Origin of the sequence: Sphingomonas arabinosi (assembly GCF_036663715.1) — a bacterium.
GTDB lineage: Bacteria > Pseudomonadota > Alphaproteobacteria > Sphingomonadales > Sphingomonadaceae > Sphingomonas.
Genome location: NZ_JAXOJN010000003.1, coordinates 342,973 through 398,372, shown reverse-complemented (window position 1 = coordinate 398,372; position 55,400 = coordinate 342,973). Strand labels below are relative to the sequence as shown.

62 protein-coding genes (1 of these 62 running past the window's edge) are annotated in these 55,400 nt (G+C 66.1%); 44 read left to right on the top strand and 18 right to left on the bottom strand.

Features of this window, described 5'->3' with window-relative positions; all coding sequences use genetic code 11:
* On the bottom strand, positions 1-162 hold the start of the coding sequence (gene hemW / locus U1708_RS07465; protein ID WP_332744257.1) for a radical SAM family heme chaperone HemW. Its footprint begins 1,011 nt before the window's first position; only the first 162 of its 1,173 coding nucleotides appear in the window; its start codon is at positions 160-162; its stop codon lies beyond the left edge, outside the window.
* A 43-nt stretch (positions 163-205) separates the two neighbouring features.
* On the opposite strand from hemW, the gene U1708_RS07460 reads away from it, so the two are divergent.
* On the top strand, positions 206-763 hold the full coding sequence (locus tag U1708_RS07460) for a CAP domain-containing protein (protein ID WP_332744255.1): 558 nt from the start codon (positions 206-208) through the stop codon (positions 761-763).
* Positions 764-830: 67 nt separating this feature from the next.
* Positions 831-1,628 (top strand): EAL domain-containing protein, encoded by a 798-nt coding sequence (locus tag U1708_RS07455; protein WP_443029991.1) that lies wholly within the window; start codon positions 831-833, stop codon positions 1,626-1,628.
* A gap of 126 nt (positions 1,629-1,754) precedes the next feature.
* On the opposite strand, the gene rdgB is transcribed toward U1708_RS07455, so the two are convergent.
* Positions 1,755-2,390, bottom strand: coding sequence for an RdgB/HAM1 family non-canonical purine NTP pyrophosphatase (gene rdgB / locus U1708_RS07450; RefSeq protein WP_332744253.1), 636 nt, complete (start codon positions 2,388-2,390; stop codon positions 1,755-1,757).
* Positions 2,387-3,103, bottom strand: coding sequence for a ribonuclease PH (gene rph, locus U1708_RS07445; protein WP_056055360.1), 717 nt, complete (start codon positions 3,101-3,103; stop codon positions 2,387-2,389). Before rph ends, rdgB begins: the two co-directional genes overlap by 4 nt.
* A gap of 230 nt (positions 3,104-3,333) precedes the next feature.
* Between rph and hrcA the strand changes: the two genes are divergently transcribed.
* The 4 genes from hrcA to U1708_RS07425 all read left to right on the top strand — a co-directional run bounded on the left by hrcA (position 3,334) and on the right by U1708_RS07425 (position 6,691).
* Complete coding sequence (gene hrcA, locus U1708_RS07440) at positions 3,334-4,377, top strand: heat-inducible transcriptional repressor HrcA (RefSeq protein ID WP_307086840.1); 1,044 nt, start codon at positions 3,334-3,336, stop codon at positions 4,375-4,377.
* Positions 4,378-4,402: 25 nt separating this feature from the next.
* A complete protein-coding gene (gene grpE / locus U1708_RS07435) occupies positions 4,403-4,942 on the top strand; it encodes a nucleotide exchange factor GrpE (RefSeq protein WP_332744246.1) in 540 nt (179 codons plus the stop codon).
* 178 nt (positions 4,943-5,120) lie between these two features.
* Positions 5,121-6,344, top strand: coding sequence for a threonine synthase (locus tag U1708_RS07430; RefSeq protein ID WP_332744569.1), 1,224 nt, complete (start codon positions 5,121-5,123; stop codon positions 6,342-6,344).
* Between the two features lie 107 nt (positions 6,345-6,451).
* The gene (locus tag U1708_RS07425; RefSeq protein ID WP_056065145.1) at positions 6,452-6,691 is read left to right on the top strand and encodes a hypothetical protein; all 240 of its coding nucleotides are present in this window, start codon (positions 6,452-6,454) and stop codon (positions 6,689-6,691) included.
* 133 nt (positions 6,692-6,824) lie between these two features.
* Here U1708_RS07425 and U1708_RS07420 read toward each other — a convergent pair whose 3' ends face one another.
* Positions 6,825-7,289: a vgr related protein gene (locus tag U1708_RS07420; RefSeq protein WP_332744243.1), complete on the bottom strand. Its 465-nt coding sequence runs from the start codon at positions 7,287-7,289 to the stop codon at positions 6,825-6,827.
* Positions 7,286-7,735: a copper chaperone PCu(A)C gene (locus tag U1708_RS07415; RefSeq protein ID WP_332744241.1), complete on the bottom strand. Its 450-nt coding sequence runs from the start codon at positions 7,733-7,735 to the stop codon at positions 7,286-7,288. The genes U1708_RS07420 and U1708_RS07415 overlap by 4 nt, the downstream gene beginning before the upstream one ends.
* A gap of 167 nt (positions 7,736-7,902) precedes the next feature.
* On the opposite strand from U1708_RS07415, the gene dnaK reads away from it, so the two are divergent.
* From dnaK to U1708_RS07400, 3 genes are all read left to right on the top strand, one after another.
* Positions 7,903-9,810: a molecular chaperone DnaK gene (gene dnaK / locus U1708_RS07410; protein WP_332744239.1), complete on the top strand. Its 1,908-nt coding sequence runs from the start codon at positions 7,903-7,905 to the stop codon at positions 9,808-9,810.
* Positions 9,811-9,967: 157 nt separating this feature from the next.
* Positions 9,968-11,095: a molecular chaperone DnaJ gene (gene dnaJ / locus U1708_RS07405; RefSeq protein ID WP_332744237.1), complete on the top strand. Its 1,128-nt coding sequence runs from the start codon at positions 9,968-9,970 to the stop codon at positions 11,093-11,095.
* Between the two features lie 342 nt (positions 11,096-11,437).
* On the top strand, positions 11,438-11,896 hold the full coding sequence (locus U1708_RS07400; RefSeq protein ID WP_332744234.1) for a TM2 domain-containing protein: 459 nt from the start codon (positions 11,438-11,440) through the stop codon (positions 11,894-11,896).
* A 425-nt stretch (positions 11,897-12,321) separates the two neighbouring features.
* On the opposite strand, the gene purB is transcribed toward U1708_RS07400, so the two are convergent.
* Entirely contained in the window at positions 12,322-13,620 is a 1,299-nt protein-coding gene (purB, locus tag U1708_RS07395) for an adenylosuccinate lyase (protein WP_332744232.1), read from the bottom strand.
* A gap of 230 nt (positions 13,621-13,850) precedes the next feature.
* Here purB and U1708_RS07390 point away from each other — a divergent pair, with 230 nt between their 5' ends.
* Positions 13,851-14,279 carry an EF-hand domain-containing protein gene (locus U1708_RS07390; RefSeq protein WP_332744230.1) on the top strand — a complete coding sequence of 143 codons (429 nt, stop codon included), beginning with the start codon at positions 13,851-13,853 and terminating at the stop codon, positions 14,277-14,279.
* 62 nt (positions 14,280-14,341) lie between these two features.
* Here U1708_RS07390 and U1708_RS07385 read toward each other — a convergent pair whose 3' ends face one another.
* From U1708_RS07385 to radC, 3 genes are all read right to left on the bottom strand, one after another.
* Positions 14,342-14,743 carry a BLUF domain-containing protein gene (locus U1708_RS07385; protein ID WP_332744229.1) on the bottom strand — a complete coding sequence of 134 codons (402 nt, stop codon included), beginning with the start codon at positions 14,741-14,743 and terminating at the stop codon, positions 14,342-14,344.
* A 66-nt stretch (positions 14,744-14,809) separates the two neighbouring features.
* Positions 14,810-14,989, bottom strand: coding sequence for a hypothetical protein (locus U1708_RS07380; protein ID WP_332744227.1), 180 nt, complete (start codon positions 14,987-14,989; stop codon positions 14,810-14,812).
* 148 nt (positions 14,990-15,137) lie between these two features.
* Entirely contained in the window at positions 15,138-15,830 is a 693-nt protein-coding gene (radC, locus tag U1708_RS07375) for a RadC family protein (protein WP_332744225.1), read from the bottom strand.
* 85 nt (positions 15,831-15,915) lie between these two features.
* Between radC and U1708_RS07370 the strand changes: the two genes are divergently transcribed.
* The 17 genes from U1708_RS07370 to U1708_RS07290 all read left to right on the top strand — a co-directional run bounded on the left by U1708_RS07370 (position 15,916) and on the right by U1708_RS07290 (position 31,441).
* A complete protein-coding gene (locus tag U1708_RS07370; RefSeq protein WP_332744223.1) occupies positions 15,916-19,083 on the top strand; it encodes an intermembrane phospholipid transport YdbH family protein in 3,168 nt (1,055 codons plus the stop codon).
* A gap of 47 nt (positions 19,084-19,130) precedes the next feature.
* The gene (locus tag U1708_RS07365) at positions 19,131-19,307 is read left to right on the top strand and encodes a YnbE family lipoprotein (RefSeq protein WP_332744221.1); all 177 of its coding nucleotides are present in this window, start codon (positions 19,131-19,133) and stop codon (positions 19,305-19,307) included.
* A gap of 1 nt (position 19,308) precedes the next feature.
* A complete protein-coding gene (locus tag U1708_RS07360; protein ID WP_056065119.1) occupies positions 19,309-19,689 on the top strand; it encodes a YdbL family probable chaperone protein in 381 nt (126 codons plus the stop codon).
* A gap of 262 nt (positions 19,690-19,951) precedes the next feature.
* Positions 19,952-20,272, top strand: coding sequence for an AtpZ/AtpI family protein (locus tag U1708_RS07355; RefSeq protein ID WP_131583894.1), 321 nt, complete (start codon positions 19,952-19,954; stop codon positions 20,270-20,272).
* Positions 20,273-20,342: 70 nt separating this feature from the next.
* Entirely contained in the window at positions 20,343-21,101 is a 759-nt protein-coding gene (locus tag U1708_RS07350; protein WP_332744567.1) for a F0F1 ATP synthase subunit A, read from the top strand.
* 39 nt (positions 21,102-21,140) lie between these two features.
* A complete protein-coding gene (locus U1708_RS07345; protein ID WP_031394300.1) occupies positions 21,141-21,368 on the top strand; it encodes a F0F1 ATP synthase subunit C in 228 nt (75 codons plus the stop codon).
* A gap of 57 nt (positions 21,369-21,425) precedes the next feature.
* Positions 21,426-21,920 (top strand): F0F1 ATP synthase subunit B family protein, encoded by a 495-nt coding sequence (locus U1708_RS07340; protein ID WP_248522785.1) that lies wholly within the window; start codon positions 21,426-21,428, stop codon positions 21,918-21,920.
* Positions 21,921-21,957: 37 nt separating this feature from the next.
* Positions 21,958-22,530 carry a F0F1 ATP synthase subunit B family protein gene (locus U1708_RS07335; protein ID WP_443030009.1) on the top strand — a complete coding sequence of 191 codons (573 nt, stop codon included), beginning with the start codon at positions 21,958-21,960 and terminating at the stop codon, positions 22,528-22,530.
* Between the two features lie 158 nt (positions 22,531-22,688).
* A complete protein-coding gene (locus tag U1708_RS07330; protein WP_332744208.1) occupies positions 22,689-23,009 on the top strand; it encodes a DMT family transporter in 321 nt (106 codons plus the stop codon).
* 319 nt (positions 23,010-23,328) lie between these two features.
* On the top strand, positions 23,329-25,254 hold the full coding sequence (gene uvrC, locus U1708_RS07325) for an excinuclease ABC subunit UvrC (RefSeq protein ID WP_332744206.1): 1,926 nt from the start codon (positions 23,329-23,331) through the stop codon (positions 25,252-25,254).
* 90 nt (positions 25,255-25,344) lie between these two features.
* Positions 25,345-26,076: a DNA repair protein RecO gene (gene recO, locus U1708_RS07320; RefSeq protein ID WP_332744204.1), complete on the top strand. Its 732-nt coding sequence runs from the start codon at positions 25,345-25,347 to the stop codon at positions 26,074-26,076.
* A 40-nt stretch (positions 26,077-26,116) separates the two neighbouring features.
* Complete coding sequence (gene leuB, locus U1708_RS07315; protein WP_332744202.1) at positions 26,117-27,163, top strand: 3-isopropylmalate dehydrogenase; 1,047 nt, start codon at positions 26,117-26,119, stop codon at positions 27,161-27,163.
* Between the two features lie 10 nt (positions 27,164-27,173).
* On the top strand, positions 27,174-28,271 hold the full coding sequence (locus tag U1708_RS07310; protein ID WP_332744565.1) for a glycosyltransferase family 2 protein: 1,098 nt from the start codon (positions 27,174-27,176) through the stop codon (positions 28,269-28,271).
* 195 nt (positions 28,272-28,466) lie between these two features.
* On the top strand, positions 28,467-29,672 hold the full coding sequence (locus tag U1708_RS07305) for a trans-sulfuration enzyme family protein (RefSeq protein WP_332744200.1): 1,206 nt from the start codon (positions 28,467-28,469) through the stop codon (positions 29,670-29,672).
* The gene (gene apaG / locus U1708_RS07300) at positions 29,669-30,067 is read left to right on the top strand and encodes a Co2+/Mg2+ efflux facilitator ApaG/CorD (protein WP_332744198.1); all 399 of its coding nucleotides are present in this window, start codon (positions 29,669-29,671) and stop codon (positions 30,065-30,067) included. Before U1708_RS07305 ends, apaG begins: the two co-directional genes overlap by 4 nt.
* Before the next feature lie 10 nt (positions 30,068-30,077).
* A complete protein-coding gene (locus U1708_RS07295) occupies positions 30,078-30,872 on the top strand; it encodes a LysR family transcriptional regulator (RefSeq protein ID WP_332744196.1) in 795 nt (264 codons plus the stop codon).
* Positions 30,869-31,441 (top strand): GNAT family N-acetyltransferase, encoded by a 573-nt coding sequence (locus U1708_RS07290; RefSeq protein WP_332744194.1) that lies wholly within the window; start codon positions 30,869-30,871, stop codon positions 31,439-31,441. The genes U1708_RS07295 and U1708_RS07290 overlap by 4 nt, the downstream gene beginning before the upstream one ends.
* A gap of 151 nt (positions 31,442-31,592) precedes the next feature.
* On the opposite strand, the gene U1708_RS07285 is transcribed toward U1708_RS07290, so the two are convergent.
* Entirely contained in the window at positions 31,593-32,897 is a 1,305-nt protein-coding gene (locus U1708_RS07285) for a serine hydrolase (protein WP_332744192.1), read from the bottom strand.
* Positions 32,879-33,733, bottom strand: a complete 855-nt coding sequence (locus U1708_RS07280) for an ABC transporter permease (RefSeq protein WP_332744190.1) — start codon at positions 33,731-33,733, stop codon at positions 32,879-32,881. Before U1708_RS07280 ends, U1708_RS07285 begins: the two co-directional genes overlap by 19 nt.
* 65 nt (positions 33,734-33,798) lie before the next feature.
* Between U1708_RS07280 and U1708_RS07275 the strand changes: the two genes are divergently transcribed.
* Positions 33,799-34,569, top strand: a complete 771-nt coding sequence (locus U1708_RS07275) for a GcrA family cell cycle regulator (protein WP_332744188.1) — start codon at positions 33,799-33,801, stop codon at positions 34,567-34,569.
* A gap of 535 nt (positions 34,570-35,104) precedes the next feature.
* Positions 35,105-35,296, top strand: a complete 192-nt coding sequence (locus U1708_RS07270) for a hypothetical protein (RefSeq protein WP_332744186.1) — start codon at positions 35,105-35,107, stop codon at positions 35,294-35,296.
* Here U1708_RS07270 and U1708_RS07265 read toward each other — a convergent pair.
* On the bottom strand, positions 35,286-36,131 hold the full coding sequence (locus tag U1708_RS07265) for an outer membrane protein (RefSeq protein ID WP_332744184.1): 846 nt from the start codon (positions 36,129-36,131) through the stop codon (positions 35,286-35,288). The two genes, U1708_RS07270 and U1708_RS07265, sit on opposite strands and share 11 nt — an antisense overlap.
* A 159-nt stretch (positions 36,132-36,290) precedes the next feature.
* Here U1708_RS07265 and parE point away from each other — a divergent pair, with 159 nt between their 5' ends.
* From parE to queE, 8 genes are all read left to right on the top strand, one after another.
* Positions 36,291-38,300, top strand: a complete 2,010-nt coding sequence (gene parE, locus U1708_RS07260; RefSeq protein ID WP_332744182.1) for a DNA topoisomerase IV subunit B — start codon at positions 36,291-36,293, stop codon at positions 38,298-38,300.
* 36 nt (positions 38,301-38,336) lie between these two features.
* Complete coding sequence (locus U1708_RS07255) at positions 38,337-38,594, top strand: BrnT family toxin (RefSeq protein WP_332744180.1); 258 nt, start codon at positions 38,337-38,339, stop codon at positions 38,592-38,594.
* Positions 38,587-38,847, top strand: coding sequence for a BrnA antitoxin family protein (locus U1708_RS07250; protein ID WP_332744178.1), 261 nt, complete (start codon positions 38,587-38,589; stop codon positions 38,845-38,847). The genes U1708_RS07255 and U1708_RS07250 overlap by 8 nt, the downstream gene beginning before the upstream one ends.
* Positions 38,848-38,951: 104 nt before the next feature.
* Positions 38,952-40,142: an aspartate aminotransferase family protein gene (locus U1708_RS07245; RefSeq protein WP_332744176.1), complete on the top strand. Its 1,191-nt coding sequence runs from the start codon at positions 38,952-38,954 to the stop codon at positions 40,140-40,142.
* A gap of 141 nt (positions 40,143-40,283) precedes the next feature.
* A complete protein-coding gene (gene argF, locus U1708_RS07240; RefSeq protein ID WP_332744175.1) occupies positions 40,284-41,204 on the top strand; it encodes an ornithine carbamoyltransferase in 921 nt (306 codons plus the stop codon).
* A gap of 144 nt (positions 41,205-41,348) precedes the next feature.
* Positions 41,349-42,254, top strand: coding sequence for an Hsp33 family molecular chaperone HslO (gene hslO / locus U1708_RS07235; RefSeq protein WP_443030008.1), 906 nt, complete (start codon positions 41,349-41,351; stop codon positions 42,252-42,254).
* Between the two features lie 310 nt (positions 42,255-42,564).
* Complete coding sequence (queC, locus tag U1708_RS07230; RefSeq protein ID WP_332744170.1) at positions 42,565-43,281, top strand: 7-cyano-7-deazaguanine synthase QueC; 717 nt, start codon at positions 42,565-42,567, stop codon at positions 43,279-43,281.
* A gap of 4 nt (positions 43,282-43,285) precedes the next feature.
* Positions 43,286-43,918 carry a 7-carboxy-7-deazaguanine synthase gene (gene queE / locus U1708_RS07225; RefSeq protein ID WP_332744168.1) on the top strand — a complete coding sequence of 211 codons (633 nt, stop codon included), beginning with the start codon at positions 43,286-43,288 and terminating at the stop codon, positions 43,916-43,918.
* Between the two features lie 106 nt (positions 43,919-44,024).
* Here the strand turns inward: queE and U1708_RS07220 are convergent, their stop codons facing one another.
* The 3 genes from U1708_RS07220 to lipB all read right to left on the bottom strand — a co-directional run bounded on the left by U1708_RS07220 (position 44,025) and on the right by lipB (position 46,040).
* Positions 44,025-44,735 carry a hypothetical protein gene (locus tag U1708_RS07220; RefSeq protein WP_332744166.1) on the bottom strand — a complete coding sequence of 237 codons (711 nt, stop codon included), beginning with the start codon at positions 44,733-44,735 and terminating at the stop codon, positions 44,025-44,027.
* A 281-nt stretch (positions 44,736-45,016) separates the two neighbouring features.
* The gene (locus tag U1708_RS07215) at positions 45,017-45,283 is read right to left on the bottom strand and encodes a hypothetical protein (RefSeq protein ID WP_128455324.1); all 267 of its coding nucleotides are present in this window, start codon (positions 45,281-45,283) and stop codon (positions 45,017-45,019) included.
* A gap of 103 nt (positions 45,284-45,386) precedes the next feature.
* Positions 45,387-46,040, bottom strand: coding sequence for a lipoyl(octanoyl) transferase LipB (gene lipB / locus U1708_RS07210; protein WP_332744162.1), 654 nt, complete (start codon positions 46,038-46,040; stop codon positions 45,387-45,389).
* Positions 46,041-46,158: 118 nt separating this feature from the next.
* Here lipB and U1708_RS07205 point away from each other — a divergent pair, with 118 nt between their 5' ends.
* Both U1708_RS07205 and U1708_RS07200 read left to right on the top strand, forming a co-directional pair.
* Entirely contained in the window at positions 46,159-47,022 is an 864-nt protein-coding gene (locus tag U1708_RS07205; protein WP_332744160.1) for a hypothetical protein, read from the top strand.
* Complete coding sequence (locus U1708_RS07200) at positions 47,019-47,759, top strand: hypothetical protein (protein ID WP_307086749.1); 741 nt, start codon at positions 47,019-47,021, stop codon at positions 47,757-47,759. Before U1708_RS07205 ends, U1708_RS07200 begins: the two co-directional genes overlap by 4 nt.
* Before the next feature lie 367 nt (positions 47,760-48,126).
* On the opposite strand, the gene U1708_RS07195 is transcribed toward U1708_RS07200, so the two are convergent.
* The 3 genes from U1708_RS07195 to U1708_RS07185 form a co-directional block, all read right to left on the bottom strand.
* Positions 48,127-48,720, bottom strand: a complete 594-nt coding sequence (locus U1708_RS07195; protein WP_332744157.1) for a GNAT family N-acetyltransferase — start codon at positions 48,718-48,720, stop codon at positions 48,127-48,129.
* 4 nt (positions 48,721-48,724) lie between these two features.
* Positions 48,725-49,567, bottom strand: coding sequence for an oxygen-dependent coproporphyrinogen oxidase (hemF, locus tag U1708_RS07190; protein ID WP_332744155.1), 843 nt, complete (start codon positions 49,565-49,567; stop codon positions 48,725-48,727).
* A gap of 663 nt (positions 49,568-50,230) precedes the next feature.
* Positions 50,231-50,680, bottom strand: a complete 450-nt coding sequence (locus tag U1708_RS07185; protein ID WP_332744153.1) for a tRNA (cytidine(34)-2'-O)-methyltransferase — start codon at positions 50,678-50,680, stop codon at positions 50,231-50,233.
* A 203-nt stretch (positions 50,681-50,883) separates the two neighbouring features.
* Between U1708_RS07185 and petA the strand changes: the two genes are divergently transcribed.
* The 5 genes from petA (at position 50,884) to U1708_RS07160 (ending at position 55,258) form a co-directional block, all read left to right on the top strand.
* Complete coding sequence (petA, locus tag U1708_RS07180; protein WP_131584587.1) at positions 50,884-51,450, top strand: ubiquinol-cytochrome c reductase iron-sulfur subunit; 567 nt, start codon at positions 50,884-50,886, stop codon at positions 51,448-51,450.
* A gap of 10 nt (positions 51,451-51,460) precedes the next feature.
* Entirely contained in the window at positions 51,461-52,771 is a 1,311-nt protein-coding gene (locus tag U1708_RS07175; protein WP_307086740.1) for a cytochrome b, read from the top strand.
* Between the two features lie 21 nt (positions 52,772-52,792).
* Positions 52,793-53,635: a cytochrome c1 gene (locus tag U1708_RS07170; RefSeq protein ID WP_332744150.1), complete on the top strand. Its 843-nt coding sequence runs from the start codon at positions 52,793-52,795 to the stop codon at positions 53,633-53,635.
* A 148-nt stretch (positions 53,636-53,783) separates the two neighbouring features.
* Positions 53,784-54,332 carry an adenine phosphoribosyltransferase gene (locus U1708_RS07165; protein WP_332744148.1) on the top strand — a complete coding sequence of 183 codons (549 nt, stop codon included), beginning with the start codon at positions 53,784-53,786 and terminating at the stop codon, positions 54,330-54,332.
* Positions 54,333-54,622: 290 nt separating this feature from the next.
* Complete coding sequence (locus U1708_RS07160; RefSeq protein ID WP_332744146.1) at positions 54,623-55,258, top strand: hypothetical protein; 636 nt, start codon at positions 54,623-54,625, stop codon at positions 55,256-55,258.
* The last annotated feature ends 142 nt before the right edge of the window (positions 55,259-55,400 follow it).

The following is a 55,400-nucleotide window of genomic DNA, read 5'->3' as shown; positions in this document are numbered from 1 at the left end:
GACCAGCAGCGCATCCCGCCATGCCGCCTGGTCCACCTCCTCGCGAACATGGCTGTTGAAATCGCAATACGGGCATTTCGACACGCAGAACGGCCAATGCACGTAGAGCGCGAGGTCGCTTGCGGAATCAGAGCGGGGGCTTGGTGTTTCGAAGACGGGCATTATCTCGCGCATATGGTCGCACGGGGCGGCCGAAGGAAGCGCAATGACGGCACGGATGGGTTTGGCGATCGCCGGGGCGTTGTTGCTGGCAGGTTGCGCGCAGGGGCCGGAGCGGGTCGTCGAGCGTCGCGACACGATGGCGCCGGCACCGCGCGGGCCAAGCCTGCTCAAAACCGCGATGATGGACGGCCACAACGCCGCGCGCGCCGCCGTCGGCGTGGCGCCGCTCACCTGGAGCGACACGCTGGCGACCACCGCGCGCGCCTATGCCGAGGAACTGGCGCGCACCGGCAAATTCGCGCACGCCCCGCAACCCCAGGGCATGTCGCGCGAAGGCGAGAATTTGTGGACCGGCACGCGCTACGCCTATGCGTATCCCGAGATGATCGGGCATTGGGTCGCCGAGAAGCGCGACTTCATCAACCAGCCGACCCCCGGGTTCAGCCGCACCGGCAAGTTCGAGGACGTTGCGCACTATACCCAGATCGTCTGGCGCGGCTCGACCCAGGTCGGTTGCGCGATGGCAAGCAACACGACCGACGACTATCTCGTGTGCCGCTACTCGCCCCCCGGCAACGTCTTCGGCGAGCGTACTTATTGATCCAGGATAAGCTGTTAGTATGATCTCAGTCGTACTTTCTTAAGCGGTAATCCACTAGCTTGCCTTGATGAAATCAGTAACCAAACCCGATGGCTCTCGGTCCGGTGGCTGCGTCGGATGCCGTGACGGTGCCGGCCTGTCGTTCGCCTTTTCGATGGCGTTCCAGCCGATTGTGGACGTCGAGACGGAGACCGTCTTTGCGTACGAGGCGCTGGTGCGCGGGCCCGAAGGCCAGTCGGCGGCGAGCGTTCTAGGTCAGGTCGATCCGGCGAACCTCTACGCGTTCGACCAGCAATGCCGGGTACGCGCGATCGAGGCATCGGTGAAGGCCGGGTTGCTCGATACGTCGGCGCGACTGTCGATCAATTTTCTCCCGAACGCCGTGTATTCACCCGCCGCGTGCATCCAGTTGACGTTGAAGACCGCGGCTGCGGTCGGGATGCCGACCGACCGGCTGATCTTCGAGTTCACCGAGAACGAGGAGATGCTCGATCCCACGCATGTCGCGAACATCATCGCGACCTATCAGAAGATGGGTTTCGGCACCGCGCTCGACGATTTCGGGGCAGGGCATGCGGGGCTGAACCTGCTCGCGCGGTTCCAGCCGGATATCATCAAGCTCGACATGGAGCTGATCCGCGACATCGACACGAGCCTGCCGCGGCGGATGATCGTCGAGGGCATGCTGAAGATGTGCGCCGGGCTGGGGATCGCGGTGATCGCCGAGGGCGTCGAGACCGAAGGTGAGTACGACGCTCTGCGCGCGCTGGGAGTGCGGTACATCCAGGGGTATCTGCTGGCGAAACCGGCGTTCGAGGCGTTGCCGGCGGTGAATTGGCCTAAGAAGCAGGCGCTGGCAGTCTGAACCACACCTCCTCCGTCATCCTGACGAAAGTCAGGATCCAGAGCCATCAAGGGCAACGCCCATTACCCTGGGTCCTAACTTTCGTCAGGGTGACGGGACGGCGAGGGGGCTCCCCCGCCGCGACGTTCAGAACACCGCAGCTTCCAGCAGCTTGAATGCCTCGTTGCGATGGCTGATCGCGTTCTTCGTTTCGTGCGGAAGTTCGGCGTAGGTCTGGTCGTAGCCGAGCGGCACGAACACCGGGTCGTAGCCGAACCCGACATTGCCGCGCGGCGGCCAGACGAGCGTCCCCTCGGCGCGGCCCTCGAACCATTCGACATGACCGTCGGGCCACGCGAGCGCGAGCACGCTGACGAAATGCGCGCCGCGGGTGACGTCGGGGCCCTTCGCGACCACCGCGTCCTCGACCTTCTGCATCGCCATCATCCAGTCGCGACCGTTCGGCGTTTCCGCCCAGTCGGCGGTGTAGACGCCCGGGTCACCACCCAGCGCATCGACGCAGAGCCCGCTATCGTCGGCGAGCGCGGGGTAGCCCGACAGGTCCGCCGCCGAGCGCGCCTTCAGTTCGGCGTTCGCGAAGAAGGTCGTGCCCGTCTCGATCGGCTCCGGCAAATCGAGCTCGGCGGCGGAGACGACTTCGAGGCCCCGTCCTTCGAGCAACGCGGCGATCTCGCGGACCTTGCCCTTGTTGTGGCTGGCGATGACCAGCTTGCCGGGTGCGAGCTTGCGGATCGCCTGCGGCTCCTTGCCCTCGCCGCTCACTTGGCGACTGCCTTGGCCTGGGCCGCGAAGATGTCCGTGCAGCCGATCCGCGCGAGGCGAAGCAGGCGGAGCAAAGCTTCCTCGTCATAGGTCGCGCCCTCGGCGGTCGCCTGCGCCTCGGCGATGTTGCCGTTTTCGAGCAGCACGAAGTTCGCATCCGCATCCGCGCCCGAATCCTCGATATAGTCGAGGTCGAGCACCGGATTGCCCTGGTAGATGCCGCAGCTGATCGCCGCGACCTTCTGCGTCAGCGGGTCAGCGGTCAGCTTGCCGCTCGCCAGCAGGCCGTCGATCGCGAGCCGCAGCGCGACCCAGCCGCCCGAGATCGATGCGGTGCGCGTGCCGCCGTCGGCCTGGATCACGTCGCAATCGATCACGATCTGGCGCTCGCCGAGCAGCTTCAGGTCGACGACCGCGCGAAGCGACCGCCCGATGAGCCGCTGGATTTCCTGCGTGCGGCCCGACTGCTTGCCCTTGGCGGCCTCGCGGTTGTTGCGCGTGTTGGTGGCGCGCGGGAGCATGCCGTATTCGGCGGTCACCCAGCCTTCGCCCTTGCCGCGCATGAACGGCGGCACCTTTTCTTCGACGCTGGCGGTGACGAGCACTTTGGTGTCGCCGAAGCCGATCAGGACGGAGCCCTCGGCATGCTTGGTGAAGCGCGGCTCGATCGTGATCGCACGCATCTGGTCTGGGGCGCGGCCGGATGGGCGCATAGTCGGTGTCCTAACGGAAGTGAGTGGTTGCCCGCTGCCTAGCCTTTCGTTTCCGTGCTCGCCAGCCCAACCACCGCCGTCATCCTGACGAAAGTCAGGACCCAGGGTAACCGAACGGCGTCCTGTGTGGCTCTGGGTCCTGACTTTCGTCAGGATGACGGGTGGGGGTGAGGCGGGGCGGGTCGCATTCCCCCCTTTGTCCGTCCGTCGATCCGCCCTAGATCAAAGCGATGGCCACGCCCCCCGTCACCGAACTAACCGATCGCGCGCGCGACATTTTTCGTGCGGTGGTCGACAGCTATCTCGCCAGCGGCACGCCGGTCGGGTCGAAGACGATCGCGCAGCTGACGGGTCTGAGCCTCTCGCCCGCCTCGATTCGCGGCGTGATGGGTGAGCTGGAGGGGCTGGGGTTGCTCGCCAGCCCGCATACCAGCGCCGGCCGGATGCCGACCGACCGCGGGCTTCGTCTGTTCGTCGACGGCATGATGCAGGCGATGGAGCCCTCGTTCGAGGAGCGTCAGACGATCGAGGCGCGCGCCGGCGTCGGTGGCCCGGTCGAGGAGGCGCTCGCCGCGACCACGCTCGCGCTCTCCGGGCTGTCGGCGTGCGCAGGGCTGGTGATGGTGCCCAAGCGCGAACTCAAACTCCGCCAGATCGCGTTCGTCGCGCTGTCGCCGGAGCAGGCGCTGGCGGTTCTGGTCAGCGAGGATGGTTCGGTCGAGAACCGCGTGATCGCGCTGCCCAAGGGCATGTCGGCGTCCGCGCTGATCGAGGCGGGCAATTACATGTCGGCGACGCTCGGCGGCCTGACGCTGGCCGAAGCGCGCGGCCGGATCGAACGCGAGCTGACGGATGGACAAGCGGCACTGGACGGCGCGGCGCGGACGTTGGTCGAGCGCGGGATCGCGGTGTGGAGCGAGGATGCGGATCGCCGCCCGGTGCTGATCGTGCGCGGGCAGGGGCGGTTGATCGATGCCGCCGCCGCGGCCGATCTCGACCGCGTTCGCGACCTGCTCGACGATCTTGAGGGAAAGCAGGAAGTCGCATCGCTTCTAGACAGTGCGCGGGCCGGCGATTCGACCCGGATTTTCATCGGTGCGGAGACCAAATTGTTCGCTTTGTCAGGGTCTTCGGTCATCGCGCGACCGTTTCGAGGTCTCGACGGCCGGGTAGTCGGGGTTGTCGGTGTCATAGGCCCCACGCGGTTGAACTATGCGCGCGTCGTGCCCATGGTGGATTTCACGGCTGCAACGCTCGCCCGGTTGATGGGTTGAGCCGGCCTCAAACATAGGGAACATCATGTCCGATACCGATCAGAACGCTCCTGCCGACCTGCGCGAAGAAACCGCTGAAGACGCGCCGGAAGTCGCTGCGAACGACCGCGTCGCCGAGCTCGAGAACCAGCTGGCGGAAGCCAAGCAGAACGTCCTGTACGCTCAGGCCGAGATCCAGAACGTTCGCCGCCGCGCCGAGAAGGAAGCGCAGGACGCCCGCGCCTATGCCGCGACGGCGTTCGCACGCGACGTGCTGTCGGTTGCCGACAACCTCGCTCGCGGCCTGTCGGCGATCCCGGCGGACCTGCGCTCGGACGAGAAGATGAAGGGGCTCGTTACTGGCCTCGAAGCGACCGGTCGCGAGCTGGAGAGCGTGTTCCAGCGCCACGGCATTACCAAGATCGTCTCGGAGGGCCAGATGCTCGACCCGAACAAGCATCAGGCGATGATGGAAATTCCGAGCGACCAGCCTGCGGGCACGATCGTCCAGGAAATGCAGGTCGGCTACATGATCAAGGACCGCCTGCTACGCCCGGCCATGGTCGGCGTCGCCAAGGCTGGGTGATCCTCCCCGGAACGGGGAGGGGGACCGCCACGCGCTTGCGTGGTGGTGGAGGGGGCTCTCCTCCCGAGTACTATCTGCGGCCGGGCACGTTTACGTCGAGCGGAGCGCCCGCGGCACGCCTCCTCCACCAGCTGCGCTGGTCCCCCTCCCCTTGCAGGGGAGGAATTGAGAGATGCACATGAATCAGAACCTCACCGCCGATCGCCAGACCTTCGTCACGCATCTCGAATGCTCGATCACCGGCGAGCGGTATGAGGCGGATCGGCTTCATGGGCTTTCGCGTGCGGGGCGGCCGTTGCTCGTCCGCTACGACCTCGACGCAGTGCGGTCCGAGATCTCGCGCGACACGATCGAGGCGCGGCCGACGGACCTGTGGCGGTGGCGCGAACTGCTTCCCGTTCGCCACACATCCAACATCGTCAGCCTCGGCGAGATCGAGACGCCACTCGTGCCGCTGACGAAGTCGGGCGGCCCCAACGTCCTCGTGAAGGACGAAGGCCGCCTCCCGACCGGCTCCTTCAAGGCGCGAGGCCTCGTCATGGCCGTCGCGATGGCGAAGGAACTCGGCGTCACGAAGATCGCGATGCCGACCAACGGCAATGCGGGCGCGGCGCTGGCAGCTTACGCCACCCGCTGCGGGATCGAGACGATCGTGTTCTGCCCCGACGACACCCCCGAGATCAACGTCCGCGAGATCGCGATGCAGGGCGCGCGGGTCTGGCGGGTCAACGGGTTGATCGACGATTGCGGCGCGATCGTCGGCAAGGGCGCCGCGGAAGGCCGCTGGTTCGATTTCTCGACGCTGAAGGAGCCCTATCGGATCGAGGGCAAGAAGACGATGGGGCTCGAACTCGCGGCGCAGTTCGGCTGGAAACTGCCGGATGCGATCTTCTATCCGACCGGCGGCGGCACCGGGCTGATCGGGATGTGGAAGGCGTTCGACGAACTGGAAAAGCTCGGCTGGATCGGCTCGGAGCGGCCCAAGATGTTCGCGGTGCAGGCGAGCGGCTGCGCACCGATCGTGCGCGCGTTCGAGGCGGGCGAGGAGCATGCCGAGCGTTGGGAGGATGCGAGCACCGTCGCGGCCGGCATTCGCGTGCCGAAAGCGGTCGGCGACTTCCTGATCCTCCGTGCAGTGCGGGAGTCGGGCGGGCAGGCGCTCGCGGTCGGCGATCCCGCGATCCTGAAGGCGGTGGACGCGGCGGCGAAGCAGGACGGCTTGCTGCTATGCCCGGAGGGCGGCGCGACGCTGGCGGCGTATCATCAGGCGCTGAACACCGGGCTGGTCGACGAGGATGACAAGGTCGTTCTTTTCAACTGCGCGACCGGACTGAAATATCCGATGCCGGAAGCACCGCAAGCGCTTGATAGAACACGACCTATCGATTTCGACGCGCTGTAAACCGCGGATTTCTGCCGATATGGTGGGTCGAGATCTACCAGATCGGTGGTTGAAATTGATCCATGTTGTCTGCAACGGGGCGCCCTTCTTTACAAAAGGGGTCTTCAATGCAGAAAATCGTTCAGGTCGTTTGCGTCGTGCTCATCGCTGCGGCGGTGATGTTCGGCGGGCGTTGGTACATGTACGTCGCGCGCGGTTCGAGCCCGTATGACGAGGTCGGTATCGCGCTGAACGGCTATGCGCCGGGCCCGATGCGCGCCTGGGGCTGCCACAAGATGCAGGCACGCTTCCCGGGGCAATTGCCGCCTTACGGGTGCGCCGGGCCGGATGGCCGCAGCTGGCTCTAACGCCCCACCCGTCGTGAAACCACACCCGTCATCCTGACGAAAGTCAGGACCTAGAGTAACTCAGCGCGCCGACCGTGGCTCTGGGTCCTGACTTTCGTCAGGATGACGGGGTGTATCAGGTTGACGGGGTGCGTCAGGCAGACATTAACGGCGTAAAAGGCAGCACCGTCTCATACTGCTCAAGCGGCGGCGCCCCCGCCACCTTCGCTCCCGCACGCAGCAGGAAAGCATGCCGCACGATCTCGCCCTGCTGCTCGATCCCGTACCGATGCAACGCCACCCCCGGCCGGAACGCATAGTCGTACCGGCACCACGGATGCCGCGCCAATGGCAGGAACACACCCCGCTGGTGCTGCCAGATGTGCGTCATCTCATGGATGAACAGCCCCTGCAGCGTCAGGTGCGCATGCGCGAAGTCGTCGCACCACAGGTCGCCCTTGGGATGGAAGTGGATGCACCCGCGCGGCGCCATCACCGTGTCGCGCGGCTGGAAGAACGCCCATTTACGCCGCGCCAAGCTCACCTGCGTATAGTCGATCGCGCCCCCGAACACCGACGCCGCAAGCGCCGTCTCGCCCTCGGTCAGCGCACGCTTCACTTCGCCGTCGCAGTCCCCGCTGGAGCCCCCGCCGCGACAACGTTTGCGTTGCCCAGGATCCGCGTCCCGTCCGCAAACGCGAACGTCAGCATCGCCCGCGCGCCCGGCTTGATTCCCGGGTTCATGTTGAACAGCATCACGTGCCGCCCGCCCGGCGCGAACGCGACGTCCGTGTTCGCCGGGATCTCGACGCGCGCAAGCGGCGCCATCAAGGTCACGCCGTCCTTCGCCATCGTCTCGTGCATCTCGGCCTTGATCGCGACATCGGTGGTGACCGAGATCAGCGTCGCCGGGGTCGGCCCGCCGTGCACCGTGAAATACGCCGCCGCAGGGCGTCCCGTCACCGCGCCCAGCCGGATATAGGCGCCGTCGACCGACAACTCCTTGGGCTGCGAACACGACGCCAGTGCCATCGCGGCAACACCCAGTCCGAAAACGATACGCATAGGTTACTTTTCTCCGGGCGCTGCCTCTTGCGCATCCTATGACCCATACAATCTTGCGGCAAGCGCGAGGCCACCTATATCGCGCCCATCATCAGAAAGGTTCCGCTGCCGTAACGGGGTGGAACCGGTTTCGTATTTCGTTTCAAGTGAGGGGCTAATCAGAACTCATGGCTAAAGTAATCGGTATCGATCTCGGCACGACCAACAGCTGCGTTTCCGTCATGGAAGGCGGCAAGCCCAAGGTCATCGAGAATTCCGAGGGCGCGCGCACCACGCCGTCGATCGTCGCCTTCGCCAAGGATGGCGAGCGGCTGGTCGGCCAGCCGGCCAAGCGCCAGGCAGTGACGAACGGCGACAACACCATCTTCGCGGTGAAGCGCCTGATCGGCCGTCGCTTCGACGATCCGATCACCAAGAAGGACACCGAGCTGGTCCCGTACAAGATCTCGCGCGGGCCGAACGGTGACGCATGGGTCTCGGCGGGCGGCAAGGATTATTCGCCGTCGCAGATCAGCGCCTTCACGCTTCAGAAGATGAAGGAAACCGCTGAGTCGTATCTCGGCGAGACGGTCACGCAGGCGGTCATCACCGTGCCGGCCTACTTCAACGATGCCCAGCGTCAGGCGACCAAGGACGCCGGCCAGATCGCAGGTCTCGAAGTGCTGCGCATCATCAACGAGCCGACGGCTGCGGCGCTGGCCTACGGCCTCGACAAGCAGGACGGCAAGACGATCGCGGTCTACGATCTCGGCGGCGGCACGTTCGATATCTCGGTGCTGGAAATCGGCGACGGCGTGTTCGAGGTGAAGGCCACCAACGGCGACACCTTCCTCGGCGGTGAGGATTTCGACAACAAGATCGTCCAGTATCTCGCCGACGAGTTCAAGAAGGCCGAGGGCATCGACCTCGCCAAGGACAAGCTGGCGCTGCAGCGTCTGAAGGAAGCGGCCGAGAAGGCGAAGATCGAGCTCAGCTCGGCGCAGTCGACCGAGGTCAACCTGCCCTTCATCACCGCGGACCAGAACGGCCCGAAGCATCTGGTGAAGTCGATCACCCGCGCCGACCTCGAGAAGATGGTCGAGGACCTGGTCAAGCGTACGCTCGAGCCGTGCCGCAAGGCGCTCGCCGACGGTGGCCTGAAGCCCGAGGATATCTCGGAGGTCGTGCTCGTCGGCGGCATGACGCGCATGCCGCGCGTCCGTGAAGTCGTGAAGCAGTTCTTCGGCAAGGAGCCGCACACCGGCGTCAACCCGGACGAGGTCGTCGCGATGGGCGCCGCGATCCAGGCTGGCGTGCTGCAGGGCGACGTCAAGGACGTGCTGCTGCTCGACGTGACGCCGCTGTCGCTCGGCATCGAGACGCTGGGTGGCGTGTTCACCCGGATGATCGATCGCAACACGACGATCCCGACCAAGAAGTCGCAGACCTATTCGACCGCGGACGACAACCAGGGCGCGGTGACGATCCGCGTGTTCCAGGGCGAGCGCGAGATGGCGGCCGACAACAAGATGCTCGGCAATTTCGATCTCGTCGGCATTCCCCCCGCACCGCGCGGCGTGCCGCAGATCGAGGTCACGTTCGACATCGATGCGAACGGTCTCGTCAGCGTCTCGGCCAAGGACAAGGGCACCGGCAAGGAGCAGCAGATCCGCATCCAGGCATCGGGTGGCCTGTCGGACAACGACATCGACCAGATGGTCCGCGATGCGGAGACCTTCGCCGAGGAGGACAAGAAGCGTCGTGCGGGAGCCGAGGCGAAGAACAACGCCGAGTCGTTGATCCACACGACCGAGCGTCAGCTTGCCGACAACGGCGACAAGGTCGACGACGCGCTCAAGACCGAGATTCAGGCTGCCATCGACGCGACCAAGGCTGCGGTCGAGAGCGGCGATGCGGACGCGATGACCGAGAAGAGCACTGCGCTCGCCCAGGTTGCGATGAAGCTCGGCCAGGCGATTTACGAGAAGCAGGCCCAGGCGGACGCTTCGCCGTCGGCCGACGGTGACGCGGCGAAGAAGGACGACGACGTCGTCGACGCCGAGTTCTCGGAAGTCGACGACAACCCGAAGGCGTAACCGAAACTCCCTCTCCCCAGGGTCCCATGAAAGTAATACTTTCATGGGTTCCCGGTCGGGGAGAGGGCCGGGGTGAGGGGCAGTTCCGCGCGCTGCCGTGTGGAACTGCCCCTCACCCAACCCTCTCCCCGGAGGGGAGAGGGCTAAGAGGGCCGCTATGAGTACCCAGACAGATTATTACGAACTGCTCGAATGCGAGCGGACCGCGGATGCGGGGACGATCAAGTCGTCCTACCGCAAGCTCGCGATGAAGTATCACCCCGACAAGAACGCCGGCTGCAAGGATTCCGAGGCGCAGTTCAAGGCGGTCAGCGAGGCGTACGAGTGCCTCAAGGATCCGCAGAAGCGCGCGGCCTATGATCGCTTCGGCCACGCCGCCTTCCAGAACGGCGGCGGGGGTGGCGGCGGCGCGCAGGATTTCGGCGGCTTCAGCGACATCTTCGAGAGCGTCTTCGGCGAGTTCATGGGCGGTGCACAGCGCGGCGGCGGTCGCTCGGCGGCGCGACGCGGCGCTGACCTGCGCTACGACATGGAAGTCTCGCTCGACGAAGCGTTCCACGGCAAGGCGACCGAGATCACGGTCGACGTGTCGGCGCTCTGCGACACCTGCGACGGCTCGGGCGCCAAGGCCGGGACCCGCGCGAAAACCTGCCAGCATTGCGGCGGCCACGGGAAAGTCCGTGCGCAACAGGGCTTCTTCGTCGTCGAGCGCGCTTGCCCGGTCTGCAACGGCGCCGGCGAAGTCATCGCCGATCCGTGCCCCGATTGCCGCGGCGAAGGCCGTGTCGACAAGACCAAGACCCTCTCGATCAACGTCCCCCCGGGCGTCGACGAAGGCACGCGGATTCGCATGTCGGGCGAGGGCGAGGCGGGCGCCCGTGGCGCGCCAGCCGGCGATCTCTACATCTTCCTGCACGTGACCAAGCACAACCTGTTCGAACGCGAGGGCACGACGTTGTTCGCACGCGCACCGATCAGCTTCACGGTCGCGTCGCTCGGCGGTTCGCTCTCGATCCCCGGCCTCGACGGTCGCACGCACGAGATCAAGATCCCCGCCGGTATCCAGTCGGGCAAGCAGCTTCGCCAGCGCGGCGCCGGCATGCCGGTGTTGCAGGGCCGTGGCCACGGCGACCTCGTCGTCCAGATCGACGTCGAAACCCCCACGCGCCTCAGTAACCGCCAGAAGGAACTGCTCGAGATGTTCCGCGAGACCGAGACGGGCGACGAATGCCCGGCGAGCCAGGGCTTCTTCGCCAAGCTGAAGGGCGTATTCGCCGGGGAATAGGGCAAACACGGGCCGACGGTGACGTCGGCCCAACCATAGCGAAGTGCATATCCAACTCCGTCCTCCCGCGAAGGCGGGAGCCCAGGGTTGTGGGACGCTGACACCGGCGACATCATGCCCCTGCGTGCTTCTCGTCATCACGGCAAAATCTGATGTCGCGACGAAGCCTTTACCGGGTAGCAAAGCATTGTCGGGTCCTAAAATCTGCATCGGACCATTTGCTTGCGAAATGGATCGGCCGCGCTTGGTGAGAGATCGCGAACTTGGACCCTATGCTACTTAAGTTCGAGCTTGCCTGATCCGCGGCTTCCGCCAGAATGACACCGAACATCGAGGAATGACATGCGCGGACAGGTTTTAGGCGTCGATCCCCGGACGGGCGAAGGGATCGTCGCGGGGCAGGACGGACAGCGCTACCGGTTCGCGCCGGAGGATTGGGCGCATCGCGGCGAACCCGCGATCGGTATCGAGGTTGATTTCGAGGCCGCCAACGACCGCGCTCTCAGCGTCTTCCCGATGCCGACCGCATCGGGCCCGCGTCGTGCGGTGCCGCCCGCGACCGTCGCCCCACCGACCAACGACCGCAACAAATATGTCGCCGCGGTGATGGCGTTCGTCATCGGCACGCTCGGCATCCACCGCTTCTACCTCGGCCGCACCGGCTCCGGAATCATCATGCTGGTTCTCAGCATTACGGTGATAGGCCTCGTCATCAGCGCACCCTGGGCGTTGATCGACATGATCCGTTACCTGATGATGTCGGACGAGGAATTCGCGGCACGCTATCCGTGCAAGCGATAGATATCCGAAGGTCTTGAAACTGCCGGCCTAGCCGCGCCCCCTCGGAAGGGGGCGGGCGGGCCGATGGGTCAGAAGGCGGTGATGACCACCCCGACCACCAGCGCTTGAGCCGCGATCGCCAGCATGGTGCTGGTCACGGTTTCGAACATGCGCATGGGTAGGTCTCCGATGCCGGAACAACATCCGGCAAGCGGGATATGGGCTTAGTTGCGCGTCGTCGCAATTTTGTAACACGTAATCGCAATTGCATTGCGTGCACTTCGGGCGTCGCTGGGAGCTTGGACATCCATAAAGATCCAAGCGGTCTCCCCTCCCTGGAAGGGAGGGGCAGGGGGTGGGTCGGCTTCCACAAGTTCCAGGCGTGGTGGCTCTAGCGGGCCGACCCACCCCCGACCCCTCCCTTTCAGGGAGGGGGAAGGCGCCCCTCAGGCCGCGCCGAACACCCGGGCGAAGATCGTGTCGACGTGCTTCAGATGATAGCCAAGGTCGAACTTGTCCTCCAGTTCCGCATCCGACAGCGTCACTTCCGGATCCACCTTCAGCAGTTCCAGCAGCGACAACGCGCCATCCGAATCCCACACCTTCATCGCGTTACGCTGAACCAGACGATACGCATCCTCACGGCTCACACCCGCCTGCGTCAACGCCAGCAGCACGCGCTGCGAATGGACCAGCCCGCCCATCTTGTTGAGATTCTTCAACATCCGTTCGGGGTACACGACCAGCTTGTCCATCACGCCGGTCAGCCGCGCGAGCGCGAAATCGAGCGTGATCGTCGCGTCCGGCCCGATATAGCGCTCGACCGACGAGTGCGAGATGTCGCGCTCATGCCACAGCGCGACGTTCTCCATCGCCGGCGTCACATACCCACGCACCATCCGTGCGAGACCGGTGAGGTTCTCGGTCAGCACCGGGTTGCGCTTGTGCGGCATAGCCGACGAACCCTTCTGGCCCGGCGAGAAGAACTCCTCCGCCTCGAGCACCTCAGTGCGCTGGAGATGACGCACTTCCGTCGCGAGCCGCTCGATCGAGCTGGCGATCACGCCCAAGGTCGCAAAGAACATCGCATGGCGATCGCGCGGGATGACCTGGGTCGAGACCGGCTCGACCGACAGGCCGAGCTTGCCTGCGACATATTCCTCGACGAACGGATCGATGTTCGCGAACGTGCCGACCGCGCCCGAGATCGCGCAGGTCGCGACGTCCTCGCGCGCCGCCACCAGCCGCGCCCGGTTGCGCGCGAACTCGGCATGCGCCTGCGCGAGCTTCAGCCCGAACGTCACGGGTTCTGCGTGGATGCCGTGGCTGCGGCCGATCGTCGGCGTCATCTTGTGCTCGCGCGCGCGGCGTTCGAGCACCACCAGCAACGCATCCAGATCCGCGATCAGGATGTCACTCGCTTTAGCCAACTGCACGGCCAGGCACGTGTCGAGGACGTCCGACGAGGTCATGCCCTGGTGCATGAAGCGCGCTTCCGGCCCGACATGCTCGGCGACGTTGGTCAGGAAGGCGATAACGTCGTGCTTGGTCTCGCGCTCGATCTCGTCGATCCGGTCGACCTCGAACGCGCCCTTTTCCCAGATCGCGGCGGCCGCTTCCTTGGGCACCACGCCCAACTCGGCGAGCGCATCGGTGGCGTGCGCCTCGATCTCGAACCAGATCTTGAAGCGCGCCTCGGGCGTCCAGATCGCGACCATGTCGGGGCGGGAATAGCGGGGGACCATGGGGTTTCCTCGGGAGCGTGAAGGGTAGGGCGTGTCGCGTGCATAGTGCCCGCGGTTGCACGCGAAACGCGGTAGCAGGACGCAGGGGAAGGTTCAAATACGCGTCGCAAGGTATAAATCCGGCGATGTGAGGCGTACAAAGCGAGTGAGCGGTTCGCGGTGCCGAGTATATCTCAGGCATGATCGCAAAGCTGCTTAGTAGATGCGTAGAACACTACCGGAGAGACGCAATGTTGAAATATGCTATGCTGGCCGGTGCGGCTTTGATTGCTGCGCCCGTATTGGCGCAGACAACCACGACATCCCCGCAGACTTCTCCGTCCAGCGGCGGTGCTGCCGCGGAAGTGCCGCAGTCCGGCACGCCAACCGATGCCGTACCGATGCAGTCCGCCGCGCGCGAGCAACCGGCATCGAGCAGTCAGGTCGCCCAGGTCGTCGACACCGAATTCCCGACCTATGACAAGAACGGCGACGGCAAGCTCAGTGCGGCGGAATTCGGTGGCTGGATGGTCGCGCTGAAAAGCAAGACCGATCCGTCGACCAAGCCCGACGCACCCGACACCAAGAAGTGGGTGTCTGCGGCCTTCACGCAGGCGGATGCCGACAAGAACAAGTCGCTGACCAAGGCCGAGGTCACCAGTTTCCTAACGCAAGGCTGATCGGCCGCGACTGGTTTCAGACGATAGAGGCCGCCGCGTTCATCGCGCGGCCCTTATCCCAGTTACGCCGAAATCGACCCGGTTGCCATCAACGACAGGAACGGGTTGCGGACCGTGTCGGATGCTCCGGTCAGCAGGCGCCGCATGCGGGCATCATACGCATCGACCGGGTCGGTGGCGCGGCGATGCGCCATCGTCCAGCCACCGAACTGGCGTTCGTCGATCGTAACATCGCGTTGTACCGAAAGACCGTAATGCCGCTGATCGTTCAGGATGCGCTCGAAGGTCGAGTCGATGCTGGCGGTCGGTCCCTCGATGACCTGTAGAAACCGTGCGCCGTCCGACCACAATAGGCCGGTTATCCCGTCGACCGCGTTGTTATACCTAGACTGTTCCAATATTGCTACGAGATCGGCCTTGTCGCCGGTAACCGTGCTCGAACTCACATAGAGGATTTGGCGCATCGCGTCTCCGGTCTGTAACTAAGCCGGTTGGATACTATGATGCGTCGGATTGCGTCTTGCTGTGGATCAAGGCGCCTTTCGAGCAGCGTCTTCCTCTGCGAGCCGTGCCTCTTCCAATATCTGTCCCTGCGCCTCTGCCGCGCCATCCAGCAGGCGATCGGACGTTTCCGCCGCTGCATCGGGCGTCAGGGCGAGTGCCACCCCACCCGGACCGCTGACCAGAACTTGGCCCTGTTCTGCAGCCACGGTTGAGGCATGGTCGTGTAGTTTATTGTCCACGTTCGAGGACTCCTTCGCGAAGACAACGAAGATTATCGGGAAAAGGCGCGGCCATGGCCTGTGTTCCCCCGCTATATCTTACTGCCCTAGATCAACCCCCCTAGATCAACCCCCCTTAGATCAACCCCTGCGCGCGCAGGCTGATATGGCCGCCGGTGCCCATTACGATATGGTCGTGCACGGTGATCCCGAGCCGCTTGCCGGCCTCCGCGATCGTCCGCGTGATGTCGATGTCCGCACGGCTGGGGGAGGGGTCGCCACTCGGGTGATTGTGGACGAGGATGATCGACGCCGAACCCAGGTCGATTGCGCGCCGGATCACTTCGCGGACATAGACCGCGGCCTGGTCGATCGAGCCCTTGCTCATCACCTCGTCGCGGATCAGCATGTTCTTGGTATTGAGATGCAGCACGCGGAAGCGTTCGATCGCGTGGTGCGCCATGTCCGCGCGGAGATAGTCGAGCAGCGCCTGCCAATTGGCGAGCACCGGGCGGTCGCTGACGTGCGATTGCAGCAACCGGATCGCCGCGGCGTGCGCGATCTTGATCGCCGCGGTCGAGATTTCGCCCATGCCCTTCACCCGGCCGAGCGCTTCGGCATCCGCGGTAAGGACGCCGCCGATCCCGCCGAACTCGCGCATCAGGGCCTTGGCGAGCGCCTTGGTGTCACCGCGAGGGATGGCGATCGCGAGCAAATATTCGATCAATTCGTGATCGAGCAGCGCGTCGCTGCCGCCTTCGAACAGGCGCTTGCGGAGGCGCCCTCGGTGGCCCTTCAGATCGTCGGTTCCATCGTCCGGTTCGGCCATATCGCGATGCTAGCACATCCACACGCAATTGCATGACGCCCCCGCTCCCGCCTATGCAGAGGCCAGTGCGTGACGGAGTATGCAGGTGAGCGAGACGAGCGAGACGGGGGCCGACCCCGGCCCCCAACCTCGCCGTCCGGCGCCTGTCCGCCGTATCATCCTGATCGTCGCGCTGGTTCTGTTCGCGGCCCTGCTAGCACTATGGTTCGCGCGCAAACCGATCGCGGAGGGGTTCATCGATCGCGAACTGGCGAAGGCCGGGGTGCCTGCGCGGTACGAGATCGCCAACCTCGCGCTAGGTGGCCAGCGGCTGACGAACGTCGTGCTGGGCGATCCGGCGCACCCGGATCTGGTCGCCGACTGGGTCGAGACACGGACCGGAGTCGGGTTGTCGGGCCCGTATCTGGAGGGCGTCCGCGCGGGGAAGGTTCGGCTCCGCGGGCGGCTGATTGACGGCAAGGTCTCGCTCGGCGCGATCGACAAATTGTTGCCGGCATCGTCGGGCAAGCCGTTCTCGCTGCCCGCGCTCGACGTGGCGGTCGCCGATGGGCGAATGCGGCTGGAGACTCCGCAGGGTGTCGTCGGACTAAAGCTCGCCGGATCGGGCAAGCTCGACGACGGTTTCCACGGTACGCTGGCGGCGATCAGCGAGCGGCTCGACATCGGCGGCTGCGTGATCGACCGGTTGGCGGCGACGGTGAAGCTGCGGATCGACGCGGCGAAACCGACGATAACCGGCCCGGTACGCGTGTCGCGGCTCTCCTGCGGCGCAACGCACGCCGATCACATCGTCGCTGACCTCGACGTCGGGCTCTCGGCCGCGCTCGACCGCTGGCAGGGCAAGGCGGCGCTCAAGACCGGGACCGCGCGTACACCGGGCGGCACGTTGGCCGGCGCAAGCGGCACGATCGACTTCACCGGAAGCGCGATGGCGACCACAGGCAAGGCGAACATTGCGGCCAATACCGTTCGCACTACCGAGGGCGGCGCGCGCAGGGTTGCGCTTGCGGGCAGATACCGGATCGGCAAGCAGATCGCGTTCAACGGACGTGTCCAGGCGAGCGGGGCCGCGGTGGCGCAGAAGCGACTCGCAGAACTGAACGCGATCGGCCGTGCGGCCGCGGGAACGCCTGTTGCACCATTGGCAACCGCGGCTGCGAAGGCGATCCAGACGGCTGGCCGCGGATTTGCCGCGGACGCCGACCTGCGCCTGCAGATCGATGGTGGACGCGGCGAGGCAGTGCTGTCCCGTCTCGCGCTCGCCTCCGCCAGCGGTGCGCGCGTGGCGCTAGGCGGCGGGAGCGGGGTCGCGTTCGGCTGGCCGAACGGCGGCGTGCGACTCGACACAATTCTCGCGATGCGCGGCGGCGGCTTGCCTCAGGCGCGTATCTCGCTCGCGCAGGCGAAACCCGGCGCGGCGATCCGCGGCGTTGCCACCATCGCGCCCTATTCGGCTGGTGGCGCGAGCTTGGCGCTGACCCCCGTCACCTTCAGCGCGACGCCGGGCGGCGCGACCTCGATCGCGACCCGAGTCACGCTCGGGGGACCGATCGGCGCGGGCGGCTCGGGCAACCGCGTCGACGACCTGTCGATGCCGGTCGCGGCGCTATGGGACGGTCGCGGGCGGCTGATCGTCAACACCGGCTGCGCGCCGCTCACCGTCCAGCGCCTCGCGATCTCCGGTCTGGTGCTCGATCCGTCGCGGTTGACCTTGTGCCCGGTCGACGGCGCGCTGGTGCAGGTCAATGGCGCGCGGATCAGCGGCGGCGCGAAGATCGCGGCGGCAAAGCTCGGTGGACGACTCGGCACCACGCCGATCACGCTCGCAACCGCCGGCGCGACCGTGCGCCTCGCCGATCGCGGCTTCCGGATCGAGGGCGTGCAGACCCGCATCGGCGCGCCCGAACGCGTCACGCGACTCGATTTCGGCACCATCACCGGCCGCATGACGGGGCAAGGCGTGGCGGGTACGTTCACCGACGGCTCGGGCCAGATCGCCAATGTCCCGCTGTTGCTGGGCGAGGCCGCGGGCGACTGGACGCTGGTCGGCGGCGCGCTCAACCTCACAGGCGCGATGGGCGTATCCGACGCCGCGCCGACCCCCCGCTTCAAGCCGCTCGCGGCGCGCACCGTGACGCTCGCGCTCGTGAACGGCACGATCACCGCCGCCGGCACGCTGTTCGAGCCGACCACCAACACGAAGGTCGCCGACGTAACGCTGGACCACGCACTCGCGACGGGGACGGGCAAGGCCGACCTGACCGTCCCCGCGATCGCCTTCGCCAAGGACAGGCTGCAACCCGACGCGCTTACCCCGCTCACCTTCGGCGTGATCGCCGATGTCAACGGTTCGGTCAGCGGGGAGGGGCACATCGCCTGGAACCCTCAGGGCGTGACGAGCAATGGCGTGTTCCGCACCGCCGGCACCGATCTCGCCGCCGCGTTCGGCCCGGTCACCGGCATCGCGACGGAGATCCGCTTCACCGATCTGCTCAACCTCCAGAGCGCACCGGGGCAGGTGGCGACGATCCGCACGCTCAATCCCGGCATCCCGGTCACCGACGGCACGATCCGCTACCAGACGCTGCCCGGCGCGCGCGTGCAGGTCGAGGGTGGGTCATGGCCGTTCGCCGGCGGATCGCTGACGCTCGACCCGACCCTGCTCGATTTCTCCGCGCCGAAGGAGCGCCGGATGACGTTCCACATCGCCAACATGGCGGCCGACCAGTTCCTCCAACAGTTCGATTTCAAGAATCTCGACGCGACCGGGATCTTCGACGGTGTCCTGCCGATGATCTTCGACGAGAGTGGCGGCCGGATCGAGGGCGGCGACCTGCGCGTCCGGCCCGGCGGCGGCACGCTCGCCTATGTCGGCGATCTCAGCCAGAAGGATCTCGGCATCTGGGCGAACATCGCGTTCCAGGCGCTGAAGTCGCTCCGCTACCAGTCGCTACGCGTCGGCATGAACGGGCCGCTCGCGGGCGAGATGGTGACCGACGTCCGCTTCGCCGGCATCAGCCAGGGGGAGGGGGCTAAGGCGAACTTCATCGTCCGCCGGCTCCAGAAACTCCCCTTCATCTTCAACATCCGCATCAAGGCGCCGTTCCGCGGATTGCTCGACACCGCGCAGAGCTTCTACGATCCGAAGCGGCTGATCGAGCGCAACCTGCCCGCGCTGATCCAGCAGCAGTCGGGGCCGCCCCCTCCCGAACCTCCCCTCATTCAGCCTCCCGCAAGCAGGATCGTGCCATGACCGAAACAGGATTGAAGAAGCTGGAGCAAAGGCCGATCTTGCAAGTGATGAAGACGATCGCTTTTCTGGTGACGACCGCCGCCGCCCTGCCGGGCTGCATCAACGTGTCGGCGCCAGACAAGCCGATCGAGATCAACCTCAACATCAACGTCACGCAGGAAGTGGTCTATCGTCTCGATGGCGAGGCGAAATCGTTGATCCAGCAGAATCCGGGGATATTCTAGAATGAAGACCAAGGTCCTTATGATGGTTGCCGCAGCGGCGGCTCTCGGCGGCCTGTCTGTCGCGGCAACCGCGCAGCGCGATCCGGCCTATGCCGCTGCGCGCGCGGGTGGCGAGGTCGGCGAGCAGCCCGACGGCTATCTCGGCCTGGTCGGGGCCGCGAGCGGTGATCTGCGCGCGCTGGTCAACAACATCAACATCCAGCGCAAGTCGGCCTACACGCAAAAGGCGCAGGCGAGCGGCGCGACGGTCGAACAACTCGCGTTCACCAGCGGCTGTAACCTGATCCTGCAGACCAACCCCGGCGAGAAGTACAAGACCCCGAACGGTGTCTGGAAGACCCGGACGGCCGGCGCGCCCGAACGCGATTCGCGCTGCGTCTGAACCTACTCGGCTCCCCTCCCTGACAAGGGAGGGGCTGGGGGTGGGTAGGCCGCTTGGGGATCGTGACGCCAGCCAACCGGCCGACCCACCCCCAACCCCTCCCTTCCAGGGCGGGGAGAAGAAGATCCGCCCCCGGATTAATGACACCCCTGTCACACCGGTTGACTTGCACCCCCCCCTTTTCTAAACGGACCGCGCCTTGGCGGGATCGCTCGTCGCTGCTTGCTTCCTCCCCGATGCGAAATCAGGTGGAGGAACGTGCGTGGCGGAGATCGAACCCGGACAGGACCCCCAGGGTGTTGAAGATCCGCGACTTTCCGCGCTCGATGAGCGATTGAGAGAGGTCAAGGCTCGGGAAACGCTGGCAAAGGGGCAGAAGGGGGCGGATGCCGAGCGGGGTTACTCGCAAGGCAATCGCGTCATTTCCGCTCTTATCGGGAGTCTCGTCGGCAGTGCGCTGATCGGGTGGTTGATTGACCATTGGTTCGGCACTGGCCCTTGGGGACTGATCGTGCTGCTGTTCCTCGGGATAGCGGTCGCGTTCAGGCAGATCATTCGAATTTCAGGCGAACGCCCGGAGTAACCGGGCGTTTGTCGTATCAAGACGGCAGGGATTCCACGTGGCGGCAGAACAGGGCGGCAAGATCGATCCGATGCACCAGTTCCTGATCGAGCCGGCGTTCGGCTCGCACTGGATCGTAGGTGGCTATGACCTGTCGTTCACCAACTCCGCATTGTGGATGGTGGTGACGCTGGTCGCACTTTGGGCGTTCATGATCGGTGGGATGAAGCGCGAGCTCGTGCCCGGTCGCTGGCAGATGGCGGTCGAGGGCTTCACCGGCTTCATCTCGGGCATGCTCGAGCAGAATGTCGGCCCCGGCGGCAAGCGCTTCGTGCCCTATGTCTTCTCGCTGTTCATGTTCATTCTGTTCGCGAACATCATCGGCCTGTTGCCGTTCGGCATCGTCCCCGGCGTGCATCCGTTCACCGTGACCAGCCACATGACCGTCACCGGCGTGCTGGCGTTGATCAGCTTCGCGATCGTGCTGCTCGTCGGTTTCGGCAAGCACGGCTTCCACTTCTTCTCGCTGTTCGTGCCGAGCGGCACGCCCGCGCTGATGATCCCGTTGATCTTCGTGGTCGAGCTGATGTCGTTCCTGGTGCGTCCGTTCTCGCTCGGTCTGCGACTGTTCGTGGCGATGACCGCGGGGCATATCCTGCTAAAGGTGCTCGCTGCGTTCGTGATCAACGGCATCAACCTGGGCGGGATGTATATCGGTCTGGTGACCGCGCCGAGCATGCTGCTGATGATCGGCATCACGCTGCTCGAGCTGCTGGTCGCCGCGATCCAGGCATACGTGTTCGCGTTGCTGACGTCGGTCTATCTGAACGACGCCGTAAACCTTCACTAAGTTTTCCATTACCTAACTGATTTTCAAAGGGAATTTATCATGGACGTCAACGCAGCAAAGATGATCGGTGCCGGCCTCGCAGCGATCGGCATGGGCCTCGCAGCCCTCGGCGTGGGCAACGTGTTCGCCCAGTTCCTCGCCGGCGCTCTCCGCAACCCGGGCGCAGCCGACAGCCAGCAGGGCCGTCTGTTCATCGGTTTCGCAGCAGCCGAGCTTCTCGGTCTGCTCGCCTTCGTCACCATGATCATCCTGGTGTTCGTCGCCTAACCACTCGGTGATTTGGCCGGGCAACCGCGCCCGGCGGGATTAACGCAGGACAGACCAATGCCCCAGATTGCCCAGATAGCCGCTACCTACGCCTCGCAGATCTTCTGGCTGCTCCTCACCTTCGGGATCCTGTATTTCGGGATCGGCAAGGGAATGGTGCCGAAGATCGTGTCCAACGTGGACTCGCGCGAAGGCCGGATCGCTGGCGATCTGGCGGCAGCGGTTGCTGCCCGTGCGCAGGCCGATACGGTCCAGGCGAACTGGCAGGCCGAAATGGACGCGGCGCGTACCGCGGCGCAGGCCGAGACCGCTGCCGCTGCGAAGCGTGCGGCGACGGCGTTCGAGCAGCAGGTCCATGCGGCCGACGTCGAACTCGCCGAGCGTCTGGGTCATCACGACCTGGCGGTAGCGAACGCAAAGGCCGAGGCTCTCGCGAACCTTCAGGGTGTCGCCGCCGAGGCAGCACAGCAATTGGCCGCCAAGGTCGCAGGGCTCCAGGTCAGCCTGGACGCGGCGAGCGACGCGGTACGCAGGACGACGGCGCATGGCTAATCCAGATTCGGCCGCAAAGGTCATCCACGAAGAGGGCATGGCGCCCGAAGGTGCGATCGACAACCAGGGTTTGCAGGGCCACACGACCGCGCCCGGCGGCGTCGAGCACGTCGCCGATCCGACCGCGCTCGGCCTGACCTCGACCGGCTGGGTCGCGGTGGCGATGATCGTCGTGATCCTGCTGATGATCTGGAAGAAGGTTCCAGGCATGATCGGCAAGATGCTCGACACGCGCATCGCGGGCATCCGCACCCAGCTCGACGAAGCCAAGGCACTCCGTGCCGAAGCCGAAGCTATCCGCACCGAGTACGAGGCGAAGGCCAAGACCGCGCACGTCGAAGCCGAAGCGATGAAGGCCCACGCGCATACCGAAGCCGCGGCGATCATCGCTAAGGCCAAGGCCGGCGCCGAAGACCTCATGACCCGCCGCGCGAAGATGGCCGAGGACAAGATCGCCGCTGCCGAACGCGCCGCGATCGCCGAAGTCCGTGCGCGGGCTGCCGATGCTGCGGCGAAGGCTGCCGGTATCCTGATCGCCGAGCACCACGACGCCGCCGCCGATCGCGCGATGGTCGACCGCTCGATCTCGGGCCTCGGCCGCTTGAATTGATCCTACTCCTCTCCCCTCGGGGGAGAGGAAGGGGCCCGCTGCGAAGCCGTGGGAAGGTGAGGGCACGTGTGCCTCCCGCGACACATCATTATCGACGGCCGTCTCTTCCCGGGTTTCCGGCGGCCGAGTCTCCAATCTGAGCCCGTTGGAGAACATTCATGTCCTGGCTCATCCTCGCGGTCGCCGTCGTCACCGAAATCTGCTGGGCGCTCAGCCTCAAATGGGCCGCTACCGTCGCCACGTGGCAGGCCTCCAGCGTCCCGATCGTCCTCAGCTTCGTCAACATGGGCCTGCTCGCCCTCGCGATGCGCGGCCTCCCCGCCGGCACCGCCTATGCGATCTGGACCGGTGCAGGCGCGATCGGCGTGATCATCGGTGGCGTCATCCTGTTCGGCGACAAGGTCAGCGGCATCCAAGCCTGCTTCATGGCGCTGACGGTGGTCGGCATCGTCGGCACCAAGGTCTTCGCTCAGGCCTGACCCTTAGCTTTCGCCCGCAGGGCTTCGAAGATTGATTCACGCGAAGGCGCGATGGCGCGAAGAGAAGGTTTTGTTCGCGCAGAGACGCAGAGACGCAGAGAGCGCGGAGGTGTCGCGGTCGGGGTTGATGTTAGGACTGCGACAGGGAGCATAAGCCTCCGGCGGTTTGAAAGCGGATGCCAGTTCCAATCGCCCCTTCTCTCAGCGTCCTCTGCGCCTCTGCGCGAAATCAATCTTCTCTTCGCGCCATCGCGCCTTCGCGTGAACATCACTGCCTTCCGCTGGCATAACCCCCCCGCACTCCCTAGATTCCGCAGCGATGTCCTCCCCCAATTCCCCCGACCGTTTCAACGAAGACAAGTCCACCTTCGCCGTCCGCGGCGCCGGTGAAGCGCCCGATCTTGCGGCCGGCGTGGCGGCGATCCGCAACGTGCTCGAGACGCTGCCGATCCGCCCCGGCGTCTACCGGATGCAGGATGCGCGCGGCGACGTGCTCTACGTCGGCAAGGCGCGCGCGCTCAGGAACCGCGTCGCCAACTACGTCCAGGTCGAGCGGCTGACCAAGCGCCTCCAGCGAATGGTGTCGCAGACCCGCTCGATGACGATCGTCACGACCAACAACGAGGCCGAGGCGCTGCTGCTCGAATCGCAGCTGATCAAGCGCTATCGCCCCGCCTACAACGTGCTGCTGCGCGACGATAAGAGCTTCCCCTTCATCCTCCTGCGCGACGACCACGCCTTCCCGCGCGTCCAGAAACACCGCGGCGCGCGCCGTGCGAAGGGCAATTACTACGGCCCGTTCGCGAGCGCCGGTTCGGTCAACAACACGCTCAACGCGCTCCAGAAGCTGTTCCTCCTGCGCAGTTGCACCGACAGCTTCTTCAAGACCCGCGACAGGCCGTGCCTGCTCTACCAAATCAAGCGCTGCTCCGCGCCCTGTGTCGGCCGCATCGACGAACTCGCCTACAACGAGCTGGTCGAGGACGCGAAGGCGTTCCTCGGTGGCAAGTCGACAGGTGTTCAGGCGAAACTCGGCGCGCAGATGCAGGCCGCCGCCGAGAACATGGACTTCGAACTCGCAGCTTTGCTCCGCGACCGTCTCCGCGCGCTCACCTTCATCCAGGGCACGCAGGCGATCAACGCCGAAGGGGTTGGCGACGCCGACATCTTCGCGATGGCGTGCAAGGACGGGCTGATCGGCATCCAGGCGTTCTTCATCCGTGGCGGCCAGAACTGGGGCCATCGCAGCTTCTTCCCGCAGCACACCAACGACGTCCCCGAGGACGAGGTGCTGACCAGCTTCCTCGGCCAGTTCTACGAGGAGGTCCCGCCGCCCAAGCAGATCCTGCTGGATCGCGAATTGCCGGAGGGCGCGCTGCTGGTCGAGGCACTAGGCGAACGCGCCGGCTACAAGGTCGCGCTGCAAGTCCCGCAGCGCGGCGACCGTCGTCGCCTGATGGACCAGGCCAAGCGCAACGCGATCGAGGCGATCGAACGCCGCCAGGCGGAGTCGACGACGCAGGCCAAGCTGCTGCGCGAAGTCGCCGACCTGTTCGACCTCGCCGAGCCGCCGCAGCGTATCGAGATCTACGACAACAGCCACATCCAGGGCACCGCCGCGACCGGCGCGATGGTCGTCGCGGGACCCGAGGGCTTCCGGAAAGGCCAGTATCGAAAGTTCAACATCAAGAACAAGGATACAGCCCCGGGCGACGATTTCGCAATGATGCGCGAGGTTTTCACGCGGCGGTTCTCGCGCGCGCAGGCCGAAGACCCGGATCGGGACTCGGGCGACTGGCCCGATCTGGTGCTGATCGACGGCGGCAAGGGCCAGCTCAACACGGTGAAGGCCGCGCTCGAGGAGATCGGCGTCGAGGACGTGTGCCTGGTCGGGATCGCCAAGGGCCCGGAACACGGCCGCGACGGCCGCGAGGTGTTCCACATGCTCGACGGCCGCGAGTTCCAGCTCCCCGTCAACGCGCCGGTGCTGTTCTACCTCCAGCGCCTCCGCGACGAGGTCCACCGCTTCGCGATCGGTGTCCACCGCGACAAGCGCAGCAAGGCGATCGGCGCCAGCCCGCTCGACGAAGTCCCCGGCATCGGCCCCGCGCGCAAAAAGGCGCTGCTGATGCACTTCGGCACCGGCCGCGCGGTCCGCAATGCGAGCCTCCAGGACCTGCAACAGGCGCCCGGGGTATCCGCGGGCGTCGCACAACAGGTCTACGACTTCTACCACTCCCGCTAACGTCCCCGGTCGCGGCGCACCTGAAGCCCGCGCGTCCCAAGCCGGAAGCAGAACGGTTGCGTCGGAACGGCCAAGGCTCGAAGGTAGATCATGCATCTCCGCGCAACCGCCATAGTCGTCGCCGTTCGCCAACACGGCGAGCACGGCGCGATCGTGCGTGCGCTCACCCGCGGCGACGGTGTGCAGCCCGGCTATGTCCGCGGCGGTCGCTCGCGTGCGATGCGGCCGGTGCTGCTCCAGGCCAACGTCATCCAGGGCGAATGGCGGGCGCGGACAGGCGAACAACTCGCGTCGTTGACGGCCGAGCTGGTCCACAGCCGCGCCACGCTCCACAGCGAGCCGCTCGCCGCCGGTGCGCTGGAATGGGCGACCGCGCTGACCGCCGCCGCCCTGCCGGAGGCGCAACCCTATCCGCACATTCACGACGCGCTCGACGGCGTATTGAGCGCGATCGAGGGGGCACCGTCCGCCCGCGGCTGGGCGGCGGCGTTGGTTCGCTATGAATTGCTGATGCTGGCGGAGCTGGGGTTCGGGCTCGATCTCGATCGGTGCGTGGCTACCGGCGCAATCGACGACCTGGCCTTCGTCTCCCCCCGGAGCGGCGCGGCGGTCTCGCGCGGGGCGGCGTTCGGATACGAGGCAAAATTGCTGCGGTTGCCCGACTTCCTGATGGTCGGTGGCGAGGCGGAGTGGACCGACATATTCGATGGGTTGCGTCTGACCGCACATTTCCTAGCACGCGACATCCTCGTCGATCGCCGCGCCGATCCGCTGGCGGCGCGCGACCGGCTGGTCGATCGCCTCAAAAGGGCGGTTGCGTGAGCGCGCATCGCCCGGCAAGGGCGGCGGCGGAGGAACGCACATGCCCTTGATCGCGATACTGGCCGGTGACGGCATCGGACCCGAAGTCACGTCGGAGGCCCGCCGCGTGCTCGATACGCTCGGCCTCGACCTCACCTACGAAGAGGGTCTCGTCGGCGGCGCGGCCTACAGGGCGGTCGGGCATCCACTCCCACCCGAAACGCTCGACCTCGCGCGGCGTGCGGACGCGGTGCTGTTCGGAGCGGTCGGCGACCCCGATTGCGACAGTCTGGAGCGTCATCTTCGTCCGGAGCAGGCAATTCTCGGCCTCCGCAAGGACCTCGGCCTGTTCGCCAACCTTCGCCCGGCCAAGCTGTTCGCCGGCCTGGAGGACGCGTCCGCGCTCCGCCCGGAGATCGCACGGTCGATCGACATGGTCATCGTCCGCGAGCTCACCGGCGACGTGTATTTCGGCGCGAAGGGCATCCGCACCACCGCCGACGGCCTGCGCGAAGGCCATGACGAGATGCGCTACGACGAGAGGGAGATCGCGCGCATCGCCCGCGTCGGCTTCGAGACCGCGCGCACCCGCAAGGGCAAGCTGCTCTCGGTCGACAAGGCCAACGTGCTCGAAACCTCGCAGCTCTGGCGCGACGTCGTGATCGAGGTTTCGGCGGACTATCCCGACGTCGACCTCAGCCACATGTACGTCGATAACGCGGCAATGCAGATGGTCCGCAACCCCGGCCAGTTCGACGTGATCGTCACCGGCAATTTGTTCGGCGACATCCTGTCGGACGAGGCGTCGATGTGCGCGGGCTCGATCGGCATGCTGCCGTCCGCTGCGCTCAATAGCTCGAACAAGGGCATGTACGAACCGATCCACGGCAGCGCACCCGACATCGCCGGGCAGGGCAAGGCCAACCCGTGCGCCGCGATCCTTTCCGCCGCGATGATGCTGCGCCATTCGCTCGGCCTGCCCGACGCCGCCGACCGGATCGAGGCGGCGGTAGCGGCGGCAATCCTCGGCGGCGCGCGCACGCCCGATCTCGGCGGCACGCTGTCGACCCGCGAGATGGGTGACGCGGTGCTGGCAAACCTCTCCTGAACAGCCGGTGATCGGCGACGCGCTCGAACTCGGGATCGTCATCCCGACGTTCAACGAAAAGGCCAACGTCGCGACCTTGATCGCCAGGCTCGACCAGGCGCTGGCCTGGCGCAACTGGGAGGCGATCTTCGTCGACGACGACAGTCCCGACGATACGGCCGGCGCCGCGCGCGCGATCGCACGACACGATCCGCGGGTTCGCGTGATCCAGCGGATCGGTCGTCGCGGGCTGTCCTCGGCGTGTATCGAGGGCATGTGCGCCACCGCGGCGCCGTTCGTCGCGGTGATCGATGGCGATCTCCAGCACGACGAGACGCTGTTGCCGGCGATGCTCGATCGCCTGCACCACGGCGAGACCGACGTGGTCATCGGCTCGCGCTTCGTCGCCGGCGGTGGCACCGGCGCATGGGACAGCGACCGCGTCGCCAAATCCGCGTTCGCGACCAGGCTCTCGCGCGCGGTGCTGAAGGCCGATCTCAGCGACCCGATGAGCGGCTTCTTCATGATCCGCACCGACATCGTCCGCCGCCTCGCGCCGTCGCTGTCGGCGATCGGTTTCAAGATCCTGCTGGACCTGCTCACCGCCTCGCCACAGCCGCTGCGCTTCGTCGAGCTTCCCTACACCTTCCGCGTCCGCGCCGAGGGTGAGAGCAAGCTCGATCACGTCGTCGCGCTGGAATATCTGATCGCGATCTACGACCGGATGTTCGGACGGATCGTGCCGGTGCGGTTCGCGATGTTCTCGGCGATCGGGCTGCTCGGCGTCGGCATCCACATGGCGGTGCTGACCGCGTTGTTCATGGGCCTCGGCGCGCAGTTTCTCGCGAGCGAGATCCTCGCGACCTTCGTGGCGCTCACCTTCAACTTCTTCCTCAACAATGCGCTGACCTATCGCGATCGGCGTCTGAAGGGCTGGCGGCAACTGGTCGACGGCTGGGTGTCGTTCGCGGTGATCTGCTCGGTCGGCGCGGTCGCCAACGTCGGCATCGCCGCCTTCCTCTACGAGATGCGCGACGGCGCTTGGGCGGCATCTGCCCTGGTCGGCGTACTCGTCGGCGCGGTCTGGAACTACGCGCTGTCCTCGAAATTCACCTGGGGCCGGTACTGAACCTTCTGGCCCCCCTCCCTGAAAGGGAGGGGCTGGGGGTGGGTAGGCCAGCTCAAGTCGCAACCGTTCCACGATCCGGAACCCGACCCACCCCCAACCCCTCCCTTCCAGGGAGGGGCGAACGAAGCCCTCACACACCCGCAAGGCTTGTCCCCGGGCTTGTCATCCCGGCTCCCCCCCGGCAAAGCGTCGCGCATGAAGCGCAAGACCGGCCAGGATCGTTCGATCACCCAGAATTGGCGTCCCGCGACGCGCGCCATCCGCGGCGGCACCGCCCGCAGCGAATATGGCGAGACGTCGGAGGCGTTGTTCCTCACCTCGGGCTATTGCTACGACAAGGCGGGCGACGCCGCGGCGCGCTTTGCCGGCGAGCAGCAGGGGATGACCTATTCCCGCCTCCAGAACCCGACCGTGCAGATGCTCGAGGAGCGGATCGCGCTGCTCGAAGGCGCCGAGGCGTGCCGGACGATGGCGACCGGCATGGCGGCGATGACCGCGTCTTTGCTCTGTCAGCTCCAGACCGGCGATCACCTCGTAGGCGGCCGTGCGGCGTTCGGCTCCTGCCGCTGGCTGACCGACACGCTGCTGCCGAAGTTCGGGATCGCCACGACGATCGTCGATGCGCGCGATCCGCAGGCTTTCCTCGACGCGGTCCGCCCCGAGACGAAGGTGTTCTTCTTCGAGACGCCCGCCAACCCGACGATGGACATCGCCGACTTGAAGGCGATCTGCGACATCGCGCGTGAGCGCGGCATCACGACCGTGGTCGACAACGCCTTCGCGACCCCTGCCTTGCAGCGCCCGATGGAGTTCGGCGCGGACGTCACCGCGTACAGCGCGACCAAGATGATGGACGGGCAGGGCCGCGTGCTCGCCGGTGCAGTCTGCGGCACCGAGGATTTCATCACCAACACGCTGCTGCCGTTCACGCGCAACACCGGGCCGACGCTGTCGCCGTTCAACGCGTGGGTGGTGCTCAAGGGCCTCGAGACGCTCGACCTTCGCATCCACCGCCAGTCCGAGAACGCGATGAAGGTCGGGCAATTCCTCGAAGGCCGCGTCCCCCGCGTGCTGCACCCCTTCCTGCCGAGCCACCCGCAGCATGAACTGGCGATGCGCCAGATGGACGCGTGTGGCCCGATCTTCGCGTTCGAGGTCGAGGGGCGCGAACAGGCGCACGCGTTGCTCGATGGCCTCGAACTCGTCGACATCTCGAACAACATCGGCGACTCGCGCTCGCTGATGACGCACCCCGCCTCGACCACGCACGCCAGCGTATCGCCCGAGAAGCAGATCGAGATGGGCGTGACCGAGGGCCTGTTGCGGATCAACGTCGGGCTCGAGGATGCGCAGGACGTGATCGACGACCTCGACCAGGCCTTGAAGCAGGCCGGTCTGTGAAAGCGCTGTTCCCCAACGCGGCGACGACCGATGGGGTGACGGTGCGCGTGTCGGTCAGCTACCTCCCCGAACAGTCCGAGCCCGAGCGCGGCCGATGGTTCTGGGCGTATCACATCCGCCTCGAGAACGAGGGCGAGGAGAGCGTGCAACTGCTCACCCGCCACTGGGTGATCACCGACGGCCGCGGCGCGCGCCATTCGGTCGAGGGCGAGGGCGTGGTCGGCGAACAGCCGGTGATCGAACCCGGCGCGAGCTTCGACTATGTCTCGGGCTGCCCGCTCGCGACGCCGACGGGCGCGATGCAGGGCAGCTACCAGATGGTCCGCGAAGACGGCGCGGTGTTCGCGGTCGAAATCCCCCGCTTTTCGCTGTTCGCGCCCGCGGTGCTGAATTGAGGAGTCCGCGATGAAGCGCACGCATCTCCCCCTGAACGGCCTGCGCGTGCTCGACGCGGCGGCGCGGCATCTGTCGTTTACGCGCGCCGCCGACGAACTCGCCGTGACGCCGGCGGCGGTCGGTCAGCAGATCCGCGCGCTGGAGGATACGCTCGGCGTCGTGCTGTTCCGCCGCACCACGCGCGGGCTGGAGCTGACGCCCGAAGCCGAGGCCGGTCTCGGCGCACTCCGCGGTGGCTTCCTCCAGTTCGAGGAAGCCGTCCGCGCGATGCAGGCCGGCCAATCCTCCAAGTCGCTGACGATCGCCGCGCCGCGCGACCTGACCGAGAAGTGGCTGATGCCGCGGCTCGCGCAGATCGCCGAAGCCGATCCCGAACTCCGCTTCGTGCTGATCACCGCCGACGAGAATGTCGACTTCACCGAAGCCAATCTCGATCTCGCGATCCGCTGGGGCGATGGCCCGGGCGAGCATGAGGGCGAGGCGCTCGAATCCGAGGGCATGGTGACGATCGCCAAGCCCGGCACCGATAGCGAAGCCGCAATCGCCTGGTCGGGCCCCAGCGAACCGGGGGACGGCGTCGCGCTGGTCCGCGTCACCGACGCAGGGCTCGCGATCGACGCAGCGGCGGCCGGGCTGGGCCGCGCGACCGTCCCCGAACTGCTGGCCCGCCGCGATCTGGCGCAGGCCCGCGTGCAGCTGATCGGCGAGTCGCAGCCGTCGAAAGGTGGCTATTGGCTGGTCGCCCCACTCCCGCAGTGGCGCCAGAAGAAAGTCCGCGCGCTCGTGGACGCGCTCACCGCGTGAGGCAGCCGGGACGCAGACCACGGCGTGCCGGCGTATCGCCGGTACTGAAGACGCGACGGCTGCGGCTGCGGCCGCTCGTCGAGGGCGACGCGACCGCGTTGCACCCGATGCTCGCCGATGCGGAGTTGATGGCGTATTCCGCCGACGGCCCCCTGGGCTCGGTCGACGACGTCCGCACCTACCTCGCCGAGGAAGCCGCCCCCGGCAATCAGCGCACCTGGGCGATCACCCGCACCGGCGACGACCGCGCGATCGGCTGGGTCTCGGGGAGCGAGGCCGACGGGGCAGGGGTGACCGAGATCGGCTTCATCCTCGCGCGCGAGGCCTGGGGGCGCGGGATCGCGCGCGAGGCTGTGTCGGCGGTGATCGACCGTCTGTTCGCGGAAGGCCGCAGCCGCGTATTCGCCGATGCCGATACCGAGAATACCGCATCGATCCTGTTGCTGGAGCGGTTGGGGTTCCGCCGCGAACGCCTGTTGCGCGACGAGTGGGAGACCCATCTGGGCCTGCGCGACAGCCTGATCTTCGGCCTCTGCGCAGATAGCTGGCAGGCCGCCGGACGGGCTTAAATAACGCCGCCATTCCCATAGATCCACCACCCCGGCGAAGGCCGGGGCCCAATTGGAAAGGTGGAAATAACGAAGCGCTACCCGAATTTAGCAGCGTCTCCCAATTGGGCCCCGGCCTCCGCCGGGGTGGTGCTTTTGTCTGAGACCGACTCTACCGCCCCGCCAGCAGCGCCAAAGCCCGCCCCATCAACCCCGCGAACCGAACCTCGTTCACGGCATCATCACCCCGGTGCCAGTTCCCGGTAGCCGCATACCAACGCCCGTCCTTCGCCTGCACCAGATAGTTCAAGCTCAGCACCCCCGGCTCGCCACCACCCTTGAACCCGACATACCCAAACCGCTTGGCGATCGCCGGATCGCCCCCCGCGTTGACGGCAAGGATCGCCCGAGTCGTCGCATCCGCGCCGCGCAACCGATCCAGCACCCCCGCCATCGCCGCCGGGCTCGCAAACCATTCGACGCTGTCGATCGCGACCGGCTTCCCCGCGAACACGGTCGGATCCAGCTTGGCCGTGGCAATCTTCACCGCATTGTCGTCCAGCAGCGTGCGCCGCTCGTCCACCGACCCTGCCGCCCACGCCTTGGTCAGCGCCGGATCACCCTTCAGCACGAACATCTCGCGCGTGGTCATGACCGGCACGCGGCCGGCCTCCGCCTCCGCCATCGCATCGACCTTCGCCCGCCCGAGCGTCGTCAGCAGCGTATCCGTCGCGGTGTTGTCGCTGATAGAGATCATCATCGTCGCCAGCGTCTGCACGGTCACAGGCGATCCCGCGGGCCAGGTCTGCAACACGCCGGAGGGAAGCGACGGCGCCCCGACCTTCACGACGTCCACCCAATGCCGCTCACTCGCCGCCACCTGTCGCGCCAACTCCGCCAGCACCCACAGCTTGAACGCCGACCCGAGCGGTGCTGCGACATCGGCACGGTATTCGAAGAGTGGCTGGGGTTTGTCCTCGCTCAGCGCATACAGCCCGAACCCACTGGCACCCGGCAGCGCACGAAACTCCGCCTCGACCTTCGCCATACTGTCGTCGCGCGCGGCAGTGCCGGTAATCAGCAACCCGGTCGCGGCATGCGGTGCCTTCGGGTCGAGCACCAGCCGAACGCTCGCCGTCCCCCGCGCATAGCCCACCACCAGATCCGCGCTCCACGCCGACGTCGGCGTCAGCGACTCGATCTTCTGCGGTGCGCCCAGCGTCGCCTTCAGCTTCTCGACGATCGTCGAGAACTGCGCCTCCGGCACCTTCTCCCGGAAACTCGCGGCAAAATATGCATCGTAAGCGCCGCGCCCATCGAGGATCGCGACCAGCGCATCGGCCTTTGCCCGCAACACCGGGTCCGCCACCGCGCCCTGCGCCACCGCGCCCTGCGCCACCGCACCGACGGGCAGCAAGGCCACTGCCAACGCCACCAGCCAGAGCGCTAGGCCTCGCATCAGTTCTTCAGCTTCCACCCGCTCTTCAGCAACCGGTAGCAGAGCGTCGCCAGTACCAGATCGATCACCAGGATCACGATCCCGCCGATCATCACCGGCGAATCGGCAATCCCCAGGAACCCATAGCGAAAGCCCGAGATGATGTAGAAGAACGGGTTGGCATGGCTGAATGCGCGGAACGCGGGCGCCAGCTTGTCGACCGAATAGAACGTCCCCGACAACAGCGACAACGGCGCGATCACGAAGTTGGTGACCGCCGCCGCATGATCGAACTTGTCCGCCCAGATCGACGTCAGCACGCCGAGCAGCGCGAGGAACACAGCGCCGAGCAACCCGAACCAGATGATGGCGAGCGGTGCGTGCGGCGTCACGTGCACGCCCGGATACAGCGCCATCGCCGCCCACACGACGATCCCGACGATCACCGCACGCGTCACCGCGCCACCGACCAGCGCGGCGAGCAGTTCACCCGTCGCCAAGGGCGGCTGGAGGTAATCCACGATCGTCCCCTGCATCTTGCCGACCAGCAGCGAAAAGCTCGCATTGGCGAACGCCGGGCCCATCATGCCCTGCGCGATGATCAGCCCCGGCGCGATGAAATCGGCGAACGCGACGATCCGGCCATCGACCGGAACCGGGCTTCTCGCGCCCGTCGCGATGGTGAACACGATCAGAAAAAGCAGGGTGGTAATCGCCGGCGCCCACACCGTCTGAAGCTGCACCTTGAAGAACCGGCGCACCTCCTTGATATAGAGGGTTCGCAATCCCTCCCAGTTCACGCTCTTGATGACGGGAACGCCGGGGGCGGAATGTACCGCCGAATGGATTTCACCGATTGGGGGCTGGCTGCTCATGGAGGTTGCGGGTAATCGCTGCCGCTGCTGCCCGCAACCCGGCTGACGTAGACTAAGGAACGAACATGTCCTGGACCGACGAGCGCATCCAGACGCTCAAGACGATGTGGGAGGCCGGCCAGACCGCCAGCCAGATCGCCGAAGCATTGGGTGGCGTCAGCCGCAACGCCGTCATCGGCAAGGCCCACCGCCTCGAGCTACAGGCGCGCCCTTCGCCGGTGAAGCCGAACGATCCCGAAGCGAAGGCGGCGGCTGCGGCCGAAGCAGCGGCGTCGGCATCGGCTGCAGCCGCAGCGGCTCCCGAGCCGGTCGCCGCACCGGAACCGGTCGAGGTCGAGGCCCCCAAGCCCGCACCGGTCGCACCGCCCGTCGTGGCAGCAGCCAAGCCCGCGGCACCGGTTGAGCCGGAGCCGGTCGCCGAAGAGCCAGAGGATGAGGCTGAGGATGAAGACGAGGACGAGGCTGCTCCGGCTGTCGCCGCCCCCGTCCGCGCGCCACAGCCGATCCTGCGCTCGGTCGGCCCCGGCGGCTTCCTTCGCCAGGCTCCCGGCGAGCAGCAGCCGCCAAGCACGCCGGCCCCGCCGCGTCGCCTCGTCCCCGCCAAGCCATCGGCCGAGATGGCGAACAAGACGAGCCTGCTCGAACTGAACGACCGCATCTGCAAATGGCCGCTCGGCCATCCCGGCGAACCCGACTTCCACTTCTGCGGCAAGGCCGTGAACCCGGGCTTCCCGTACTGCGTCGATCACTGCGGCCACGCCTACCAGGCACAGTTGCCCCGTCGCGACCGCCGCCCGACCCCACCGCTGCCGTTCGGCGGCCCGCGGCCTCGGTGAGGCGCAGGGCGGCCTGCGCCAATCTGGCGCAGGACTCGCTCAAGCCCGGCCGGCGCGGCTCGCCGCGGCCGACGACATGGGCTTTGCCCATGGCTAGCGTGATATGAAAAAGGCCGCTTCCTCGGGTGAGGAAGCGGCCTTTTTCAAACCTGCTACCGCCCCGACTTCAAGAGGCACCACCCCGGCGAAGGCCGGGGCCCAACTGGGAACGTGTTGGTAATCGTGCGCTTCGCTCTGTTAGCAACGTTCCCCAGTTGGGCCCCGGCCTCCGCCGGGGTGGTAGGTAGGGAGGAGCATGCTTTCCGTGTTCTCCCGCGAATACGGGAGCCCAGTCTGGATCCCCGCCTAAGCGGGGAAACAAACTTTCCGCGGGCAACGTGCTCAGTACCGGAACGTGCTTTCGGTCGAGACGCGGCGATAAAGTCGGCCACGCCCCCACAACACGCTCCCGTCATCCTCACGAAAGTCAGGACCCAGGATACCGAGCGGCAACGTATCTGACTCTGCGTCCTGACTTTCGTCAGGATGACGAAGCGTGTGGATCACCACTCGGAACATCGAACGTGAAAAAGAGAAAGGCCGCGTCCTCACCCGAGGACGCGGCCTTCTTCAAACCTCGCTAGCCATGGGCAAAGCCCATGTCGTCGGACGCGGCGAGCCGCGCCGGCCGGGCTCGGGCGAGTCCGCTGCCAGCGTGGCAGCGGCCGCCCTTCGCCTCAAAACCTAAACGCAGCCGTGGCGCGCAGGCTGTGCCAGCGGAAATCGTCGAAGCTGCGACGGAAGTCCGTCCCCGACGCGTTGCCGCGCGTGAAAGGGCCACCGGTCGGGCCGCCCGATGCGCGCACGCGGTAGTCGGTGTCCTGATACTGGTGGTACTGATACTCAAGACCGACCGAGAAGTTGCGACCCAGCTTCTGCTCGATGCCGCCACCACCGACGATGCCCCATTCCTTGCTGCCACCGTTGGTGGTGAAGGTGTTCGCCGTGTTGCCGGTCGTGAAGCTGTTGTCGATGTTGGCATAGCCGACGCCGAACGTGCCGTAGAACAGCGTCGTGTTCGCCGCATAGCCCAGGCGACCGCGTGCCGATGCTTCCCACTTCAGGTCGCGCGTCATCGTGTAGAAGGCAGGCGTGGTGCTGAACGCCGAGACGCTGTCGCTGATCTCGTTCTTGCCGAACTCGCCGACCACGCCGACGACGATGTTGCCGCGCTGGTAGTCCGCGCCGACGCGTGCCGAATAGCCGATGCCGTCCTTGTCGCTACGGCAGCCACGGCCACCGACGGCAGGCGCGACGTTGCTGGTCGCACGACCGTTGCAGAAGCCCGGCGAGAACGCGTTGGCTACGGTCGCAGTCGAGATGGTGTCGCCGAAGACGCCATCCAGATTGCGATCGAATGCGATCGACTCGCCGTCGTCGTTGGGCTGCACGTCATAGCCGAACGAGCCGCCGACATAGACGCCGCTGAACGGCGCGTCGTCGGTCCTGTCCTGTGCGGCGGCAGGCGCCGCGAAACCCAAAGCGGCAACGCCTGCAAGCGCCACCATCATCGTCTTGTTCATATTCACTCCCGGAAATTTCATGACAGGTTTTTCATAAACGGCCGGTCGCGGAAAAATTATGCAGCTAGATTAACAATGTGCGTCAATGTGGCTTTCCAGCAACAGGGAGAACAAACGGAGCCTGTGGCTTTGTCTCACGCCTCGGGCTACGCTCTCGCCATGGCTGAAGATCTGTTCGCGTCCCCCTCGACGCCCGGCGCCGGCAAGACCGCCGCCAATACCTATGATGCATCCTCGATCGAGGTGCTCGAAGGCCTCGAACCCGTACGCCGCCGCCCCGGCATGTACGTCGGCGGCACCGACGAGCGCGCGCTCCACCACCTCGCCGCCGAAGTCCTGGACAACGCGATGGACGAGGCGGTCGCCGGTCACGCCACCCGGATCGAGGTCACGCTCGAAGCGAACAACCGCCTGACGATCGTCGACAACGGCCGCGGCATCCCGGTCGACCCGCACCCGAAGTTTCCCGACAAGTCCGCGCTGGAGGTGATCCTCTCGACGCTCCACTCGGGCGGCAAGTTCGCGGGGAAGGCCTATGCGACCTCGGGCGGCCTGCACGGCGTCGGCATCAGCGTCGTCAACGCGCTGTCCTCCGACACCGTCGTAGAAGTCGCGCGCGATCGCCAACTCTACCGCCAGCGCTTCGCCAAGGGCCAGACGCTCGGACCGATCGAGCATCTTGGGGCCACGCCCAACCGCCGCGGCACCAGCGTCGCGTTCACCCCCGACACCGAGATCTTCGGCAGCGAACTGAACTTCAAGCCGCAGCGCCTCTACAAGCTCGTCCGCTCCAAGGCGTACCTGTTCGCAGGCGTCGAGATCCGCTGGCACTGCACGCCCGACCTGATCGGCGACGACACGCCTGCACAAGCCGTGTTCCAGTTCCCCGGCGGCCTAGCCGACCACCTCCGCGACCAGATCGCCGGCCGCGAATGCGCGACCTCGGACTTCTTCTCGGGCTCGCAGGATTTCCCCAGCGCGAACGGCGAAACCCAGGGCCGCGTCGAATGGGCGGTCGCGTGGCCGCTCTGGAGCGACGGCTCGTACAGCTGGTATTGCAACACCATTCCGACCCCCGACGGCGGCACGCATGAGCAAGGCCTCCGCCAGGCCCTGGTCCGCGGCCTGCGCGCGTTCGGCGACCTCGTCGGCAACAAGAAAACCAAGGATATCAGCGCGGACGACGTCATGGTCGGCAGCGAGCTGATGCTATCGGTCTTCATCCGCGAACCGCAATTCCAAAGCCAGACCAAGGATCGCCTCACCAGCCCCGAAGCCGCTGGCCTCGTTGAGAAGGCGGTGCGTGACCATTTCGATCATTTCCTCAGCCACAACATGGAGCGCGGCAAGGCGCTGCTGAACTACGTGCTCGAACGGATGGACGAACGCCTGCGCCGCAAGCAGGAGCGCGACGTCAAGCGCAAGACCGCAACGTCCGCGCGCAAACTCCGCCTGCCGGGCAAGCTCACCGACTGCTCCGCCAACTCGCCCGAGGGCACCGAACTGTTCATCGTCGAAGGCGACTCGGCCGGCGGCTCGGCGAAGCAGGCGCGCGATCGGAAGACGCAGGCGATCCTCCCGATCCGCGGCAAGATCCTCAACGTCGCATCCGCCACCAGCGCCAAGATCTTCGCCAACCAGGAAATCGCCGACCTCACGCTCGCGCTGGGCTGCGGCACCCGGAAGGACTGCACCCCGGATACGCTACGCTACGAACGCATCGTCATCATGACCGACGCAGACGTCGACGGCGCGCACATCGCGACGCTGCTGATGACGTTCTTCTTCCAGGAGATGCCCGAGCTGGTCCGCCGCGGGCATCTCTACCTCGCGCAACCGCCGCTCTACCGCCTCACCGTCGGCACCAAGAGTGTCTACGCCCGCGACGACGCCCACCGCGCCGAGCTGGAGCGCACCGTGTTCAAGGGCAAGAAAGTCGACGTCGGCCGCTTCAAGGGCCTCGGCGAGATGAACCCGAGCCAGCTTCGCGAAACCACGATGGACCCCGCCACCCGAGGCATGCTCCGCATCACGCTGCCCCAGGAATACGAAGAGCGCGCGCAGGTAAAGGACCTGGTCGACCGCCTGATGGGCAACAACCCGGCGCACCGCTTCGCCTTCATCCAGGAAAACGCCGGCCGCATGGACGAGGAAGCGATCGACGCCTAGCGCAAATCGTATTGACAATTTGATCGGAAAGTTTAGATGTCTGTCGCGTTCGATCCTGAGAAAAACGCGGCTAACATCGCAAAGCATGGTCTTTCCCTCAGTGACTTTCGCGGTTTCGATATGAATCCCGTGACAATCGTCGACGACCGTTTCGACTATGGTGAAATCCGGTTCCAGGCACGGGGGCGGATCAACGGGATCGGATACTGCGTCGTCTATGTCGAAACGGACGAAGGCATGCGGGTGATCAGTTTTCGACGCGCACACGACAAGGAGATGCGACGGTATGAATAAGCTTCCCCCGCCTCCCGATTTCGACGAAAATCCCGAATGGACTGATGAGATGATCGCGCGCGCGCGACCCGCATCCGAAATTCATCCGCCGCATGTCGTGGCCGCGCTTGTGCGCCGGCGCGGCCCTCAGCAGGCACCGACCAAAACGCCGGTAACTGTGCGTCTCGACCCCGACGTGCTCGACAAGTTTCGCGCGACCGGTCCCGGCTGGCAGTCACGAATGAACGAAGCGTTGCGGCAAGCTAAAGTCTGACACGATAGCGCGCCCGCCGAGGTTGACGCGTCTCCCCCCGCGTCCGTATTAGGCATTCCGGGCGGCCAGTGGGTCGCCCTTCTCGTTTCGGAAAGGAAGCGCTTGTGACCATCACCCCGCTCATGCCCGTCTACCCGCGGTGTGGCGTGCGTCCGGTCCGAGGCGAGGGCGCGTACCTCTATGGTGAGGACGGCCAGCAATATCTCGATTTCGCCAGCGGCATCGCGGTGAACGCGCTCGGCCACGCGCATCCGCATCTGACCAAGGCGATCGCCGATCAGGCTGCGACGCTGATGCACGTGTCGAACCTGTACGGGTCGCCGCAGGGTGAGCATCTCGCGCAGCGCTTGGTCGACAACACATTCGCCGACACGGTGTTCTTCACCAACTCCGGCGCCGAAGCGGTCGAGTGCGCGATCAAGACCGCGCGGCGCTATCACTTCGCCAACGGCAATCCGCAGCGGCACACGCTGATCACGTTCGACACAGCATTCCACGGGCGCACGCTCGGCACGATCTCGGCGACCAACCAGACGAAGATGCGCGACGGGTTCGAGCCGCTGTTGCCGGGGTTCGCCTATGCGAACTTCAACGATCTCGAAGGCGCGCTGGCGCTGATCGACGACAACACGGCCGGCTTCCTGGTCGAGCCGATCCAGGGCGAGGGCGGCATCCGTCAGGCGAGCCACGAGTTCCTGACCGGCCTGCGCAAGGCGTGCGACGATCACGGTCTGTTGCTGGTGCTCGACGAGGTCCAGTGCGGCTACGGACGTACCGGCAAGTTCTTCGCGCACGAGCTGTACGGCATCACGCCGGACATCATGGCGGTCGCCAAGGGCATCGGCGGCGGCTTCCCGCTGGGCGCGTGCCTCGCGACCGAGGAAGCGGCCAAGGGCATGGTCGCCGGCACGCATGGCTCCACCTATGGCGGCAACCCGCTTGGGATGGCAGCGGGCGAGGCCGTGCTCGACGTGATGCTGGAGGACGGTTTCCTCGATAACGTCACGGCGATGGGCGACCGGCTGCGTCAGGGGCTCGAACAGATGATCCCCAACCACGATCACCTGTTCGACAGCGTCCGCGGCACCGGGTTGATGCTCGGGCTGAAGCTCAAGAGCGACAGCCGCGCGTTCGTCGCGTTCGCGCGCGATCATCACAATCTATTGCTGGTGTCGGCGGGCGAGAACGTCATCCGCATCCTGCCGCCGCTGGTGATCGACGAGAGCCACATCGCCGAGTGCATCGACAAGCTGTCGACCGCCGCGCGCGTCTACGTACCCGCCGCCGACGATTGATTTAAATCCTCCCCGCACGCGGGGAGGGGGACCATGCGAAGCATGGTGGAGGGGGATCGCCCCGCAGCAAAGCACCCGTGGAGGTCCCCCTCCACCACTTGCTTTGCAAGCGGTCCCCCTCCCCGTGCCGGGGAGGATATTATGACCCGCCATTTCCTGAATCTCACCGACGCCGGAGCCGACGGGATCGCCGCGATGCTCGCCGACGCACTCGACCGCAAAGCCGCCCGTGCGGGCCTCCCCAAGGGCCGCGTCGATGCCGACGCGCCGCTCGCCGGGCACACGCTCGCGATGGTGTTCGAGAAGAGCTCCACCCGCACGCGCTTTTCGTTCGACATGGCGATCCGCCAGCTCGGCGGCACCTCGATCGTGTCCGACGGCGGCTCGATGCAGCTCGGGCGCGGCGAGTCGATCGCCGACACCGCGCGCATCCTGTCGGGCTATGTCGACGCGATCATGATCCGCACCGACGATCACGCCAAGATCGAGGAAATGGCGCATTACGCCTCGGTCCCAGTCATCAACGGCCTGACCGACGCCTCGCATCCGTGCCAGATCATGGCCGACCTGCTGACGATCATCGAGAGCGGCAAGACGCTCCCCGGCCTCAAGGTCGCTTGGCTGGGTGACGGCAACAACGTGCTCGCCTCGATCGTCGAGGCGGCCGGGCTGATGCAGTTCGACGTCGTCGCAGCGTGCCCGCAGGGGTTCCAGCCCGAGGAAGAAGCGATCGTTCGGGCGTCGGGCAGGGCGCGCGTCGTCTCCAATCCGCGCGAGGCGGTCGAGGGCGCGGACATCGTCGTCACCGATACCTGGATCTCGATGGGCCAGACACATGCCGAGGCGAAGCTGAAGGCGCTGACGCCGTATCAGGTCGATGCCGCACTGATGGCGATGGCCAAGCCCGACGCGAAGTTCCTCCACTGCCTGCCCGCGCACCGCGAGGAAGAAGTGACGTCGGACGTCATCGACGGTCCGCAGTCGCTCATCTGGCAGGAGGCCGAGAACCGGCTGCACGCGCAGAAGTCGGTGCTGCGCTGGTGCTTCGGGCAGATCGGTTGAGGGGGCGTGTCGGTTGAAGCCACGGGTCTAGCTCCCCATTTTCGTCATTCCCGCGGAGGCGGGAACCCATAAACGCTACCGGCTCGGCTTTCACGGTCGTTTGCCATGATGGATCCCCGCCTGCGCGAGGATGACAAAGGAATGATGGTGAACGACCCCAACATGACCGATCTCGACCGCGCGCTGGCCTTCGCGATCCCCGCGCGCAGTGCCCGCGGCCGGATCGTGCGGCTCGGTACCGCGCTCGACGAAGTGCTCGCCGCGCACGCTTATCCCCCCGCGATCGAGAAGCTGCTCGCCGAGGCGCTGACGCTCGCCGCGCTGATCGGCTCGACGCTCAAGGATTCGAGCGGGCAGCTGACGATGCAGACCCGCACCGACAACGGCGTCGTCCAGCTGCTCGTCTGCGACTACCGCGGCGGCGAAGTGCGTGGGTACATCGAATATGATGCGGACAAGCTCGCCGAAGCGCCCGCCGAGCCCTCGTTGTTCGCGCTGTTCGGCGCCGGCTATCTGGCGATCACGTTCGACATGGCGAGCAGCAACGAACGCTATCAAGGCATCGTGCCCCTCGACGGCGACACGCTGTCGCAGGCCGCGCAGAGCTATTTCACCCAGTCCGAGCAGATCCCGACGATGATCCGCACCGGCATGGCGAAGGGCCCCGACGGTCGCTGTATCTCCGGCGGCCTGTTCCTCCAGCACCTTCCCGAGGGCGAGGACGGCCGCGAGCGGTTGCACACCAAGCTCGACCACCCGGAATGGGAGCATGTCGCCACGCTCGGCTCGACGATGAGCGCGGACGAATTGACAGACGCGACGTTGCCGCTGGAAACGCTGGTCTGGCGTCTGTTCAACGAGGAAGAGGACGTCCGCATCCTCGCGGACATCCCGATCGTCCGCGGGTGCCGCTGCGATCCGGACTATATCAAGGGCGTGATCTCTAAATTCCCGTTGGAGGAACGCCAGTCGATGGCGGACGAAACCGGCTTCATCATCGTCGACTGCGCGTTCTGCGCGAAGAAATTCCCCGTCCCGGTCGACGCCTAACCCCTCTCCCTTCAGGGGAGAGGGAGGGGCCCGCGCGAAGCGTGGGAGGGTGAGGGGCGTGAGGCTCCGGACGCTAATCCCAACCACCCCTCACCCTTCCGCAGCCAAGCGGCTGCTCCCTCCCTCTCCCCCGAGGCGAGAGGGGAAGGCGCGGCGTTAACGTCCTTTTCACCCCTCATCGCTACCTCTACACACGTGCTCTTATTCAGCACGTTTACTCCCTTAAGGTGCGCATCCCGCGCCAAACTCGGGGCCGCTCCACCGGGCGGCCCTTTCTTTTTCGCGCTCGCTGGCCTAGCGAACACGCATCATGACATCCCCTGCTCCCTTTGCGGTCGCCCTCGTCTCGGGCGGGCTCGACTCGATGGTATCCGCCGCCCTGGCGCGCGAAGCCGGCCAGCGCGTGCTCGCGCTGTCGTTCGACTATAATCAGCGTCACCGGATCGAACTCGACGCCGCGCGCCGCGTCGCCAGCGCACTCGGTGTCGAGCGCCACATCGTCCTGCCGATGGACCTGTCCGCATTCGGCGGCTCCGCGCTGACCGCCGATATCGACGTGCCGAAGGACGGCGCGGGTACCGAGGACGGCGGCGGCATTCCCGTCACCTACGTCCCCGCGCGCAACACGATCTTCCTGAGCCTCGCGCTCGGCTGGGCCGAGGCGGCGGGCGCGCGCGACATCTATATCGGCGTCAACGCGCTCGACTATTCCGGCTATCCCGATTGCCGGCCCGAGTTCATCGCCGCCTTCGAAGGCTTGGCGGAACTCGCCACCAAGGCCGGCGTCGAGGGCGAACCGTTCCGCATCCAGGCGCCGCTCCAGATGATGACCAAGGCGGATATCGTCCGCGAAGGCACGCGTCTCGGGCTCGACCTGGGCCTCAGCTGGTCGTGCTACGATCCGACGCCCGCCGGCGAGCATTGCGGCGAGTGCGACAGCTGCCGCCTGCGCGCGCGCGGCTTCGACGAGGCCGGTATCGCCGACCCGACGCGCTACGCCGTGCCCCCAGCATCTGGGCCGGCCTGACGCCATGAGCTACGCCGTCAAGGAGATGTTCCTCACGCTGCAGGGCGAGGGCGTGAATGCCGGCCGTCGTGCGGTGTTCGTCCGGTTCGCCGGCTGCAACCTATGGTCGGGCCGCGAACAGGACCGCGCGACTGCGGTATGCAAGTTCTGCGATACCGAGTTCGTCGGCACCGATGGGCTCGGCGGCGGCAAGTTCGCCGACGCGCAGGCCTTGGCCTCGGCGGTCGCGGGCTTCTGGGGAGAGGGCGCGCGCGACCGGTTCGCCGTCCTGACCGGTGGCGAGCCGATGCTGCAGATTGACGACGCGATCGTCGATGCACTGCATGAACACGGCTTCCGGATCGCGATGGAGAGCAACGGCACGATACCGGCGCACCCGGGGATCGACTGGATCTGCATCAGTCCCAAGGCCGGCAGCATCGTCGTCCAGCGGGCTGGGCACGAACTGAAGCTGGTCTGGCCCCAGCCGGGCAGCGACATCGAAGAGGTCGAGACCTGGGACTTCGCGAACTTCCTGCTCCAGCCGCTCGACGATCCACGCGCGGATGCGAACCGCGAGGCCTGCGTCGATCTGGTCATGGAGCGCCCGCAGTGGCGGCTCTCGCTCCAGACGCACAAGCTGCTCGGCCTGCGCTGAAAGTGTGCCGCGCGATCGTGCGCGAGACCAAGAATGCCCGATCCCCTAGTCCGTCACCCCAGCTCTCGCGGGGGTGACGGGATCAGAGCAATCGCCACGCCGACCCTCAGCGCGTCGCTATCCCGACACCGGCGGGCGGCCAGTTCTGGGCGCCGCACTTCTTCGCGACCCATTCGCCCTTCTTGTTCCAGCAGATCGGATCGAGGCGGATCATCGTCGGGGCCGACCGTTCGCGGCCGATGTACCGCGGAAAGCGCTGCTCGCCCCACGGGATCAGGCTGTTCCGCAACTCGCGCGAGCGGGCCAGCGCGACTTCGGCGAAATGACCGCGCGGTGCGAATACCGCGTCGCGCCCGATCGACCCTGCGGTCTGGCAAAAGCCGTACTGCGCCGCGACCGTGGCGAAGCTCGAATAGGTTCGCGTGCCGAACTGGTCGAGCGCGGCCTGCCCGGCGCGGGCCCCCGCTGCCTTGTTCACGCGGAGGAAGTATTTGGTGAGCGTGTCGAATGCCCCCTTCAGCTCTTCGCCGTGGTCCGTCAGGATCGAGTTGTAGTTCGGCACCGTCAGCAGGGTCGGTTCGAACTGGCACTGCAACGCCGCGACGTTGAGCGCGGCGCGCATGTGCCACACCAGGGCCGCACGCATTTCCGCCGACGTCGCGCCGGGCAAGGGCTGGCCGAGGTCCGCTTCCTCGCCGGTGACGGGTGCGGCCGAAAAATCGCGCGACTGCAAAAAGAACTGCGCCGACGCCGACTGCGCGACAGCGAGCCCGCTCGACGCCACGCAAAGCGCGAGCGCGGTACGCAACACCTTCATTCCAACCTCCCCAGGGCATTCCAAGCAAACGAATCTAAAGCGTTTCGCAGAAACTCCCAAGCGATTTTAACCTTTTCCGGGGATCGAACGGCACGCGCGTTGAGGGACCACGCCGCAGGGTACCGAGCGTCGTTCGCCGCAGCCGTAACGATCGGCTGAGATGCCCGGTCCGGTCCGTGGGAACCCGAACGACAAAGGGCCGCCCGGTTGCCCGGACGGCCCTTCACGTCACGTAAGTCCTGTCGGAAATCACCCGCCTGAACGGTTGGTTTCCTAGGGGATTACATTGCGTTGTTGGTCATCATGGTGTCGTTCGACATCATCGTGTCGTTCGCCATCATGGTGTCGTTGGCCATCATGCCACCGTTCATCGTGCCGTCGACGGCAGTCATGTTGTCGGTCATGGTGTCCATGCCTTCGGTGGCGTTCATGTCGGTGACCATCGTGTTGTCGGTCGTCGTCTCGGTCTTCGGACCGCAAGCCGAAACGGCAAGTGCTGCGCTGGCGATCAGCGAACCGGTCAGGACCTTGGAAATGAGTGCACGCATGTGGAAGCTCCCTAGATAGAGGATTTGGCTGGCTGCTCGCCCTTAATACCCAAATCGTAGTGGACATTAATCCGATAACGCTTTGCCCTCAAGCCTCGTTTTCTCAAGGACAACAAACAGTTTCAAGGAAAGCGCTCGCCGTCAACGCAAGGGCCGCGTCGAAAGTTGCAAGATCGGCCGAAATGCCGAGCGATTGCAGGCTGGTAACGCCGTATTCGGGCAGGCCACAGGGTACGATACCACCGAAGTGCGACAGGTCCGGGTCGACGTTCACGGAGAAGCCGTGGAGCGTCACCCAGCGCCTTACCCGCACGCCGATCGCGCCGATCTTGGCCTCGACACCCCGGTCGAGCGTCCAGATTCCTACGCGGCCGTCGACCGCGAACGCTTCGACGCCCAGTTCGCCGAGCGCCGCGATGACCCATGATTCGAGCGCGTGGACGTAGCATCGCACGTCGCGGCCCCGCTTGGTGAGGTCTAGCACGACATAGCCGATCCGCTGCCCCGGCCCGTGATAGGTGTATTTTCCGCCGCGGCCGGTCGGGATCACCGGAAAGCGGGCGTCGATCAGGTCGCCGGGCTCGGCGCTGGTGCCCGCCGTGTAGACCGGCGGATGTTCGAGCATCCACAACAGCTCGCGCGCCTCGCCGGCGCCGACCGCCGCCGCGCGCGCCTCCATCTCCGCCAGCGCGTCGGCATAGGGGGTGAGGCCGGCGCTGGTGCGCCATTCGATATCGGAGGGGAGGGGGGTGGTCACCGATCCCACTTGCGCACCCCCGACGCGACTTGCAACCGCGCCGCGCGTTTCAACCATGTGGTCAAGCGCAGGGGCTTGGGCTACCTCGCGCAGGAACGGGAATGGCGGGAGCACGGGCATGGCACAGGCGGACATGGCACAGGCGGGCACAGGCAACGTACGCGTGAAGATGGGCACTGTCTGGGATCGCACGATCGAGGTGCTCAACGGGCGCACCGGCATGATCGCGTCGATCGCGGTGCTGGGCATCCTGCTGCCGACCGTCGTGCGGGACGGATTCGTCGCGTTCTCGTCGCGTGCGAATCCGGTCTCGATGCTGGTCGGGGTCGCCCTGACGCTCGTCGCGCTCGTCGCGATGATCTGGGCGCAACTCGCGATCGTCGCGATCGCCACCGATCCGGCGGTCGATGCCGCGTCCGCGCGCCGCCGGGGTGGCGCGCGCGTATTGCCCGCGCTCGGCATCACCGTCCTGCTGACGATCGTCGCGCTGCTGCTCGCGGTGCCGCCGATCGTCGTGCTGGTCCAGTCCGGCTTCGACTTCGCCGCCGCCGCCAATGGATCGAGCGCACGGATGACGCCGCCCAGCGTCGGTGCCGCCAGCTTCACCGCGCTCTACGGGCTGGCCTATCTGCTCGTCCTGCTCTGGATCGGCGCGCGACTGGTGCTGCTCAACCCGGTCATCCTCAACGAACGTCTCGGCGTCGGCGCGATCCGTCGCTCGATCCAGCTGACCAAGGGCATGACGTGGCGGATCATCGGCGTCATGATCCTGTTCCTGATCGTCCTGATGGTCGCCACCGGTGCCGCACAGTCCGTCACGGGTATCGTCTTCCGTCTCGTGCTAGGCGCAGACTCCGTCGCGACGGCCGCCTTCCTTGCCGGGGTTGCCGGCTCGGTCGTCACCACGGCCTTCACCGCGCTCGCCGCCGTCTTCACCGCACAGCTCTATGTCGCCACCAGAGAGAAACACGCCGTCTCATGAAGCTCGATTTCGCGACCGTTCTCACCGATGCCTGGACGCTCTTCAAACGCGACCGCGACCTGTTGCTGCGGATCGCCGCACCGTTCCTGTTCCTCCCCGCCTTCGCGCTAGCGCTGGTCGTCCCCGATCCGCCGATGCCCGATGCCGCGGCCGGCAATAACGAGGCGCAGGCGATCGTCTGGGCCGATGCGGTGCAGACCTGGGCGGCGGCGCATGGCGGCTGGTACCTGCTCGCCTATGTGACGAGCTTCTTCGGCACGTCGCTGTTCTACGCGCTGTATCTCGATCGCGAGCATCTCGACCTGCGTCAGGCGCTGACGCGCTGCCTGCGGATATTCCCGCGCTTCCTGCTGGCGATGGTGATCGTCTCGCTGCCGGCGGGGGCAGGGCTGCTGCTGTACGCGATCCCCGGCCTCTACATCCTCGGCCGGACGATGCTGACCGGCCCCGCAATGTTCGCCGAAGCCCCGCTCGGCGCGTTGGGCGCGATCCGCCGCAGCTTCAGTCTCAGCCGCGGTTCCGGCTTGCCGCTCATGGGGCTCGCCGCGTTCAGCTACATCAGCGGCTGGCTCGTCGGCGCACCCTTCATGATGGCCGACCGAGCCTTGCGTGCCGGCGGGCAAGCCAACCCGGTCGCGCTCGTGATCGTCGACGCCGGCGCCGCAGTGGCGGCAATGGCAGCCGGCATAGCGATGGCCCTGATAGCAATCTCCGCCTACCGCCGCTTGGCGAGGTAAGGGCGGGCCTCAGGGGCCGGCGAGCGAGTAGGACTGTTGCTACACACCGCCTGCGGGGGAGGCAGCACCTCCTGCTCCCTCTCCCCTGCGGGGAGAGGGTCGGGGTGAGGGGTCGGGGCAGTTGCCGACGTTTCCGCTTGGCGCTGCTTGGCACGGTAAAAGCGGGCAAGCCTAAGGCGCACGCAAGCCGTTAGTGCTGTTCGCTTGGAAAAAGCACCTCCCCGGCGGAGGCCGGGGCCCAATTGGAGAGGTCGCAGTAATCGGCCGCATCGCTCAGTCAGCAACGTCCCCCAATTGACCCCGGCCTCCGCCGGGGAGGTGGACGAGGTCGGCGCATACGCCCCCCGGTTGATGAAAAGGCTGCGACCTACCCCCGCTTCCCCAAATACGGAATCTGCGGCGCAGTATCCTCCGGCAGCACCCCAGTCGCCCGAGGATCCGGAAACGTCTCGATAGTCCGCTTCACCGCCACGAACCCCTGCGCGCGATAGAACCCCAGCGCGCTAGGATGATCGAGCGTGCAGGTATGCAGCCAGACCCGCTCCACCCCCTTCGCCCAGGCCCGCGCGCAAGCCTCGGCCATCAGCCACCGCCCATGTCCTTGCCCCGCCAGCTCCGGGATCAGCCCGAAATACGAGATCTCGCACGCGCCGCCCGCGCGGAAATCGAGTTCGAGCATCCCCACCTCGATCCCCGCCGGATCGAGCACCGCATACACCGCGATCCCCGGATCCTGCACGATCGCCGCCAGCGCATCGTCCGCCATCACCAGCCGCGAGAACCACAGCCACGGGCTCCCCACCCGCCGGAACAGCGCCCGGTATTTCGCCAGCGCCGGCCGCTCCCACCGCACCAGCCGCAACCGCGACCCAGGGCTCGGTCGCAACGGCGGCCGCTTGCGCATCTCCAGCGTCGTGACGATCGTCGCGAGGACGTCGTCGGCAACCGGGATCAGCGCCACCGGATCATGACCACGTAGCGCGCGGCGGCAGGCTCATCAGGATCGCATCGATATTGCCGCCGGTCTTAAGCCCGAACAAAGTCCCGCGATCATAGACGAGGTTGAACTCGGCATAACGCCCGCGCCATTCGAGCATCCGTGCCTCGTCGGCGGCAGTGAACGGCGTATCCATCCGCCGCCGCACGATCCGCGGATACGCATCCAGAAACGCTTCGCCGACATCGCGGGTGAAGGCGAAGTTGGTCTCGAAATCGCCGTCGAGATGGTCGAAGAAAATCCCACCCGCGCCGCGGCTGACCTTCCGGTGCGGAATGTAGAAATAGGTCTCGGCCCATTCCTTGAAGCGTGGATAATGCGCCGGATCATGCGCGTCGCACGCCGCCTTCATCGTCGCGTGGAAGTCGACGGTATCCTCCTCGATCGGCAGTGGCGGGTTGAGATCGCCGCCCCCACCGAACCAGCGCTTGGTGGTATTGAGAAAGCGGCAGTTCATGTGCACCGCCGGCACGTGCGGGTTGGCCATGTGCGCGACCAGGCTGATCCCGGTCGCGAAGAACCGCGGGTCTTCGCCGGCGCCGTGGATCGACTTGGCGAACTCGCCCTCGAACGTGCCGCCCACGGTCGAGACGTTGACGCCGACCTTCTCGAACACGCGACCCTTCATCACCCCCATCACGCCACCGCCGCCCGGCTCACCCGACGGATCGGTCCGGTTCCACGGAGTGTATTCGAACGAAGCGTCCGATCCCGCCTCCCGCTCGATCGCCTCGAACTCCGCACAGATGCGATCGCGAAGGGACTCGAACCAGGTTCGGGCGGCGGCTTGCTGGGGGTCGAGTTCGATCATGGGGGCGTCATATCGCCAGCAGGCGACGGTTGAAAGACACGACACGTCTAGCCCCCCTCCCTGGAAGGGAGGGGCAGGGGGTGGGTCGGCTTCCGCATATCCAGAAGTCGAGTGGCAAAAGCCAACCGACCCACCCCCAACCCCTCCCTTCCAGGGAAGGGAGCAGAACACGCGCGCGATAAGCCACGCCGCGCCATCGCTAAGCCGGCCACCCGCCGGATGCCGCAAAGCCTCCGCCGCAACGATCCCAATCGCCACCGAAACGTCCACCGATCACCGACACTCTTGGCCCCCCTCCCTGGAAGGGAGGGGCAGGGGGTGGGTCGGCTTCCGCATATCCAAACGTCGAGTGGCAAAAGCCAACCGACCCACCCCCAACCCCTCCCTTCCAGGGAGGGGAGCAGAAGAGTCGCGCGATAAGCCACGCCGCGCCATCGCTAAGCCGGCCACCCGCCGGATGCCGCAAAGCCCCCGCCGCAACGAGCTCCGTCGCCACCAAAATATCCACCGACCGCCGGCCCTCTTGGCCCCCCTCCCTGGAAGGGAGGGGCAGGGGGTGGGTAGGCTTCCGCATATCCAGACGTCGAGTGGCAAAAGCCAACCGACCCACCCCCCCCCCCGGGAAGGGAGCAGAAGAGTCGCGATGACCCCCGCCGCCCCTACCTAAACCGGCCACCCCCCCGTCTGCCGCAGCGCTTCCGCCGCCACGATCCCCGTCGCCACCGAAATATTCATCGACCGCAACCCCGGCCGCATCGGGATCAGCACCCGCACATCCGCCCGCGCATGCACCTCGTCAGGAACGCCAGCCCCCTCGCTTCCCATCAACAACACGTCGTCCTCGCGAAACTCCGCCACATCCAGCCGCACCGCGCCCTTCGTCGTCAGCAGCACGATCCGCCCGGTCACCTGTCCCAGGAACGCCTCCCAATCGACATGCCGCACCACGTCGACCACGCCGGCATAGTCCATGCCGGAGCGCGCGACGGCCTTGTCGCTCCAGGTGAATCCCATCGGTTCGATCAGGTCGACGCCGATTCCCATGCACGCCGCGGTGCGCAAAATCGCCCCGACATTTCCGGCGATATCGGGTTGGTAGAGGGCAATACGCATGCCCCATCCCCTAGCGCAGCGAGGGCGCGGCGGTAACCCAAAGCAAAATGCAGTTGGCAAACCGCCGTCTCGCCGTCTATCAGATCGCAGCCTCCGTGGGGACGGTCGGGCGGAATGGGCATATGGTTTCGCGAAACCGAAAGCCCAGTCGGCCACGAAAAAAATAACGTGCAAGGGCGAGATGAATGGCGACAGTCGACGACATGGTTCCTCCCGGCGAATCGCCAGAGCCGTTTCACGAAGAGGCCCATGACCCTCGCCGCCGTGATTTCATCAATATCGCAGCCGTCTCGTTCGCCGGCGTGGGCGCGGTCGCGATCGTCCTGCCGCTGATCAACCAGATGAACCCCTCGGCCGACGTGCTCGCACAGTCGACCACCGAGATCGACCTGTCGAAGATCCTCCCTGGCCAGGCGATCAAGACCAGCTTCCGCAAGCAGCCGCTGTTCGTGCGCAACCTGACGCCGAAGGAAATCTCGGAAGCCGACGCGGTCGATATCTCGACGCTGCGCGATCCGCAGACGCTCGAGGAGCGCACCAAGGCAGGCAAGAAGAACTGGCTGATCACGCTGGGCGTCTGCACGCATCTCGGCTGCGTCCCGCTCGGCGCGGGCGAGGGTGAGAACAAGGGTCCGTTCGGCGGCTATTTCTGCCCGTGCCACGGTTCGGCCTACGACACCGCCGCGCGCATCCGCAAAGGCCCCGCACCGACCAACCTCCACGTGCCGGACTATGCCTTCAATTCCGACACCGTCGTCACGGTAGGCTGAGGAAAACACCATGAGCTTTCCCTGGGCCAAGCAATACGAACCGAAGCTGCCGCTGACGCGGTGGCTGGATGAGCGGCTTCCCGTTCCCCGGCTCGTCTACAACGCGGTCGGCGCCGGTTATCCGGTGCCGCGCAACCTCAATTACTTCTGGAACTTCGGCGTCCTCGCCGGTGCCGCGCTCGCGATCCAGATCATCACCGGCATCGTCCTCGCGATGCACTACGCCGCCAATGGCGCGGTCGCGTTCGACTCGGTCGAGAGCATCATGCGCGACGTCAACGCGGGCTGGTTCCTGCGCTACGCCCACGCGAACGGCGCCTCGATGTTCTTCATCGTCGTCTACACGCACATCTTCCGCGGGCTCTATTACGGCTCGTACAAGGCACCGCGCGAGATGGTGTGGCTGCTCGGCGTGGTCATCTTCCTGCTGATGATGGCGACCGCGTTCATGGGCTATGTGCTTCCCTGGGGCCAGATGAGCTTCTGGGGCGCGCAGGTCATCACCGGTTTCTTCTCGGCGATCCCGCTGGTCGGCGACACCATCCGCATCTGGCTGCTCGGCGGATTCGCGCCTGACAACGCCGCGCTCAACCGCTTTTTCTCGCTGCATTATCTGCTGCCGTTCGTGATCGCGGGCGTCATCATCCTGCACATCTGGGCGCTGCACATCCCCGGCTCGAACAACCCGACCGGCGTCGACGTGAAGGGCGAGCAGGACACCGTCCCGTTCCATCCCTACTACACGGCCAAGGACGGCTTCGGGCTCGGCATCTTCCTGCTGATCTTCGCCAGCCTGTTGTTCTTCTTCCCAAATTATCTCGGCCACCCGGACAACTACATCCCGGCGAACCCGCTTTCGACGCCCGCGCACATCGTCCCCGAATGGTATTTCTGGCCGTTCTACGCGATCCTGCGCGCCTTCACCGCGGACTTCATCCTGCCGGCCAAGCTCTGGGGCGTGCTGGCGATGTTCGGCTCGATCCTGCTGCTGTTCTTCCTGCCCTGGCTGGACAGCTCGCCGGTCCGTTCGATGAACTACCGGCCCAAGGCACGGATCGCGTTCTGGGTCCTCGTCGCCGACATTCTGGTGCTCGGCTATTGCGGCGGCGCCCCGGCGAACGCGTTCTACGTGATCCTGAGCCAGATCTGCGCGGCGTACTATTTCGCGCATTTCCTGATCATCCTGCCGCTGATCTCGCGCGCGGAGCGACCGCGGCCGCTGCCCAACTCGATCACCGAGGCCGTCCTGGCCAATCACGGTGGCACGAGCCCGGCCCAGACAGCGCTGTCGACGGCGTCCGCGCCGCACGCCGCGCACTGATACGAACTCGAGGACACACACATGGTTCGTCTCATCGCATCCCTGGTCGGCGCGGCCTTCGTGCTGGTGCTCGGCATCGCGCTCTTCGGCAGCGTGGCGGGGGTCATCACCGACCCCGTCGCACCGACCGCGGAGAGTGTCGCGCACAAGCATCCGAAGGAGCTCGAGCTCGCCTCCAACGGCGTGTTCGGCAAGTTCGACCGTCGCCAGCTCCAGCGCGGGTTCCAGGTCTACAAGGAAGTCTGCGCCGCCTGCCACTCGCTGCGGCTCGTGTCGTTCCGCGACCTGCAGAAGATCGGCTATTCGGAGCCCGAGGTTAAGGCGATCGCCAGCCAGTGGGTGATCGAGCAGCCCTCGATCAATCCGGAAACCGGCGAGGCGGCAACGCGTAAGAACATCCCGTCGGATCGCTTCCCGTCGCCGTTCGCGAACGAGATCGCCGCCCGCGCCGCGAACAACAACGCGCTGCCGCCCGATCTCTCGCTGATCACCAAGGCGCGCGAGGAGGGCACCGCCTACGTCCACTCGCTGCTGACCGGCTACACGACGCAGCCCGCCGCGCTGCTGAGGGAATTCCCGGACATCAAGACGCCGTCCGGCCTCCACTACAATCCGTATTTCGCGAACCTCAACATCGCGATGCCGCCGCCGCTGACGTCCAACGGCCAGGTGACCTATGCGGACGGTACCAAGCCGACGATCGACCAGATGTCGACCGACGTCTCCGCGTTCCTGACCTGGACCGCCGAGCCCAATCTGGAGGCACGCCACGCCGCCGGGTTCGCGTCGATCATCTTCATCCTGATCTTCTGCGGCCTCGCCTGGGGCGCGTACCAGAACGTCTGGCGCGACGTTAAGCATTGATGGCGGCCGGGCTCCCGCGGTAAGGGCGCACGGATAGAGGGAGCGGCGGACGGGTGATAAGCCCGATCCGCCGCTTTCGTTTCGGCCGGGGCGCAGCGTCGCGTTTCGGCCTATCCGCCGCCGTCGCGCGGAACGAAGGGAACGATCCATGTCCGATTTCGCCGAGCAGAATTCCGACCTCAAGGCCCTGATCCGCACCATCCCGGACTTCCCCAAGCCCGGCATCCAGTTCCGCGACATCACGACCTTGCTGCTCGACCCGCACGGTTGGGCGACCGCGATCGAACGGATGGTCGCGGCAGTTTCCGGCCCCGTCGATCTCGTCGCCGGCATCGAAGCCCGCGGCTTCCTCTTCGCCGCAGCGCTCGCCGCGCCGCTCAAGGCCGGCGTCCTGCTGATCCGCAAGGACGGCAAGCTCCCCGGCGCAACGATCGCCGAAGACTATGCGCTCGAATACGGCACCGACCGCATCGCAATCCACGCCGATGCGCTTGCTCCCGGCGCACGAGTCCTGCTGGTCGACGACCTGATCGCCACCGGCGGCACCGCCCGCGCCGCCGTCCGCCTCCTCCACAAGGCCGGCGCGATGGTCACGCAGGCCCAGTTCCTGGTCGATCTCCCCGAGCTCGGCGGCGCCGACGCGCTCCGCTCGGACGGCATCGAAGCCTCAGCCCTGATCCACTTCCCCGGCCACTGATCGCACTTTTACCGCGGAAGCCCACCAGTCTTGTTCCCCCGCGGACGCGGGGGCCCAGCTAAGTACCGTAGCGGTCAGGTACCCTGGACCCCCGCCTACGCGGGGGAACAGTAAGGAAGGGCGTCCCGTACCTTCAAACTCCCACGGAACCCAAAACCCCATCAGACCCCTTTCCCACCCCCGGTACGAAATCCCGTCAGACCCCGTTCATGGAACTTGCGACATAGTGTCTCCGTTGTGCGACGAATGGCGGCGCGTTGTGTCCGCCCTCCGTGTACGGGAGATTTTCCATGTTTATGAAACGCTTCGGCATTATCGGCCTAGCCCTGGGCCTCGGATTGGGCGTCGCCGGTTGCACAGACGGTTACGGCTATGGCGGCGCTGGCCTCGGCTATGCGAGCGACCCCTATTACGGTGGCGGGTATGGCGGCGGCTATTACGGTGCAGGCTATGACGGGTTCGCAGGCTATGGCGGCCTGAATTCCTATTATGGCTGGAACGGCGACTATTACTATCCGGGCTCGGGCGTCTACGTCTACGATCGCAACCGTCGCCCCTATCGCTGGAACGGTAACCAACAGCGCTATTGGCAGGGCCGTCGCGGCAACTACCGCGGCAACGGCAACTGGGGCAATTTCGCCCGCGGCAACAATCCCGCGGCGCGCGAATATCGTCAGGATCGTCGCGAAGCCAATCGCGACTTCCGCCAGGACCGCCGCCAGGATCGCGGCCAGCTCCGCAACGGACAGATCACGCCGGACCAGTTCCGCGGCGAACGTCGCGAAGCGCGCCAGCAGTATCGTGGCGAGGCCCGTCAGGACCGGCGCGAATACCGCCAGAATCGCGGAACCCAGGGTCGCAGCTTCGGCGGCGGTAACCGTGGATTCCGTGGCGGCAATCCCGGCGGCGGTCGCACGCCTCGGTAACTAGCGAAGATTGGTTCACGCGAAGGCGCGAAGCCTGTCCTGAGCTTCGCCGAAGGGGCGCGAAGAGGCAGAAGGTTGTTCACGCGGAGACGCGGAGGCGCGGAGAGTTGTAGAATAGCGAGGGGAGGGCGACCTCCTCTCA

Excerpts from the sequence above, each read along its gene's own strand:
- U1708_RS07460 (WP_332744255.1), top strand. The coding sequence starts at position 206 with ATGACGGCACGGATGGGTTTGGCGATCGCCGGGGCGTTGTTGCTGGCA.
- U1708_RS07455 (WP_443029991.1), top strand. The coding sequence starts at position 831 with ATGAAATCAGTAACCAAACCCGATGGCTCTCGGTCCGGTGGCTGCGTC.
- rph (WP_056055360.1), bottom strand. The coding sequence starts at position 3,103 with ATGCGCCCATCCGGCCGCGCCCCAGACCAGATGCGTGCGATCACGATC.
- hrcA (WP_307086840.1), top strand. The coding sequence starts at position 3,334 with ATGGCCACGCCCCCCGTCACCGAACTAACCGATCGCGCGCGCGACATT.
- grpE (WP_332744246.1), top strand. The coding sequence starts at position 4,403 with ATGTCCGATACCGATCAGAACGCTCCTGCCGACCTGCGCGAAGAAACC.
- U1708_RS07430 (WP_332744569.1), top strand. The coding sequence starts at position 5,121 with ATGAATCAGAACCTCACCGCCGATCGCCAGACCTTCGTCACGCATCTC.
- U1708_RS07425 (WP_056065145.1), top strand. The coding sequence starts at position 6,452 with ATGCAGAAAATCGTTCAGGTCGTTTGCGTCGTGCTCATCGCTGCGGCG.
- U1708_RS07415 (WP_332744241.1), bottom strand. The coding sequence starts at position 7,735 with ATGCGTATCGTTTTCGGACTGGGTGTTGCCGCGATGGCACTGGCGTCG.
- dnaK (WP_332744239.1), top strand. The coding sequence starts at position 7,903 with ATGGCTAAAGTAATCGGTATCGATCTCGGCACGACCAACAGCTGCGTT.
- dnaJ (WP_332744237.1), top strand. The coding sequence starts at position 9,968 with ATGAGTACCCAGACAGATTATTACGAACTGCTCGAATGCGAGCGGACC.
- U1708_RS07400 (WP_332744234.1), top strand. The coding sequence starts at position 11,438 with ATGCGCGGACAGGTTTTAGGCGTCGATCCCCGGACGGGCGAAGGGATC.
- purB (WP_332744232.1), bottom strand. The coding sequence starts at position 13,620 with ATGGTCCCCCGCTATTCCCGCCCCGACATGGTCGCGATCTGGACGCCC.
- U1708_RS07390 (WP_332744230.1), top strand. The coding sequence starts at position 13,851 with ATGTTGAAATATGCTATGCTGGCCGGTGCGGCTTTGATTGCTGCGCCC.
- U1708_RS07385 (WP_332744229.1), bottom strand. The coding sequence starts at position 14,743 with ATGCGCCAAATCCTCTATGTGAGTTCGAGCACGGTTACCGGCGACAAG.
- radC (WP_332744225.1), bottom strand. The coding sequence starts at position 15,830 with ATGGCCGAACCGGACGATGGAACCGACGATCTGAAGGGCCACCGAGGG.
- U1708_RS07365 (WP_332744221.1), top strand. The coding sequence starts at position 19,131 with ATGAAGACGATCGCTTTTCTGGTGACGACCGCCGCCGCCCTGCCGGGC.
- U1708_RS07360 (WP_056065119.1), top strand. The coding sequence starts at position 19,309 with ATGAAGACCAAGGTCCTTATGATGGTTGCCGCAGCGGCGGCTCTCGGC.
- U1708_RS07350 (WP_332744567.1), top strand. The coding sequence starts at position 20,343 with ATGCACCAGTTCCTGATCGAGCCGGCGTTCGGCTCGCACTGGATCGTA.
- U1708_RS07345 (WP_031394300.1), top strand. The coding sequence starts at position 21,141 with ATGGACGTCAACGCAGCAAAGATGATCGGTGCCGGCCTCGCAGCGATC.
- U1708_RS07340 (WP_248522785.1), top strand. The coding sequence starts at position 21,426 with ATGCCCCAGATTGCCCAGATAGCCGCTACCTACGCCTCGCAGATCTTC.
- U1708_RS07335 (WP_443030009.1), top strand. The coding sequence starts at position 21,958 with ATGGCGCCCGAAGGTGCGATCGACAACCAGGGTTTGCAGGGCCACACG.
- U1708_RS07330 (WP_332744208.1), top strand. The coding sequence starts at position 22,689 with ATGTCCTGGCTCATCCTCGCGGTCGCCGTCGTCACCGAAATCTGCTGG.
- uvrC (WP_332744206.1), top strand. The coding sequence starts at position 23,329 with ATGTCCTCCCCCAATTCCCCCGACCGTTTCAACGAAGACAAGTCCACC.
- recO (WP_332744204.1), top strand. The coding sequence starts at position 25,345 with ATGCATCTCCGCGCAACCGCCATAGTCGTCGCCGTTCGCCAACACGGC.
- leuB (WP_332744202.1), top strand. The coding sequence starts at position 26,117 with ATGCCCTTGATCGCGATACTGGCCGGTGACGGCATCGGACCCGAAGTC.
- U1708_RS07305 (WP_332744200.1), top strand. The coding sequence starts at position 28,467 with ATGAAGCGCAAGACCGGCCAGGATCGTTCGATCACCCAGAATTGGCGT.
- U1708_RS07295 (WP_332744196.1), top strand. The coding sequence starts at position 30,078 with ATGAAGCGCACGCATCTCCCCCTGAACGGCCTGCGCGTGCTCGACGCG.
- U1708_RS07280 (WP_332744190.1), bottom strand. The coding sequence starts at position 33,733 with ATGAGCAGCCAGCCCCCAATCGGTGAAATCCATTCGGCGGTACATTCC.
- U1708_RS07275 (WP_332744188.1), top strand. The coding sequence starts at position 33,799 with ATGTCCTGGACCGACGAGCGCATCCAGACGCTCAAGACGATGTGGGAG.
- U1708_RS07265 (WP_332744184.1), bottom strand. The coding sequence starts at position 36,131 with ATGAACAAGACGATGATGGTGGCGCTTGCAGGCGTTGCCGCTTTGGGT.
- parE (WP_332744182.1), top strand. The coding sequence starts at position 36,291 with ATGGCTGAAGATCTGTTCGCGTCCCCCTCGACGCCCGGCGCCGGCAAG.
- U1708_RS07255 (WP_332744180.1), top strand. The coding sequence starts at position 38,337 with ATGTCTGTCGCGTTCGATCCTGAGAAAAACGCGGCTAACATCGCAAAG.
- U1708_RS07250 (WP_332744178.1), top strand. The coding sequence starts at position 38,587 with ATGAATAAGCTTCCCCCGCCTCCCGATTTCGACGAAAATCCCGAATGG.
- argF (WP_332744175.1), top strand. The coding sequence starts at position 40,284 with ATGACCCGCCATTTCCTGAATCTCACCGACGCCGGAGCCGACGGGATC.
- hslO (WP_443030008.1), top strand. The coding sequence starts at position 41,349 with ATGGTGAACGACCCCAACATGACCGATCTCGACCGCGCGCTGGCCTTC.
- queC (WP_332744170.1), top strand. The coding sequence starts at position 42,565 with ATGACATCCCCTGCTCCCTTTGCGGTCGCCCTCGTCTCGGGCGGGCTC.
- queE (WP_332744168.1), top strand. The coding sequence starts at position 43,286 with ATGAGCTACGCCGTCAAGGAGATGTTCCTCACGCTGCAGGGCGAGGGC.
- U1708_RS07220 (WP_332744166.1), bottom strand. The coding sequence starts at position 44,735 with ATGAAGGTGTTGCGTACCGCGCTCGCGCTTTGCGTGGCGTCGAGCGGG.
- U1708_RS07215 (WP_128455324.1), bottom strand. The coding sequence starts at position 45,283 with ATGCGTGCACTCATTTCCAAGGTCCTGACCGGTTCGCTGATCGCCAGC.
- U1708_RS07205 (WP_332744160.1), top strand. The coding sequence starts at position 46,159 with ATGGCACAGGCGGACATGGCACAGGCGGGCACAGGCAACGTACGCGTG.
- U1708_RS07200 (WP_307086749.1), top strand. The coding sequence starts at position 47,019 with ATGAAGCTCGATTTCGCGACCGTTCTCACCGATGCCTGGACGCTCTTC.
- hemF (WP_332744155.1), bottom strand. The coding sequence starts at position 49,567 with ATGATCGAACTCGACCCCCAGCAAGCCGCCGCCCGAACCTGGTTCGAG.
- U1708_RS07185 (WP_332744153.1), bottom strand. The coding sequence starts at position 50,680 with ATGCGTATTGCCCTCTACCAACCCGATATCGCCGGAAATGTCGGGGCG.
- petA (WP_131584587.1), top strand. The coding sequence starts at position 50,884 with ATGGTTCCTCCCGGCGAATCGCCAGAGCCGTTTCACGAAGAGGCCCAT.
- U1708_RS07175 (WP_307086740.1), top strand. The coding sequence starts at position 51,461 with ATGAGCTTTCCCTGGGCCAAGCAATACGAACCGAAGCTGCCGCTGACG.
- U1708_RS07170 (WP_332744150.1), top strand. The coding sequence starts at position 52,793 with ATGGTTCGTCTCATCGCATCCCTGGTCGGCGCGGCCTTCGTGCTGGTG.
- U1708_RS07165 (WP_332744148.1), top strand. The coding sequence starts at position 53,784 with ATGTCCGATTTCGCCGAGCAGAATTCCGACCTCAAGGCCCTGATCCGC.
- U1708_RS07160 (WP_332744146.1), top strand. The coding sequence starts at position 54,623 with ATGTTTATGAAACGCTTCGGCATTATCGGCCTAGCCCTGGGCCTCGGA.